Here is a 57,671-nt window from a genome sequence, read left to right as displayed (position 1 = left end):
GGAACAAAACGCCAAAGCGCCGGGTCAAAGCCAAACTGCGGGAGGATCGGCGAATGGCGGTTGGACCGAATGATGTCTGGGCCATGGACTTCGTTCACGACCAGCTGGCGACCGGAAAGAAGTTGCGGGTTCTGACGGTGATCGACACCTTCTCGCGCTATGTGCCGGTGCTTGATCCGCGTCACAGCTATCGCGGTGAAGACGTCGTGCAAACCTTGGAACGGATATGCCGGCAGGTCGGTTATCCGAAGACGATCCGTGTCGATCAGGGCACGGAATTCGTGTCACGCGATCTCGATCTTTGGGCCTATGCCAAGGGTGTGACCTTGGACTTCTCACGTCCAGGCAAGCCGACGGACAATGCCTTCATCGAAGCATTCAACGGCCGCTTCCGAGCCGAATGTCTGAACCAGCATTGGTTCCTGACCCTTGCGGATGCCCGCGAAAAGATGGAGGATTGGCGCAGAGACTACAATGAGGTTCGGCCACATGGTGCCATCGGCAATAAGGTGCCAATCTTACTGATGAATCCGGGAGGCGCAACCAGCCCACCTCCCTGAACGAAGCCGGAAAACTCCAGCCTCCGGTGGTCCAGAATCCTGGGGCGGTTCAGTTGTGCCGAGGCTCTAATCGTCGCCGGATGAAAATTTCAGTGGCAGGTCAGAGGCGATCGAATTCTAGCCATAGCCGAGGAACTTTCAGCTCCCACACTCATTGGTGATTGGATCGGCATGCCCGCCAGCGATGATTATTCTATCGCCCACAACATAAATCGATTGTTCATGTCTTGGTCGCCAGCTGTCAGATAAACGCAATCGCGTCCAATCAATGCCATCGTCCGTGAACCAAATTCCGCCGACGTTAAGGGCTTCTTTACTCCAGCCACCAATCACCCACATGCGATCTCGATATTCTGCGCCCGAGAACCAGATCCGTCCGCTCCACGGTGCGTTGGAAACTTTTTTCTAATTGATACCATCTTCAGAGTTCCAGACGTCGTTCAAGGCAATGTAGTCTGGGTGATATGACCCGCCGCCAAGAACCCATAGTTTTCCGTGATAAGCGACGGCCGTGTGATATGCACGCGGCTGCCATGCCGCGTGTTCTGTCACCTTGGTCCAATTGATGCCATCGCTGGAGCTCCACACGTCGTTCTTAAGTGTCTGCTTGCCATCAACCCACTCAAGCCCCCCGAGAATCCACAGCTTACCATTTAGCATCACAATCGGCGTGGCTGTTCTTGGGCTCCAGGAAGCCGCTACTTGGACCTTGTTCCAGCGAATTCCGTCATCGGAGTTCCACACGGCATTGGTGGCAGGATGCTCCGGGTCCGAAAGTGTGGTCCACCGAGTACCCACATTCGGTCCTTTTGAACACGATCGTCATCGGCAGGTCGGTATAATGGAAAGGTAGCTCCGACTGGACTAGATCCCACTTGATGCCATCCGTCGAGTTCCAGACATTTCCAGCCGCCCAGAAGCCAAAGCTTGTCATGATACACGAATTCTCCAGCCGAATCGCGCGGTTGCCAACCAGCGACGGCTATCAGCTTCAGACTCGGTGCCGGGAACCCCGGTGCCCCGCTATAAATCCACCCGAGAATAAGACAAAGAACGACCAGCGGAAATACGCGGAAAAACAAAAGCCGGTTGACGTTTAAATTCATGATTTCATCCAGAACCACTCGTGGAGAGCAGGCGTTTATGACCGCACAAGTACCTTCATTCGCACAATCGCCGATCGTCACAACTTCAAGGCCGCCAGCAACGGGGCGGACCAATGCGACGCTCTTGTGTTAATGGTTGTTTCTGTGGATCAGCCACTTTGAGTTTCATCACCGGCCTAAATCCCCACGGCGACGAAGAGCCGAGCTAAATTCTGATGACCTCAATTGCCGGAAAAAATGGTGTCGTTCAATCCCCTTCCCTCATCTCCTCCACAAATCGCCGTCATCCGCTCCGCCGAAGCATGCTCGATCTCCCCCGCAGGGTTTACCAGGAGGTCCGATTGGGTTCACGCAAAAAAGAAATCCCCCGAGTCTAGGCTCGTCAAGGCTACGTTCCTCAACACTATGGTGTTGTCGATATCGGCTGTAACGACTGTATCGTTGCCATACTGACTGGATGCGGCAAAAAGCGATTCCCAGTCGGCGAAAATGCTGTGGTCGATCCTGATCGTGTCATGTGCGGAGCCGGTTGCCACGAAGTTTGTGATCGTATCGTGGCCCCAGTTCAGCGAATAAATGAAGACGTCGGCTGCCGCTCCACCAGTGAGGGTATCGTCGCCGGCGCCACCCGTCAGCGCATTAAAACCACTGCCGCCGACGATCACGTTGTTAAGCGCATTCCCTTCTCCGGCAAACGGCCCAGTTCCGATATAGGTGAGGTTCTCGACATTGGCGGCAAGCGTATAGCTCGCCAGGTTCGCGCGAACCGTGTCGGTCCCCTCATTCGCAACTTCGGTGACGATGTCGCCGGCATTGTCGACGATATAAGTGTCGTTGCCCGCACCGCCGATCAAGCTATCCGCGCCTGTCCCGCCATTCAGCACATCATTGCCGGCGCCGCCGGTGATCGTGTTGGCGAGCGCATTGCCGGCGCCAGTGAAGCTGGCGGATCCCGTATAGGTCAGGTTCTCGACATTGTTGCCGAGCGTATAGCTGACAAGCGCCGTCCGGACCGTGTCCGTCCCTTCGTTCGCGTTCTCAAACACGATGTCAGTCGCAATATCGACCACATAGATGTCGTCACCCGTCCCACCCAACATCGTGTCGGCACCAGCCCCGCCGATCAAAGTGTCGTTGCCCGCAGCCCCCATGAGCTTGTCGGCAGCAACACCACCTATGATAATGTTGTCGAGCAGATTGCCCGCCCCGGTAAAGGCTGCCGTTCCGATGTAGGTGAGGTTCTCGACATTGGCCGCCAATGTGTGGGCACTCAGGTTCGTCCGAACCGTGTCGATCCCTTCATTGGCGGCCTCAGTGACGACGTCGCCGGCATTGTCGACGATATAGATGTCATTGCCCTCACCGCCGATCAAACGATCGGCCCCTGCCCCGCCATTCAGCGTATCGTTGCCGACACCGCCGGACAGCGTATCGATCGCAGCGCCACCGGTGATCACGTTGTCAAGATCATTGCCTGTTCCGGTAAAGGCTGCCGTGCCGATATTGGTGAGGTTCTCGACATCGCTGCCAAGCGTATAGCTTGCCAATGTCGTGCGAACCGTGTCGGTCCCGGCGTCGGCAGCTTCGGTGACGAGGTCGCCGATATTGTCGACTATATAGGTGTCGTCGCCAGCACCACCGATCAAGGTATCCGCACCGCCCCCGCCATTCAGCGTGTCGTTGCCGATACCGCCGGTGATGATGTTGGCCAGCGCATTGCCCGTGCCGATGAAGCTGGCGGATCCCGTGTAGGTCAGGTTCTCGACATTGATCAGTGCGGCGATCGAGTAGGCTGCGAGCGCCGTGCGGATTTCGTCGGTGCCGGCGCTGACTGCCTCGTTGATTACGTCGGTCGCACTGTCGACCACATAGATGTCGTCGCCCGTCCCGCCCGACATCGTGTCGGAACCGCCCCCGCCGATCAATGTGTCGTTGCCGGCGCCGCCGATCAGCGTGTCATTGCCGGTGCCGCCATCCAGCGTGTCATTGCCGACGCCGCCGGTGATCGTGTTGGCAAGCGCATTGCCGGTGCCGGTGAAGTTGGCCGATCCCGTATAGAGCAGGTTCTCGACATTCGCCCCCAGTGTGTAGGCGGCCAGCGTCGTGCGAACCGTGTCAATACCCACCTCGGCCGCTTCGGTGACGAGGTCGCCGGCATTGTCGACGATATAGGTGTCGTTGCCCGCACCACCGATCAAGCTGTCCGCACCGGCCCCCCCGTCCAGGATATCGGCACCTGCCGCGCCCCTGATCGTGTTGTCGAGGCTATTGCCCGTCCCGGCGAAGGCTGCTGTTCCGATATAGGCGAGGTTCTCGAGATCGCTGCCAAGCGTATAGCTTGCCAATGTCGTGCGAACCGTGTCGGTCCCGGCGTCGGCAGCTTCGGTGACGAGGTCGCCGATATTGTCGACGATATAGGTGTCGTCGCCCTCACCGCCGATCAAGCTATCCGCACCGGCTCCGCCATCCAGCGTGTCATTGCCGGCGCCACCAGTGATCGTGTTGGCGAACGCATTGCCGGTGCCGGTGAAGTTGGCGGACCGGGTGTAGGTCAGGTTCTCGACATTGACCAATGCGGCGATCGAGAAGGCTACCAGCACCGTGCGGATTTCGTCGGTGCCGGCGCTGTCCTTGATCACGTCGCTCGCACTGTCGAGCACATAGATGTCGTTGCCGGCACCGCCGTCAAGCGCGTCATTGCCAGCGCCGCCGTCAAGCGTGTCGTTGCCAGCGCCGCCGTTGATCGTATTCGCGAGACCATTTCCAGTTCCAGCGAAATCGCCGGTGCCGATGAAGGTCAGCTTTTCAACATTATTGGTCAAAGTATAGGAAGAAAGCGTCGTCTTGACCAGATCGGCTCCTTCATTCGGCCTCTCAGTGACGACGTCGGCAAGGTTATCGACAATATAAGTGTCATCGCCCGCTCCGCCGATCAGTATGTCTGCTCCAGCCTTTCCGTCCAGCGTGTCGGCACTTGCCGCACCCCGGATCGTGTTGGCAAGGTCATTGCCTGTCCCGGTAAAGGCAACTGCGCCCATGTAGGTGAGGTTCTCGACATTGCTACCAAGCATATAGCTTGCCAGTGTCGTGCGAACCGTATCGATCCCCTCATTGGCGTTTTCGGTGACGACGTCGGAAGCGTTGTCGACGATGTATGTGTCATTACCCGTCCCGCCGATCAGCCTGTCGGCGCCAGCCCCGCCGTCCAGCGTGTCATCACCGGCACCGCCCGACAAAATATCGATGACCGCGCCACCGGTGATCGTATTGTTGAGGTTGTTGCCAGTGCCGATAAAGGCAATCCGTCCGAAGTTAATGAGGTTCTCGACGTTGGCGCTCAATGTGTAGCTCGCCAGATACGTCTTCACCGTATCTATGCCCTCGTCGGCGTTTTCAATAACGGTGTCGCCGTCACCGTAAACGACGTAAATATCGTAGCCGCCCCCCCCAGCGAGCGAGTCATCTCCCCAGCCACCACTCAGGGTATCGTTTCCTGCCCCACCAGAGAGAGTATCGTCGCCTGTCCCGCCAGTGATTATATTGTCGAGGCTATTCCCGACACCGGTAGAATTGCCACTACCTGTGAAGTATAGGTCCTCGACATTAGCATTGTCCGCCAGCGAATAAGCCGCAAGATCGGTCCGGATCGTGTCAGCGCCGCTGTCGGCCGCCTCGACCACGACATCGCCGAGATCATCGACAATATAGGTATCGTTGCCCGCACCGCCGATCAGCGTGTCGGCGCCGGCCTTCCCATCAAGCCAATCAATACCTGTCCCGCCAGTGATCACATTGGCCGCCGTATTGCCAGTACCGGAGAACCCAAAGGTGCCAATGTAGACCAGGTTTTCTACGTTGGTGCTGAGTGTATAAGAACCCGTCGTCCGGACCGTGTCCGTCCCCTCATCGACATTCTCAATTACAGCATCGTTGGCATCGTCGACGATGTAGACGTCGTTACCCATCCCGCCCGACATCTTGTCGATTCCGGCACCGCCATCGAGTGTGTCATTGCCGGAATCGCCAGTAAGGGTATCGTTTCCGGCATTGCCCCAGAGCGCATTGTCCGCCTCGTTGCCGACAAGCGTATCGTTGCCGGAGCCGGCCCGAACGTTCTCGATCAACGACGCGACATTGTCATGATAAAGAAGGGCGTTGAAAACGTTACCGCGGGCATAGCCATTATTCGGACCTCCGCCCAGGTCGGCCAACTGGCTCTGGGAAAAGACCGAGTAGCCCCCTGCTCGCAAGTCGATCTTGAGGGCGGTGGTATAAGCGCTCAAATCATAGGTATCGATACCGCCGCCGTCCCAGATTGTCGCGAAGATGCGGTTGGCAGCGGGCGTGATGGCCGCAACGCCGTTGACATAAGTGATGCCCTGGTTCGGATTCCACTTGTAGACGGTATCGCCGCTGTTCGTCGTGTAGTCCGCACCATACATTTCCTGCAGGGCGGCGATGTCGAGCATCATGAAGGTTTGTGGCGCGCCATCATGCTCATACTTATAGCCATATAAGTTATCTCCGACAAATGTGCGGTAGGTCATGATGGTATATTCGAGCGAGTCGTAGGCACCCGGAACGACTGTCAGATTGAGATTATACCCTTCCTGAGCATGTTTCAGTCCGAGAGCGTGACCCAGCTCATGCGCCAAGGTATGGCTTGCATAGTTGCCGAACCTCGGAAAGCGAAGATCATCTTCGGTGCCAGCATATTCCGTTCCGAACCAGACATCGCCGCCGTGGCCGCCGATAATTGGGGTATAGGCCCATGCCGTCGGAGGTAGGGACGATTGAGCGAACCGCACCGTTGCGGTACCCGCGCTTCCGGCCACAAAGTTGGCGTTCGTGAACCCCTCGACGGAGAAGCCGTCATTTGCCGCATTCCCATAGGACTCCTCCATAAAGAACAAGGCGAGAGACTGCTGCTGCGACGAAATTGAAGAGAAAGCATAGTCTTTCTCGCCGCTATAAGCATAAGATGTCGCGGTGGTGGGAAACGCATAGGTTATCGTTCCGTCCCAGGCAGTGCCGCTGAAGAGCCCGTCAACTTTCTGATCCCCAGTTAAGCTGACGTCCTTCGTCGAAGTAATAAGATTCGTCATAAAATACCCGTTTGCCTATTCCAGTCGGCCGCGCCTAATGCCAGTTTCCCTCTGCCGCAAATCAGGGGAAAATTCAACTAAAAGCTTTATTTCGCTTCAGGAAAGTTTTTTGACCCTAAGTAACTAACGCTCCTGAAGCGCTTTCTCCGCAACCTCTATCGAAGGCCAGAAGACATATTCCAGGATTCTGTGCTCGCCCGTCCGAACCATCGCAATTGCTGCCACGGCGGCACTTAAATTGACGTTACGGTCATCTGCTGAAATTTAATAAGTCTCAGGCTCGATGATATCGGGAAAGCGAGAGATCCGCATTGTTTCGGCGCTGCCGAACGTTGTCTCCGCCTGTTGTGCCGTGGGGTTCGCCCTCACGGCGTGCCGCGTCGGGTTCAAGATCGCACCTGCTGCAATTCGGTGACGTCGGCTGTGATCGTTCCATAGCGAGTGAAGGGAAAGGCTTCGAGCTTGACGACAGCGTCTGTCCGACCGTGATGAAGCCGATGTCCTTGTTCAAAGAATCAATTTGGAGCTCAAACGCGCTCCCAAGAAAAACCGGCGAAGCTGAAGTCCCGCTGAGCTGGTCAGCTTGAAAGCCTGCTCCGGGCGTTCTCCGCCAATTCCTGAACCCGATCTACGGGGATGCGGCCGATCAGCATGAAAGCGTGCGTCGCGTTCGACCAATAGACGACATTCATACCTTTGCGGCTTTCGAGGTCCGGCGCCGTCGACCCCTTGTCAGACTTGACGATGCAAAGCGCCATCGGCCCGGTCTCGGGGTCGAGATAGGCGATCTGGGCGAGCGCCTTACCGTCATATTGCAGCAGCAGCGCGCGTTTGAATTCGATGCCCGGGAGCGACACGGCTTCGGGGGAGAGCGACAGGCCGAGTTTTTCGTCGAGCGGGCCGAGCTGGGCGGCCTGGTCCTCCCTGCCGGGGGCGGGGCCGGCCAGGGTTTCGGCGGTATAGAGCGAAATATAGTCGGCGACCACGGCGCGCCATTCGCTGTTTTCGTCCTTTGCCGAAAAGCGTGCTCCGATGCCGATGACGGCGCGGTCGATGGCGATGCCGGCGACCAGCGAGGCGGCGAGCGCGCCGAGGAAGCGGCGGCGGCTGGCGAATGCGGGCGCGAGGCCGGATTTTGCGCTCTGCTGCGCCGGGATGGCGGCGAGCATCGCCTGCAGCTTCTCGCGCGGCGCTTCCGATAGGAGCGGGGCGAAGGCTTGCTTGAAGGGCAGGCTGGCGCGCGCCAGGAATTCCAGCCGCTCGGCGGTGCTCTCGTCTTCGTTCACAATGGCTTCAATGCGCGCAGCCTCTTCAGCCGTCAGCTCGCCGTCGATGAAGGCGGTCAGGTCCTCGTCGGAGGGAATGGTGTGTTTCGTCGTCATGGCCGTCCCCCTTCCGGTCCGGCGTCGGAGAGCTTGGCGCGGGCCGCAGCCAGCCGGCTCATCACAGTTCCGATTGGGATATCCAATATGCCTGCAACCTCGCGATAGGAAAGTCCTTCCACATAGGCGAGGAAAACCACCGTCCTTTGCGCCTCGGGCAGCGCGTTCACCTGTTTCAGCACCTGACCCGCCATCACATGGGTTTCGGTGTCGTGCGCGCCGTCGAAGGTCAGCGTCTCCCCGGCATCGACGAAACCCTGGCCCTGGCGCACCCGGCGCGAGCGGATCTCGTTCAGCCAGATCGAGTGCAGGATCGAAAACAGCCAGCGGTCGAGCCGGGTGCCGGGGATGAACTGATCGGCGCGCTCGAGCGCGCGAAGGCAGGTCGCCTGCACCAGGTCGTCGGCGACATCGCGCTGATGCGAGAGAACGAGACCATAACGCCAGAGCCTTGGCAGATTTTCCGTCAGGCCGCTCCTGATATCCGCTTCGCTCGCGATGGCCGCCTCCGCCAATCCTGCATCCCTCGAAACCGCCGGATGAACCGGCGATTCCATTCTCGCGCGACTATAGGCAGGAAAATGGGTGCGCGCGACCGACATTCTTACATCCCTTTCGTGCTTCCGTTTTCCCGCCCCGTGGCCTACCGATCAGATCTTCGAGGGATCAAGGATTGCAGCATTCAGATCCTGATATTCCTCGCAGCCGGTGCCGCAGATCGCCTTGATTGACTTCAGCTGGTCCTTGGCGAGATCGAGCTGACCCTTGATGACATAGGCTTCGCCGAGATATTCGCGGACCTTGGCATATTGCGGGTCCATCTTCACCGACTGTAGATAATAGGAGATGCCCTCGTCGGTGCGGCCGAGCTTGCGGGTGGCATAACCGCGATAGTTCAGCACTTCGGCGGTGTTCTGATCCTTGACCGTGTCGAGCACGGCAAGCGCCTCCTCGTAGCGGCCGGCCTTGGCCAGCGAATAGGCATAGTCGGCGCGGTTCTCGTCGGAGACGTTGGCGCTCTGCTGCTTGACGCATTTCTTGGTCTTCTGGTCGTAGATCTCGCCCTTCTTGCAGGTGGGCGTTATGCTGCTATCATCGCCGATCGCAAAAACCGGGCCGGAGACAACAGAAGCGGCAAGGCAGCCGCCGAGAATGATGGAAGCGATGCGGGCTGTCATGATCGTCATGGGGAAACTCCTCGAAAGTGACGTTGCGACGAGAGAACACCGCTGCATCCAGCTTTATTCGGCTGCCGCTTGCATTTCTTTCTTCACCCTTTCGTGAAGCTTCAGAGCTGAATAATTTGGGCGTCTGCGTGTTTTCCTTCGTTCCGCCGGAGGGACAAGGAGAATTCTGTGACCGACACCGTCAAACTCGTCAGCCTGGCCATTGCCACACCCGAACATGTCATTTTCCAAAAACAGGCGGTCGAAGCCTCGGCCCGGTTGTTTGCCGACCGCTTCGAGGATTTCCGCCATCTTGCCCGCGTCTTCGATAGCGCCGGTATCGACAAGCGCCATGCGGCGCGGCCGCTTGCCTGGTTCGACGAGCCGCATGGCTGGCAAGACCGGATGCAGGCCTTTGCAGAGGTGGCCGGCGGGCTTTTCGTCGAGGCTGCCAGCTCGGCCCTTCGCCAGGCAGGCCTTGAAGCCGGCGATGTCGACTGTGTCGTGACGGTCTCCTCCACCGGTTTTACGACACCGAGCCTCGATGCACAGCTTGCCGGCCGGATGGGTTTCAGATCCGATATCGAACGCGTGCCGGTCTTCGGGCTCGGCTGTGCGGCCGGCGTGTCAGGCTTTGCGATCGCCTCAAGGCTGGCGCGGAGCCGGCCGGGCACTGTTGTGCTTTTCGTCTCGATCGAGCTTTGCACGCTGGCCTTCCGGCTGGACGAACTGACGCGGCCGAACATCATCGCAACAGCGCTTTTCGGCGACGGCGCTGCCGCCTGCGTGCTGCGATCAGGCGAAGATGGGCTGGCGGAGGTGGAATCGACCGGCGAGCATCTCTTTCCCGACACGCTCGATATCATGGGCTGGAAGATCGATGACGGCGGCTTCGGCATCGTACTGGCGCAATCGCTGCCGCCCTTTGCCGAAAAGGAACTCGGCCCGGCGGTAAAGGCCATTCTGGCCCGCAACGGGCTGAGGGTGGAGGATATCGACCGCTTCATCTGCCATCCCGGCGGCACGAAGGTGCTGGCCGCAATGGAGAGCGCGCTTTCGATGGTCCCGGGCACGCTGGATCACGAACGCGCCGTGCTGGCCGAATATGGCAACATGTCCTCGCCGACAATCCTGTTCGTGCTGGAGCGGGCAATCCGCGCCGGATTGCCGGCGCGCTCCGCGATGATCGCCATGGGGCCTGGCTTTTCGGCGAGCTGCGTGACGCTCAGGAGGGTCGCATGATGTGGCCGTCGATCGCGCTCCTTGCCTTCGTGACGCTGCAGCGGCTGGCGGAACTCGTGCTCGCCCGGCGCAACACGGCGGCGCTTCTTGCCAGAGGCGCCACGGAGGTGGCACCCGAGCATTATCCCGTCATGGTGGCGCTGCATGCGAGCTGGATCATCGGCCTTTGGCTCACTGCACCGGGCAGGCCGGTCGCGCTCTTCTGGTTTCTGGTGTTCATGGGGCTGCAGGTGCTGCGGCTCTGGGTGCTGGCGACGCTGAAAGGCCGCTGGACGACGCGTATCATCGTCCTGCCCGGCGCGTCGCTGGTCAGATCCGGGCCGTATCGCTTCCTCCGCCATCCGAACTATGCGATCGTCGTTGGCGAGATCGCCGCCCTTCCCCTCGCCTTCGGCCTGCCGTTTTACGCGATCGTCTTTTCCCTTCTCAACGCGCTTATCCTCTATGTCCGCGTAAAGGCTGAAAATGCCGCACTGAAAAGCGCAATGATTTTGAAATGAATGCGATTTTCCGTTTGCGTCGCGGTATCGGCGCGGGCATTTTCACCGCGTTAGACAAAGCGGAATGCAAGCGGAAATGACGAAAAACGCAATCGTGCTCGGCGCCGGCATCGTCGGGGTTTCCACGGCCATCCATCTTCAGCGGCGCGGCCGGCAGGTGACGCTGATCGACCGCAAGGATCCGGGCAACGAAACCTCGTTCGGCAATGCCGGCCTGATCCAGCGCGAAGGTGTGGCACCCTACGGCTTTCCCCAGCAGCTCGGGCTTTTACTGCGTTATGCTCTGAATAATCGCATCGACGCGCATTATCATCTGCGCACACTGCCGAGCCAGATCGCCTTTCTCGCTCGCTACTGGAGGAATTCCAATGCGCGTCGCCACGCGCTCATCACCCGGGCCTATGCACCGCTGATCGAAAATTCGGTTGTCGAACACAAGGATCTGATCGAGGCGTCGCAGGCCGAAGGGCTGATCCGCAAGGACGGCTGGATAAAAATTTTCCGCACTGAAGCCAAGCGCGATGGGGCTTTTGCGGAGGCAGCACTTTGGCAGAATGAATTCGGCGTGGAGTATGACAGCCTGACTCCGGCCGATATCGCCCGCATGGAACCTCATATGACCTGCGATTTCGCCGGCGGTATCCGCTGGCGCGATCCCTGGTCGGTGCTCGACCCGCATGCGCTGACATCGGCCTATCGCCGCTATTTTGAAAGTATCGGCGGCCGTTTCGTGACGGGTGACGCCGCCTCGCTCGGTCCGTTCGGCTCCGGGTGGAAAATCATGACTGCGGAAGGTCCGCTGGAAGCCGACGATGCTGTAATGGCGCTCGGCCCCTGGGCGGCCGTTGCGACGCGCCGGCTCGGCTACTCCTTCCCGCTCGGCGTCAAGCGCGGCTATCACATGCATTATGCCGCCGAGGGCAGTGCCGTGCTCAACAACTGGACATTGGATGCCGAACGCGGCTATCTCCTTGCGCCGATGCGCCGAGGCATCCGCCTGACGACAGGGGCGGAGTTTGCAACGCTCGACGCGCCGAAGACGCCGGTCCAGCTTGACCGCGCCGAAGCCGTGGCGCGTACCATCTTCCCGCTCGGAGGCAGGCTCGATCCCGAACCCTGGATGGGGGCGCGCCCCTGCACGCCGGATATGATGCCGATCATCGGCAAGGCGCCGCGCCATCAGGGCCTGTGGTTTGCCTTCGGCCATGCCCATCACGGGCTGACGCTCGGGCCGGTGACCGGCCGCGTGCTTGCCGAACTCATCACCGGCGAGACGCCGTTCATCGATATCGCGGCCTATTCGCCGCAGCGTTTCAACCCGTAACGCCGAGACTTGCGAGGCCTTCGAGGGCTGTTGCCGTAATACCGTCCACCGTGTCGTCGATATCGACGGTGACGACGCCCGGCTCGCCTGTGGGTACCTCAAGTGTCGCCAGCTGGCTGTCGAGCAGCGAGACAGGCATGAAATGTCCCTTGCGCTCGCCCATACGCTTCATCAGCAGCGCCCTGGAACCTTCGAGATAGACGAAGAACAGTTTGCCGCCGGCAGCGGCCCTCAGCCTGTCACGATAGAGGCGCTTCAGCGCCGAGCAGGAAACGATGATGCCCTTGCTCTTCTCCAGCGAGGCCTTGATGTCTTCGCCGATGCGGTCGAGCCAGGGCATCCGGTCCTCATCGGTCAGCGGAATGCCCTTCGACATCTTCTCGACATTGGCGGCCGGATGAAGCGCATCACCTTCGACGAAGGCCAGGTGCAGGGCTTCGGCGAGTTTCTCGCCGACAGAGGATTTGCCGCAGCCGCTGACCCCCATGACAATGATCGCATGAGGTCTGTTCATCTGCTCCGACATGATTTCCTCCTCAAACCTGCGTTCCCGCTCAATCGAGCGGGAAATGACAGGCATATTGATGTGCGCCTTCCCCAGTTAGTTCGGGAGAAACCTGGCGACAATGGTCCTGCGCCTTCCAGCAGCGCGGATTGAAGTGGCAGCCCGACGGCGGCTTCAGCGGCGAAGGCAGTTCGCCCTGCAGGCGGATGCGGGTCTTTTCGCGATCGGGATCGGCGATCGGCGTCGCCGACAGCAAGGCTGCCGTATAGGGGTGGCGCGGCCTGGCGAAGACCTCGGCGGCGGGACCGGTTTCCACGGGACGGCCGAGATACATCACCATCACCTCGTCGGCGATGTGATGGACGACGGACAGGCCGTGCGAGATGAAGAGATAGGCAAGCCCCATCTCCTTCTGCAGGTCCATCAACAGGTTCAGCACCTGCGCCTGGATCGAGAGATCAAGCGCCGAGACCGGTTCGTCGAGCACCAGTACCTTCGGCCGCAGTATCAGGGCGCGGGCAATGGCGATGCGCTGGCGCTGGCCGCCGGAGAACATATGGGGGTAACGGCCATAATGCTCCGGACGCAGGCCGACGCGCGCCATCATCTCCTCCACCTTGCGGCGGCGGGCGGCGGCGTCGAGATTGGTGTTGATCTTCAGCGGCTCTTCGAGGATCGAGCCGACCTTCTGGCGCGGGTTGAGCGAGCCATAAGGGTTCTGGAAGACGATCTGCACCTGGCTGCGCAGGCTGCGATCGCCGACATGGGCGGGCTTGCCGTCGATCAGCAATTGCCCCGATGTCGGATTCTCGATCATCGTGACCAGGCGGGCGAGCGTCGACTTGCCACAGCCGGATTCGCCGACGACGGCGAGCGTCTTGCCGGAATGGAGGCTGAAGCTGACGCCGTTCAGCGCCTTGACGGTGGCGTCGGCTTTGAAGAGACCGCGGTTGACCGTGTAGAAACGGGCGAGATCCCTGCCCTCGAGAACAGCGCCCGTCATACGAGATCTCCTGCAGTTTCAACGGCCATGACGCCGGGATGTCCGAGCGGCTTGCCGTCCTTCAAAGGATAGTTGCAGAGCGCCAGTCCGAGCTCCGGTCCCTGGCGGACGACACCGCGATCGCATTCGACCGTGGCGAAGCCGCAGCGCGGCGCGAAAAGACAGCCTGTCGGGCGACCATGCTGGCCGGGAACGACACCGGCGATCGAGGGAAGACGCTGGCCGACTTTGGCGCGTTCGGGGAGGGCTGCGAGCAGAGCTGCGGTATAGGGATGATGCGGATCGCGGAACAGTGCCCTCACCGGCTGTTCCTCGACCTTCTGGCCGGCATATTGCACCTGCACGCGTTCGGCGGTTTCGGCGACGACACCCATATCGTGGGTGATCAGCACCAGCGCCATGCCCTGCTCCTTCTGCAGGCGAACGAGCAGATCGAGGATCTGTGCCTGGATCGTCACGTCGAGCGCGGTGGTCGGCTCGTCGGCGATCAGGAGCTTCGGATTGCAGGCGAGCGCCATGGCGATCATGACGCGCTGGCTCATGCCGCCCGACATCTGATGCGGGAAGTTCGACAGCCGCTCTTCCGGCGCCGGAATGCCGACGAGGTTCAAGAGCTCGATCGAGCGTTGGCGGCGCTCCTTGCGGTTGAGACCCATATGGAAGCGCAGGGTCTCGCCGAGCTGGAAGCCGACCGTGAAGCAAGGATTGAGGCTCGACATCGGCTCCTGGAAGATCATCGCCATATCCTTGCCGACGATCCTGCGGCGCTGGCGGGCGGAGATGTCGCGAAGGTCCTTGCCGTCGAACTGCATCCGGTCGGCGGTGATCTTCGCCGTCCAGGGCAGAAGCCCCATGAGGGCCAGCATGGCAACGGATTTACCCGAGCCGGATTCGCCGACGACCGACAGGATCTCACCCTTGTCGCAGGCAAGCGACACACCGTCGACGGCGCGGAAGAGACCGGAAGAGGTCTGGAATTCGACCGTCAGATTTTCAATCTCGAGGAGTGGCATCACGACCTCTTCAGTTTGGGATCGAGCGCGTCGCGCAGGCCGTCGCCCATCAGGTTGATGGCGAGAACGGTGATGAGGATGGCAAGACCCGGAAACGTCACCACCCACCAGGCGCGCGAGATGAACTCACGGGATTCGGCCAGCATGGTCCCCCATTCGGGTGTCGGCGGCTGGGCGCCCATGCCGAGAAAGCCGAGGGCGGCGGCATCGAGAATCGCCGCCGAGAAGGCGAGCGTCGCCTGAACGATCAGTGGCCCAAGACAGTTCGGCAGGATCGTCTTGAACATCAACCGGAAGGTGCCGGCACCGGCGACCCGCGAGGCGATGACATATTCCTTCTCGCGCTCTGAAATGACCGAGGCGCGTGTCAGCCGGACGAAATGCGGCTGGTTGACCAGCGAAATCGCGATCATCGCGTTGGTGAGACCGGGTCCCAGCACGGCCACCAGAACGAGAGCGAGCAGCAGCGACGGGAAGGCCAGGATGATATCCATCAGGCGCATGATTGCGGTATCGACCTTGCCGCGGAAAAATCCGGCAACGAGGCCGATCAGGACGCCTGAAATGACCGAAAGCGTGACGACGACGACGCCGATGAACAGCGAGAACCGCGCGCCGTAGATCAGGCGCGAAAGGATATCGCGGCCGACGGCGTCCGTTCCGAGCGGGAAGGAGGCGCTGCCGCCCTCCATCCAGGCCGGCACGGCCAGCAGCACCGCACGGTTCTGCTCGTTCGGCGCATGCGGCGCAAAGAGCGGCGCAAGGACTGCGACGACCAGGATGATGGTGAACACCACGAGGCCGATGACGGCGCCCTTGTTGCGGGAGAAATAATGCCAGAACTCCGCAAGAGCGGATGGCTGGCCGGTTTTGACGGTGACCGTGCTCATGAACCGCTCCTAATGACGAATGCGCGGATTGATGAAGCCGTAGAGAACATCAACAATCAGATTGACCAGCATGATGACGCCGGCGATCAGCAGAAGACCACCCTGGACCACGGCATAATCGCGCTTGAAGACCGAATCGACCATCCATTTGCCGATGCCCGGCCAAGAGAAGATCGTCTCGGTGAGGATGGCGCCGGCAAGAAGAACGCCGATCTGCAGACCGATCGTGGTGATGACAGGGATCATTGCATTGCGCAGCGCATGCACGCCGACGACGCGTAGCGGCTTCAAGCCTTTCGAGCGCGCGGTGCGGACATAGTCCTCACCCAGAACCTCGAGCATCGCCGAACGCGTCTGGCGCGCGATGACGGCGAGCGGGATGGTCGCCAGCACGATGGTCGGCAGAATGAGGTAGCTGACGGCCGAGGCGAAGGCTCCCTTCTGCCCCGACAGCAGGCTGTCGATCAACATGAAACCGGTAACCGGCTTGAAGAAATACATCAGCGAGATGCGGCCGGAAACCGGCGTCCAGCCGAGATAGCCGGAGAAGAAGATGATGAGCAGCAGACCCCACCAGAAAATCGGCATGGAATAACCGATGAGGGCAACACCCATCACGCTCTGATCGAACCACGTGCCTCGCTTGACGGCCGCAAAGACGCCGGCGGGCACGCCAAGACAGACGGCGATGATGATGGCACAGAGCGAAAGCTCCAGCGTTGCCGGGAACAATGTGAAGAACTCGCCGAGAACGGGCCGCTTGGTGACGATCGAGGTGCCGAGATCGCCTTGCAGCACTTTTCCGAGATAATCGAAATACTGCACATATATGGGCCGGTCGAAGCCGAGATCGTGCATGATCTGGGCGTGGCGTTCCGGCGCCATCACACGTTCACCCGACAAAAGCATGACGGGGTCGCCGGGGATCATGCGGATGAACGAGAAGGCTATCAGCGAAACGCCAAGGAATGTCGGGATCAGCACCGCGAGGCGGCCGATGAAAAAACGCAACATAGCAGGTTTTCCAATAGTTTCCGGCGGTCAGGGGAACCTGACCGCCGGCCGCACCCGGCGTTGACCGGGCAGTTTACAGATTTTTTATTATTCGGAAATGTCCACACCGTCGAAGCGGTGAATTCCGAGCGGGTCCATGAAGAATCCCGAGACCTTCTTGCTCATCGGAACGAAGACCAATGAGTGGTCGAGCGTATTCCAGGGAGCTTCCTTCTTGAAGATCAGCTGAGCCTGCTCATAGGCCTTCGTGCGCTCGGCGACGTCGGCCGTCAGCTTGGCCTTCGTCATCAGATCGTCGAATTCCTTGTTGCACCACTGAGCGCGGTTGTTGCCGCCGACAGCATCGCAGCCAAGCAACGTATCCATGAAGTTGTCAGGGTCGCCGTTGTCGCCGGTCCAGCCAAGGATGACGGCACCGTCGCGATTCTTGTCGGACGAGAGCTTCAGATATTCGGCCCATTCATGGGTGACGATTTCTGCATCGACACCGACCTTGGCCAAGTCGGCCTGCATCAATTCAGCGGCGCGGCGCGCGTTCAACATGTACGGACGCGAAACCGGCATCGCCCAGATCTTCATCTTCAGATCCTTGACGCCGGCATCTGCCAGCATCTTCTTCGACGCATCGGGATCGTACTTGTCGTCTACGACGGCATCATTATAGGACCACATCGTCGGCGGGATCGGGTTCTTGGCAACAGCTGCGGCACCCTGGAAGACGGCGTCGACGATCGCCTGCTTGTTGATCGCCATGTTCAGCGCTTTGCGGACTTCGGCCTTGTCGAAGGGAGCAATCAAGGTGTTGTAGGCGAGATACGAAACGTTCAGGCCGGCCTGCTCGAGCACGGTCAGGTTCTCGTCCTTCTTGAGTTCGGAGACGTCGGCCGCATTCGGATAAGGAATGAGGTGGCATTCGCCGGCCTTCAGCTTCTGCGCGCGGACGGCAGCATCAGAGGTGATCGCGAAAACCAGATCGTCGATCTTTTCCTTGCCCTTGAAATAGGTTTCGTTCGCCTTGTAGCGGATGACGGCATCCGGCTGGTAGGCGACGAAGGTGAACGGGCCGGTGCCGAGCGGCTGCTGGTTGAGCTGCGCCATCTTGCCGTCGGCGGCAAGCTTGTCGGCATATTCCTTGGAGACGATCGAGGCGAAGTCCATGGCGAGATCGGCGAGGAACGGCGCTTCGGGATGATTGAGGACAAACTTGACGGTGAGGTCATCGACCTTCTCGATCGACTTGATCAGCTCGGGAAAGCCCATGCCGGCGGCGTATTCGTAAGAGCCGCCCTCGACATACTTGTTCCACGGATTGTCAGCCTTGAGCTGACGCTCGAACGAGAAGATGACGTCGTCGGCATTGAAGTCACGCGTCGGCGTGAAGAAGTCGGTGGTCTGGTACTTGACGCCAGGATGAAGCTTGAAGGTGTATTCCGTGCCATCGGCCGAAACGCTCCAGCTGTCGGCCAGGCCCGGCTCGATCTCGGTCCCGCCATGCTTGAATTCGACGAGACGGCTATAGACCGTGCGCGACGACGCGTCGAAGGTCGTGCCTGCCGTATAGAGGCTGGGGTCGAAGCCTTCCGGCGAGCCCTCGGAGCAATAAACAAGGGTCTTGGACCAGGCCGACGTCGCCATGACGGAAATCAAGGCCGTCGCTGCCAGCAGGACAGAGATCTTTTTCATAATATTGTTTCCCGGTTGTTCTTTTTTGATGTTTGGAGACCGTAGATTGCCATCTCGATCGACGCTCGATGGAACGATATTTATTTACTGAAAGCAACGGGCTACGCAGAAAATTTTTCCAGCTGGACAATTTTAGAAATTTTCCGTCAAAAATCAGCCTCATTCGGAAATATTCGCACAAAAAAGACCGAAATTTTGTCGCATTTGGTATAAAAACGCGCCCATCGCGACACACAGCCGGCATTTCGCCGTTCCGGAGGCCATGAGAGATGCCCGCAAAAACAAAAACCGCGGTTGCTGGGGGCAACCGCGGTTCAGAAGTTCATCCTGGTCTTTTGATCAGGCGGCGGGGGCAACGATCGCGGGTTTGCGATAGGCGGGCTCGCCGGTGATTCCGAGAAGGAAGTTGATCTGCGGACGCGCCTTGACGAGGTCGTCGATGGAATATTCCGAAAGTACCGCAAAGAAAGCGTTGAGCGCCTTGCGCAGCGCCGAATTCAAACCGCAGCTGTCGACCAGGGGGCATTCGACCTCGCCGTCGTCCTCGAAGCATTCGGCCATGGCGAAACTGTCTTCCGTCACCCGAACGACGTCGAAAAGACTAATATCGGCAGCCGGTTTGCCCAAGCGCACGCCACCGTTGCGACCGCGCACGGTTTCGACCAGACCCGCCTTGTTCAGCGGCTGAAGGATCTTGAAAAGAAAGAGCTCGGAAACGCCATAGGCCCTGGCGATTTCCGGAATCCGGCTCAAGTGCCCGTCGTTGGCAGCACAATACATCAACATGCGAACCGCATAGTTCGTCTGCTTCGTCAACCGCATGCCATTCTCCTGACTCGTCTGTTCAGACCTATATAGGCGGTTTGCTAGTTTTGAACAATTCCAAAATATGAAATTCGCATTCAGCTTATGAGGCCATTTGCCGCGAGGTCAATCCCGCTCCAGGATGCTGATGTAATCGAGGATGGCTCGCCTGGGCTCGGGCATGCCTTGCACATCAGTTTGACCTCGGCACTGGGGGAATAGGAGATGTCGAGCAGACCGCGCCCTTGTTTCAGGACATCCTCGACGCCGGACCGATATCGCCGGCAATCAGCATGACGAGGAAAGATTCGGGAGCCAAAAGGCTCCCGAATTACAGATTTCAGATTGGAATGTCGTGAAGATCACTTCATCGTCGGCATGACGAATTCAGCGCCGCTCTTGATGCCCGAGGGCCAGCGGGCGGTGACGGTCTTGGTCTTCGTCCAGAACTTGATCGAATCCGTGCCGTGCTGGTTGAGGTCGCCGAAGCTCGAGGCCTTCCAGCCGCCGAAGGAGTGGTAGGCGAGCGGAACCGGGATCGGGACGTTGATGCCGATCATGCCGATATTGATGCGTGAGGCAAAATCGCGGGCGGCATCGCCGTCACGCGTGAAGATGGCGACGCCGTTGCCATATTCGTGCTTCATCGGCAGCGACAGCGCCTCCTCGTAGTTCTGGGCACGAACGACGGAGAGGACAGGTCCGAAGATCTCGGTCTTATAGATATCCATGTCAGGCGTGACGTGATCGAACAGGCAACCGCCGACGAAGTAGCCGTCTTCATAGCCCTGGAGTTTGAAATCGCGGCCGTCGACGACGAGCTTGGCGCCTTCCTCGATGCCGCGGTCGATCAGGCCGCGAACACGGGTATAGGCTTCCTTGGTAACGAGCGGGCCCATGTCGGCCTTGTCGTCGGTATAGGGTCCGATGCGCAGGGATTCGATCTTCGGCGTCAGCTTTTCGACGAGGCGGTTGGCAGTCTCCTCGCCGACCGGAACGGCAACAGAGATCGCCATGCAGCGCTCGCCAGCCGAACCGTAGCCTGCGCCCATCAGCGCGTTGACGGCCTGATCCAGGTCAGCATCCGGCATGATGATCATATGGTTCTTGGCGCCGCCGAAGCACTGGGCGCGTTTGCCGTTCATCGCCGCGGTGCCATAGACGTAGCGGGCGATCGGCGTCGAGCCGACGAAGGAGACGGCGCCGATATCGGGATCGGTGAGGATCGCATCGACGGCACCCTTATCGCCATTGACGACGTTGAGGATGCCGGCCGGCAAACCGGCCTCGATCATCAGTTCGGCGAGACGGATCGGCAGGGAGGGATCGCGCTCGGAGGGCTTCAGGATAAAGGCGTTGCCGCAGGCGATCGCCGGCGCAAACATCCACATCGGGATCATGCCCGGGAAATTGAAGGGCGTAATGCCGGCGCCGATGCCGACCGGCTGGCGGATCGAATACATGTCGATCGCCGGCCCGGCGCCTTCGGTAAACTCGCCCTTGGCGAGATGGGGAATGCCGCAGACGAATTCACAGACTTCGAGGCCACGGATGACGTCGCCCTTGGCATCCTCGATCGTCTTGCCGTGCTCCTTGGAGAGGATTTCGGCAAGCTCATCCATATGCTTGTTCAGGAGTTCGACGAATTTGAAGAAGACGCGGGCGCGGCGCTGCGGATTGGTGGCGGCCCATTTCGGCTGCGCAGCCTTGGCGTTTTCAACCGCGGCGCGCAATTCCTCGACGCTTGCGAGCGCGACCGTCGCCTGGACTTCGCCGGTTGCCGGATTGTAGACGTTGCTTACGCGGCCGCTGGTGCCGGCAACCTGTTTGCCGCCGATGAAATGACCGATCTCACGCATGGGTGTTCCTCCTGTTTTTGGATGGCCGACAATCGCACTTCAATTTGCACAAATCAATGCGCTGATATAAGCAACCGTTGTGCGCAAATTATAGCTCTATCGTTGCATCAGGCGCTGCCGCTGCTTTCAAACTTGGCACGGCACGCCAACAAGTCAAACGCCGACAAGTCAAACCCTGGGGGAGGTCAAACCGATGAGCCGCAAACCCGTTGTCAGAATGGCGGAGCTGGAGATCGATCCGGACACGCTTGAAACCTATCGCGCATTGCTCACGGAAGAAATCGAAGCATCCCTAGCGCTGGAAGACGGCGTCCTTTCCCTGAGCGCTGTTTCCATCAGGGACAACCCAAACCGGATCCGTATCCTTGAGGTCTACGCCGACCAGGAAGCATACGAGGCCCATCTGCGAACACCGCACTTCCTTAAGTACAAAAACCAGACGGCGCACATGGTCACATCGCTGACGCTTATCGAGGTCGATCCGATCGCAATGCGTGCCAAGCCATGAACTGGGACGATGTCCGAATTTTCCTCGCTGTCGCCCGCACCGGACAAATCCTTGCCGCCTCGAAGCGGCTGGGCCTCAATCACGCCACGCTCTCGCGCCGGCTGACTTCGCTCGAAGAGGCGCTGAAGACGCGGCTTTTCATCCGCCGCACGAATGGCTGCGAGCTGACGGCCGAAGGAGAAGTGTTCCTGGCATCCGCAGAGCGGATGGAAACGGAAATGCTCGCAGCACAGGCCAGCCTCGGCCACACAGATACGGCAATTGCCGGGACTGTGCGCGTCGGCGCGCCCGACGGCTTCGGTGTTTCCTTTCTTGCGCCGCGCATGGGCAGGTTGATCGAGCGCCATCCGGAACTGAAGATCCAGCTCGTGCCGGTTCCGCGCTCTTTCTCGCTCTCGCTGCGCGAGGCCGATATCGCCATCACGCTCGAGCGACCGGACCAAGGGCGGCTCGTTTCCTCGAAGCTGACGGATTACACGCTCGGCCTTTATGCCTCGCGGGATTATCTGGCGTCCCAGGGAACACCTGCCGATATCGACGCGCTCAAGGCGCATCGCCGCATCGGCTATGTCGAAGACCTGATCTTCACCGCATCCCTGAATTTTTCCGGCGCAGTGATGCGGAGCTGGGATGCAGGCTTCGAGATTTCGACGGCGATCGGACAGACGGAGGCAGTGCGTACAGGCGCCGGCATCGGCATCCTGCACGACTATATCGCCCGGCAGTATCCGGAACTCCAGCGCATCCTGCCCGAGGTTTCGATCCGGCGCGCATACTGGACGACCTATCACGAAACGGCGCGCGACCTACTACGCGTGAGGAGCGTCGCCGATTTCCTCCAGGAACTCGTCAGCGCCGAACGGCATATTTTTCTTTAGGTCTCGAAAGCGTGTTTTGCCGGCTCGTCGTTCTCGTCGGGATTGGGAACGGGTGCCTCGTCAGGCAGCCTGTCCGGCTCCGGCTCCTTGATCGGCGGTACCGGCTTCCAGCCGGGCCCGGGCATCGGCGGCTGGTCTGGAATGGGTTCGTTGGGCACGGACATGACCGCCTCCCTTTCATGATCTTGGTTCTGCTTCGTGATCTTGGTTCTCAGCGATATCAGGACAACTTGTCCGGCTTCAGCGATTCGGCAGCGCGCATCGGCATGCTGTCGATGATGGCGAAGAGCTCGCCATCGGTAATCGGCTCGCTAGCCTTGAGCTTGACGGTGCCGTCCTTGCCGAGAAGGAAAGCGGCGAATTCGCCGACCTCCGGCACGTCGAGATCGCGGCGGATCGCTTCGCCGTCGAGGCCGTCAACCGCACCGAAGAGTGCTCGAACGCCGGTGCCCGAAACCTTCAGCACCACTAGGTCGCGCTCGTCGAGGGCCGAGCGATTGGCCAGCAGCTGATTTTCCTGCCGGCCGGCGCGGGAATTATCCCTGTCGGCGAAAAGGATGAAGACGCGGTTCTTCCACTGGAACTGGGCGAGGCTTTCGATCGGCGCATAAGCGCTGTTCGTCTCGTCGATCTTGGTCGCGCCGTAGAGCAGGGTTTTCGACATGCATATTCTCCCGTTAACATGGAGAACGACCCGGTGCGACATGGGTTCCATCGAAACGATAGGAACAGTATCTTTGTCGGCGACGATCTTCGAGCAGCGGCATCCGGCTCCAATCGGAATTAGTCGTTTGGCATTTTCGCCGGCACGCTCCATCGCCTACGCATCTGGATAAACGCATTCTGCTCGTCTGAGCTGCTATACCTTCTTCACCTTCCGTTCGTTTCCCAGCCAGGATAATGCAACCGGAACACTCCAGCCAAGACTGATCATTTGTGGATTCAGATCAACAGAAATGGCCTCTCATGTTTTGTTTAAAGGCCATTCATGTCGATGCCACGCCCGCGGCTGACAGCCCGCTGGCGCCGTTCCGAGATGATCTGCTCACTGCTTTCCCTGCGGACTGCCTGCTGCAGGACCTTCAGCTTTTCCTGCATCGCCTCGAAGGCGCGGCGCTGCACCGGTGGGAGGTGGTGGATGAGATCATTCTCGTCTCGGAGGATGGCACTACGACCGAATCGCTCGTCGAGCGCCTGGCTGACGGCCTCGAATTCCCGGCGAATGTCGGGATCGAGCGAAGCGGCCGATGCATTCTTCTTGCGGCCGTTGTTCTTCGCCCCGGTGGTCAACCGCGTGAGCACATCTTCCGCCGCCTTCGACAGGCCGGGAATGGCGACTGCCATGCGCCGTCGCTCCTCGGCAACAGCCTGGCGTTCGCCATCGAGCACATTGACGTAGGCCGAACCGAGCGCGCGCAAGCGGGCGGCGGCTTCAGGCACGGCCTGCACTGCCTCCTTCCGCTCCCGGCCGGAAGCCAGCATCCGGTCCATCAGGCGATCGGAGCCGCGTAGTGCACCGTAGGCGGCCGGATCGTTGGTCACTGCAGCGGCGATGCGGTCGGCGGCAAAGCCTTTCTGAAGCAATTCTTCGATCTTGCCGACAACACCGGCCGGATCGCGCCAGATCGTGCTTGCCACGGCCGCCAGCGCTGCTCGCTGCTGACGATAAAGAGGATCTGAGAGAACACGAGATCTCGCCTCCTCGTCGACAGGGGTCTTAAACTCAGTGACGGCGGCGAGCATGGGGACATTCTCCTTCTCGGGATCGGCACTGGCGCCGGCAACGATCTTCGAACGATCCCGCCGCTCGGCGAGATGCTGCTCGTCGGCAAAGCGCTTCACGGCCTCGAACAGCCGCGTAAGCTCTCCGCGTCTTTCATCCGTGAGGTCTTCCGGCATACGCTCGATCATATTGCGTTCGGCAACCGCATCGGCCTTCGAGGTAAACGCGCTCCAGTCGAAGCGGGCGCTCAGCGCCTCGCTGACCGCCTTGACCTCCTGGACGAGCGAGCGGTCTTCGGTGGCAAGCGCAAAGGCCGCCTTGTAGGCGTCGTCACCACCTTGCTTGCGTACCGCCTCGATCTCGACGAGACGCGCCATCGCCGTCTTCGAGAGCGCCGGGATTGGCAATGACATATGGGCGCGGCGTTGTTGCTCGCGGCTTTCGAACCGCACGGCGTTTCTTCGGAACTCCGTTGCATGAGCGCGGGCCAACGGCAGCAACTCTTCCAGGGTCACCGTTGCCACGCCGCGTTCGTCGCGTGCCGCACGGCCGTCGACGATCAGATCTGAACCACGCAGGCGGCCGAGCCGATCCGGTGCTGCGGCAAGATCGTCGGCAAGCCTGCGAGGTTCGATGCTCATATCCGAGGAAAGCGCGTTCAGCGCTGACAGCGCCGCATCCGGGTCACGATAGATCTTCTCCAACAACGGCCGCAGGATGGCTTCCCGCTCCGTCCACGCCGGGGACGAAAGCTGAGCCAGGCGCGCATCCTCGGCGACGCTGCTGGCGAATTCCGTGGTGGGTGCGATCAGATACCGCACACGGGCAGCATCTGCATCCGAGACAGTTTGCGTTTCAATTCGCGCCTCGTTGTAGGAGACGCGCCGTTCCCGCTCGATCGCAAATCCGAGCGCAACGCTCGCCGGCTCCCAAAGCTTTGCCAGCTGTTCGCGCTTCTCAGCAATCCCGGCCCACCGCCGGGAAACCTCCTCTTCCATGCCGGCCGCAGCTTGAGAAAGATGATCGAGCCCACGACGCCGGGCGAAGTCGTCGGCATGGGCCTGGTAGCCGGCCTCGCTCTCAAAATCGAGCGTGGTCGTCTTGGCGCCGGAGCGCGACAGGCGCAGGGTGAGCTGCTTGAACAGGTCCGGCCGATGGCTTTCCCGCTCGATGCGCTCCAGGCGTTCTGCGACGGTTTCGACCCGACTGGCGGTCCAGACATTGCGGTCGACTTCTCTTTCCTCGAATCGCTTCTGGCCGGTTTGTTCATCGACGATCGGAACCTGAACCTTGACCTTCTCGACACCGTCCTTGCGCAGGGTCACCGTGTCGCCCTGGGAGACACCACCTTCTTCGAGCGCCTTCGGCAAGCTCACACCCCAGAGACGATGGACGGCTCCGTCATCCGTCTTTACGTCGGCATAAGGACTGTCGTCGGCGTCCTCATCATTCGGCCGGAATTTGGCTTGTCCGGTTTCCACGAGCTCACCGGTCACGCCGGCAGCATGATCGACACGCGGCTTCCTCCCCCATTCCGGCCTCGCCTCAAAATCTTCCTTCGCGGCATAGAGGTCAGCGCGGTCGCGATGTCGGGTCATCGACACATAGGTCAGGTGCTGATCCATCATGCCGGTGGCGAGCACGAAGGTTCGCTCGACGGTCGACCCTTGAGACTTGTGAATGGTCGCGGCATAGCCGTGATCGACATTGCGATAACTGTCCTCACTGATGACGACGTCACGGCCATTGTCGAGACGGACCGAAAGCAGTGTATCACCGCGTTTGTCCCCGGTGGAAACGACCGTACCGAGCATGCCGTTCTTCACATATTGCGGGCCGAGGCGGGGAGCACGGGGCTCGAGGAAACGGGCATTCTCCAGGAAGATGATGCGGTCGCCGGCAGCGAATTCCCGTGCACCACGTGCGGTCTGGAATGAGCGGCCCTCACCCAGCGCGCCCTCTCCCGTCATCACCGATCGCAGCGCTTCGTTCAGACGCTTCACGTCTTGATTGGTGTGGGCGAGCACGAGAAGCTCATCGCCGCGAGGACGGCCGTCATTGCCCGTCGCAGCAGAGTTCCGGATTGCCTGTCGGAGCGCCTTCGTCCAGTCGCCGACGATCCGCGCGATGACTTCGTCTCGCGTCTCTGCCTCGACAAGGTGGCCCTGCTGCGCATAGGCATCAAGACCTTTCTCCGTCTCGCCACGCGCAAAAAGCCGCGATGCCTCGCGCGCCCACGGCTCCCGCTGGCGGCGCACGCCGGCGAGTTCAGCAAAACCGATGCGCTCGGTTATCGCCCGGAAGGCCGCACCCGCCTGGATCGGCTGGAGCTGCATCGCATCGCCGACCAGCACGACTTTCGCCCCCGCCTGTTCCACGAGCTTCAGCACGCGGGCCATTTGCTGCGACGACACCATGCCGGCCTCATCGATGACAACCACATCGCCGCGGTGAAGCGTCTCGTGTCCATTGGCCCAGATGAGTTCCCAGGAGGCGAGTGTTCGCGATCTGATGCCGGAGCTATCTTCCAGTCCTTCGGCGGCCTTGCCGGCAAGGGCAGCACCGATCACCCGGCGACCTTCGCTTTCCCAGGCAACACGTGCGCCGGCAAGCAGAGTCGATTTGCCGGCACCGGCAAGGCCGACAATGGCCGCAATGCCGCTGTCGCCGGCGACATGACGGATGGCGTCCACCTGTTCTGCATCGAGCTTGAAAGGCTTTTCGGGATCCTGGGTCTCGACGTTCTTGACGGCGGCCGCGACATGCCGTGACGAAACGGCAAAACCGCGACGTTCCGACAAGACCTGCGCCGACCGCGCCATGTCATATTCGATGCGAAGAATGTCGCGCGTGGTGAAGACGGCGGGTTCGGCCATCTTTCCCGTTTCGGCATCGACCTGCTGTGGCTTCAAGAGGACCAAATCGTCAGACGCCATCAGCCGCGCCCGGATATTGGCGAAGACCGCGGGATCGTCGACGGTGCGGTGCAGCGCCTTGGCGATATCGCGCTCATCGAAGGTGGAGCGTTCGTTGCCGAGCTGCTTTAGCAGAAGCTCAGGATCGGCGAGCAACCGGTCGGCCATTTCCTGCCGGCGGGCGAGATCGGCCGGCGCGAAATACATCTCGGCACCCCGGCGGGAAAGGGCTGCCTTCTCCGGCCCGAGATGTCTTTGCGCGATGCCATCGAGACCCTGCTCGGCATAGGAGCGGCCATCGATCCGGATCTCGTGGCCTGCAAGCGCCAGGTGCCGGTTGGCCGTCTCCGCCCAGGCGACCTTCCAGGCCTGCAAGGTTTCCTTGTCGCCGCCCCATGACTTATAGACAATCCGACCCCCGGGCCGCCCGGGCGGGAAGAAACGCAGTGGCTTGCCATTCTCTCCCAAAACAGGAGTGTTTTTCGGCCCGAAGCCCTCCTCCGTCAGCGGTCTCACGGTCGTCAGTAGATGGAGGTGCGGATTGCCGTCCTTGTCGTGGTAGACCCAATCGGCAACCATTCCCTCGGACGTGAAATTATCACCGACGAATTCGCGCACCAGTGCGATGTTCTCGGCCCGCGTCAGCTCTTCCGGCAGCGCGATGATCAGCTCGCGCGCCAGCCGCGCGTTTGCCAGTTTCTCGAAAGCTTCAACAGCGTTCCACAGCGCTTCACTGGCACCAGCGACCGAACGCCCCTCAACCGCCGACCGCAGCCAATCCGGCGCCTGATCCGGCAGGACCAATTCCTCGTGCATCAGCTCGGAGGCGCCGCGCCGATAGCTGAACGACGTGCCGGCCAGTTCGTCCATCATCCTAGTGCGATGACGATAGGCGGCGGCCGCGACGATGTTGCGTCCCGCGCCCCGGCTGATCACCTGCGCTCTGACGAACATGATCGCCATGATTGTCCTCGCATATTCGGTTGCACCAACGAGCGAAATCGCTCTTTCACAATAGTCAGACCGAGCGACTGACGCGCTCCGCGCTTGTCTCCGGTTTTCGCGCGGGTCCATCAACTGCGACAAATAGGCGATTTAACTGTTTTATTCAAGATAGTATAATCCGAACCTTATTTCACGCTTTGTTCGCCCTAGTGCACGGGTTCCAGCTACGCCGTGATCAGGCGGTCTCTGCACCTACGTGCTTGAAAAGCTTCAACACTCTCTAGCATGGGTCGGCAACCGGGTGGGACATAAGGGCAAAACAGGAGTTGAGCGATGCTAAAATTGCCAGTAGACGATATTGGAACTTTCGCCTATCGATTGCTCATGAAATCGTCGCTTGAACATATGCCGCTTCGCAAACAGCGAGAGCTCGGCCGGGTTCTCGAAATCCTGCACGAGGAATTCGAGGACGCGTTGAAAGAGGGTACGGCCGACTTCAAGAAGCGCGGCAGGATCTTGAAGATCATCCTGTTCGGCTCCTACGCCAAGGGTGGATGGGTCGATGAACCCTTTACCATGAAGGGGTATCGCTCCGATTTCGATCTGCTGATCATCGTCAACAACCGCAAGCTCTGCGAGTTCGCCGAAATTTGGTACAAGGCGGCTGACCGGCTAATCCACGATAAGTCGATCGAAACACCGGTGAGCTTCATCGTGCATTCCAGACGGGAGGTGAATACCTACCTCAAGGAAGGGCAGTATTTCTTCTCCGACATTCGCAAGGAAGGCATTGTTCTCTACGAACTCGACGATGAGCCGCTGGCCCAGCCCGAGCCTCTTTCGTCGGAGGATCGACTGCGGTTGGCGAAGGAGCATTTTGAGCAAAGGTTTGCCGAAGCCAGCGCTTTTCTTGGAACAGCTGAATTTCAACTCAGCAAGTCGGAAAGGACCGGGGACTCCTGGTCAAACCTGTCCGCATTCAGCCTGCATCAAGCACTCGAACAAGCCTACTCTTGCGTCCTGCTGACTCTGACCAACTACGGCCCACCATCGCACAACATCAAGTTTCTGCGCTCGCTTGCTGAGGAGCAGGACCGTCGTCTGGCCGAGGCCTTTCCGCGTGATCAGCACAAAGAACGCGCCTGGTTCAACACACTGAACGAGGCGTACGTGAAGGCGCGCTATTCGAAACATTACGAGATCAGCGAGGAGGCGTTAGGCTGGGTTCACGAGCGAACGACGGTGCTTCTCGATCTGGTCAAGACGGTTTGCAAAGGGCACCTGGAGATCCTTAAAGGAACAGCTGGCAGCGACGTAATCAAGCGAGATTCGCTGTCATGCGGTTGACGAGCTGCGTGAATGGAATTCGGCATCTCGGGCACGAGCCGCTACAAAATCTTCAATTGCTACAAAGATGACCACCGGGAGGCGCCGACGGATCGGTCTCGGCGGCTGATGCGTTGCGCCAACCAACTACCTTAGCCGGTCGAGGCGATAGTCACGCAGGTGCCAGAAGATCCAAGAACTGCTGGTCAAGGGCCTGGCCGGTGATGTGCGCGTGCCGTCGAACAGAGGATTTTGCGAACGATCGACGACACGTTCGGCACGAGGTTGCCACCCATGTCTTAGGGACGATCTGTTACCTATGTCTTCGATATGGACAAGTGGGAGATGGTACGGTTGGGGGGTCTCGAACCTCCGACCTCAGGTGCCACAAACCTGCGCTCTAACCAACTGAGCTACAACCGCATAAATCGCGCTTGGCGCGACGGGGGTCACATACGAGGACTTGGAGATGAATTCAAGCCCCATTCCTCGTCAATATACAAAAAGGCTGGACGCGAGGTCCAGCCTTTTATCTCCGATCGGTAAAGACCGATCAGGCAACCTTGAAGGAAGCCATGGCCTTTTCGGCGGCGTCCTTGGAGGGCTTTGCGAGCTTTTCGGCCACCTGCTTGGTGGTTTCCTGGATCGACTTGGCCTGCTCGACGGTGAGTTCGGCCTGCTTGCGGATGAACGAGGTCTGCAGCTCGAAGAATTCGGCCGGCGACTTGACGCCAAGCAGCGCTTCGAAGTGCGACAGCGAGTTCTCGGAATTGATACGCAGGATGTCGATCGCCTTCAGGCCGATCTCGACCGAGCCGGCCTGCGCCGTCTGGACGGTGGCTTCGAGCGTCTTGCCGGCTTCCTCGCCAGCGGTCTTCAGCTTGGCATAGGCATCCTTCGACTGCTGAGCGCCCTTTTCGGCGAATTCACGGAAGGATTCCGTGAACTTGGACGGGTCGAAAGAAGCGATTGAAAAAACGTCGTCGGTCTTTATGGTAGCCATGGGTCGCATCCTTTGGGTTGAGGCAGCCGCTGCCTGCGTTTGTTGGATGATGCTTATATAAGACATTTCATTGTGCATTGCAACAATTATTGTGCATCGCACAAGACGTTAACCTTTCCGGCCGAAAACCCCCTCCTCTTCTGGACCGGCATGCGCCCCGCAGTTATTAATAAGCCGTTAATTTAAGAAGGCCGACAGCGACAAGGTTCGAACATGCCCGCAGTCCAATATCCGTTCATCGATATCGCCGTGCATGCACGGGTGCGGGAACGCTTTTCACGCGGCGAGGCCATGGTGCTGTTTTCGGCCGATCTTGCGCGCCTGCTCTGGGCGAACGGTGCGGGTGCGGAGCTTTTCGGCCATTCGGCAGTCTATGACCTGCTCGATCAGGGGGTCGACCGCACCGACATCACCTTCCGCCAGCTGGAAACGGCGGCACGCCAGTTGACCGATATCGGCGACAGCCGCAGCCTGATGATCCGCGTTGCGAAGGGCTTCCAGCGTGCACAGGTGCAGGCGGCGGCCGAACTGATCCGGCTTTCCCAGGGCGAAAAGGCCATCCTGTTTTCGGTGCCGGCCTCGGCAAAGCCGCTCGCGGCCGGCGCATCGGCGGCCCAGATGCTGCAGGGACTTGATGATCCCGACACGCATATGGCGGTGATCGGCGCCAATGGCGAGGTCATCGCGGCTTCGCCGGGCTTTGCCTCGCTCGGGATCTCCGAGCAGACGGCAAAGACCTTGATCAACCTTGCCGGCGCCCATCCCGACCGATTGGTGAAGCGACCTGTCGCGACCGGCAGAGGCAATCTTCCGGCCGCGGTCGGCAAGCTCAGCGACGATCCGGCGCTCAATCTGCTCTTTGCGGTGGAGACCGCGATCGGTCATCTCGACCCGCTGGACGCGCCCGCGCTCGATCCAGTCGATGCGCCCACGCTCGATCCCGTCGATGCGCCCGCGCTCGACCCGGTCGATGCGCCCGCACAGGAAGAAAGCGCGCCGCCGGCCGAAGCGCTTCAGGACGAACCTGTCGCCGCTACAGGCTTCACCGAAATCATCGACGCGGTCTCCGGGATCGAAGAGGTAGAGGAGACTCTCGAGGAGATCGCCGGCGAAAGCGAACAGCCCGCCGAAACAGCCGCGGCATCCGCAGAGGAGGCGATTGAAGAGACGCACCCTGCCGCGGATGCGAAGCCGGAGAGCGATGGCGACATGATCGATAGCGGCGCGGATGAGGCCTCCGAGCCCGCCGCGGTCATCGAGGACGATGTGGCCTCCATTGCGGAGACGGTGGAAACGCTGACGACGGCGGAACTGCCTGCCGAAGCCAGCGAAACGCCTATCGAAGACACGCCGGAAGTGGTCCATGAAGAGCCCGTCATCGCAACGCTTGTGGTCGCCGACGTGCCCCCTGCCCCTCAGCTTGCGGCTGAGCCCGGCTTCGTCTTCAGACCGAACAGCCGCGCTACGCGCTTCGTCTGGAAGATCGACGCCGAAGGCCGGTTCACCGAGGTCAGCCACGAATTTGCCGAGGCCGTCGGTCCGCATGCGTCCGACATCATCGGCTCTCCCTTCGGCGACGTCGCCGCCCTCTTCAATCTCGATCCTGACGGCAAGCTTTCCGAGGCGCTCGCCCGCCGCGACACATGGTCGGGCAAGACGATCCTCTGGCCGGTCGAAGGCACCAGCCTCGTCGTTCCGGTCGATCTGGCGGCGCTGCCCACCTATACCCGCAACCGCGACTTCGATGGCTTCCGCGGCTTCGGCGTCGTGCGGCTTTCCGATGCGCAGGAAGATCCGCTGGCGCTCGGCCTGACACTCGGCCCTGATGGAATCGGCCATGATGCAGCGAGCCTCGGCCCGCCCGCCGAGACCATTGCCGAGGTGGCACACGAAGCGGAGACAGTACTTGAAGAGCCCGTGATCGATCCCGCCCCGACGCAGGAGGTCGAGGATCAGGCGGTTACGGCAAGCGAACCACAGACGGAGCCAGCGCCGGAAGAGATTTCTACCGAGCAGGCGGCCATCGAGACACCTGCCCAGGAAAGTGCTGCAGAAAAAGCGGAAGGCAGCGCCGATGCCGGCGACGTTTCCGCCGCCGAGCCGGTAGCGGAACTTCCGCAAGAGCCGCCGGCGCTTCGGATTTCGGAAACGCCCAATCGCCGTTTCTCCGACAAGATCGTTCAGCTCCACAACAGCGGCGCCGGACTGACGGCTGCCGAACAGGCCAATTTCCGCGAGATCGCCAAACGGCTCGAAGCCTTCGGCACCCGCAAGGAAGAACCTGCCGCCTCGGCGCCGATGGAACCCAGCGCCACGGTGCCGGCGGAACCCGCCGTCACGGAAATGGCCGGCTTCGAAGAGGCCTCCGGACCCGAAGCGTTCGAGGCCGAAACACCCACCGCCGACGACGCAGACATACCGTCGCTCAAGGAGATCACGCCGCAGGAAGCGATCTTCGAGAATGCCGTCGAGGCGGAGCGCGAAGACGATGACGCCGCCGAAGAACCGGCTGTCATCGCCGAGGACGAGGCAACGGAAGGGCTGGAGGAGACGGCCAGCCAGATCGAGGTTCTCACCAGCTTTATCCCGCCGCGCATCAAGATGACGGACGGGCTGTCGGTGGGAACGGTCGATCAACTGCCTGTTGCCGTGCTCATCCATATCGGCGATGCGCTGATCCATGCCAATCCGGAATTCATGCGGTTGACGGGCTACGGTTCGCTCGAGGCATTGCGCGAAGTGGGCGGCATCGAAGCCCTGCTGCAGCGCCGCGAACTTGAGGAGAAGGCCGCAGGCTCCGGCACCATGATGCTCGTCAAGGCCGACGATACGCTGGCGCCGGTAACCGCGCGGCTGCAGTCGGTGCGCTGGGAAGACGCCAACGCCCTGATGCTGGCGCTGATGCCGGTGGAAGGCAAGGAAGATGGCCGCAGCGACGCAAACCGGACCGATGGCCGGTCCGAGGGCCGCTCTGAAGGCCGCTCTGAAGGCCGCCCCGAGCGGATGGTCGAGAAGGTCGCCAAACTCCAGGTCGAAGTGGAAGAATTGCGCTCGATCCTGGAAACGGCGACCGACGGCGTCGTCGTCATCGGCACGGAGGGCGACATCCGCTCGATGAACCGGTCGGCCAGCGCGCTTTTCAATTACGACGAACAGGAGACACGCGGCAAACCCTTCGTCATGCTGTTTGCCCATGAGAGCCAGAAGGCAGTCATCGACTATCTGAACGGCCTCTCCGACCATGGCGTGGCAAGCGTGTTGAACGACGGGCGCGAAGTGATCGGCCGCGAGGCCGCCGGCGGTTTCGTGCCGCTGTTCATGACGATGGGCCAGCTGACATCCTCCAACGGCTATTGCGCCGTCATCCGCGATATTACCCAGTGGAAGCGCACCGAGGACGAGCTGCGCAACGCCAAGGGTGCGGCCGAAACCGCCAACGCCCATAAGACCGATTTCCTCGCCCGCGTCAGCCACGAGATCCGCACGCCGCTCAACGCCATCATCGGCTTTTCCGACATGATGGCCGGTGAGCGCTTCGGGCCGATCGGCCATCCGCGTTATATCGAATATGCCAACGACATCGGCCGCTCCGGCCGGCACGTCCTCGATATCGTCAACGACCTGCTCGACATTTCGAAGATCGAGGCGGGCGAGATGGATCTCGATTTTGCCGCCGTCGGCCTCAACGAGGCGGTCTCCGAGGCCGTGGCTCTGGTGCAACCGCAGGCGAACAGCCAGCGCGTCATCATCCGCACGGCGCTGTCGCATGCCGTGCCCGAGGTCGTGGCGGATCTGCGCTCGATCAAGCAGATCGCGCTCAACATCCTGTCGAACGCCATCCGCTTCACGCCATCAGGCGGGCAAATCGTCGTTTCGACGTCCTATGAGGCGAATGGCAGCGTTGTCCTCAGGGTCCGCGATACCGGCATCGGCATGACGCGCAGCGAGCTCGACCAGGCGATGAAGCCGTTCCGGCAGGTCTCCTCGACCCAATCGCGTCATCGCGGCGACGGCACCGGGCTCGGCCTGCCGCTGACCAAGGCGATGGTGGATGCCAACCGAGCGACCTTCTCGATCAATTCGGCGCCGAACGAGGGCACGCTCGTCGAGATCACCTTCCCGTCGCAGCGGGTGCTGGCCGGTTGATAAAGAAAAGGCAGCCAAGAGGCCGCCTTTGAATTTGGTGCTGTTCAACAAGAGCTCAGTCGATCAACGTCATGTTTCGGAGGCCCGAAGGCCCCAGGCCGCATCGTTCATGTGCGGCCCCCAAGTTAGCTTCACCTTTGACAAACCTTTCTTAACGAAAGGTTTCCATGACAGGAAATTGATAAAGGGTGAAAGCTTGTAATGTGCGATCGCTGTCAATCCTTCAGCTCGCTTAGCCCGGCGAAGAGCCCCAGCGCCTCTGGATTGGCAAGCGCTTCCTGGTTCTTCACCGGCCGACCGTGAACGACCTCGCGCACGGCAAGCTCGACGATCTTGCCGGACTTGGTGCGGGGAATATCGGCAACCGCGATGATCTTCGCCGGCACGTGCCGCGGCGAGGCGCCGGTGCGGATGCGGGTCTTGATCGCCTTGACGAGATCCTCGGTCAACGTCACATCCGGGGCAAGGCGGACGAAGAGGATGACGCGCACGTCGTCGTCCCAGTCCTGGCCGATGCAGAGCGCCTCGGCCACTTCCTCCATCTGCTCCACCTGATTGTAGATCTCGGCGGTGCCGATGCGAACGCCGCCGGGATTGAGCGTCGCATCCGAACGGCCGTGGATGACTAGGCCGCCATGCTCCGTCCATTCGGCGAAATCGCCGTGGCACCAGACATTGTCGAACCGGTCGAAATAGGCGGCGCGATATTTGGCGCCATCGGGGTCGTTCCAGAACATCACCGGCATCGAGGGGAAGGCCTTGGTGCAGACGAGTTCACCCTTCTCCCCGCGCACCGGCTTGCCGTCATCGTTCCAGACGTCGACGGCAAGGCCGAGGCCGGCCCCCTGGATCTCGCCGCGCCAGACCGGCTGCAGCGGATTGCCGAGCACGAAGCAGGAGACGATATCGGTGCCGCCTGAGATCGAGGCGAGCTGTACGTCTTCCTTGATGCCCTCGTAGACGAAGGTGAACCCTTCCGGCGACAGCGGCGAGCCGGTGGAGGTCATCAGCCGCAGGCTGGAGAGATCGTGGCTGACGCGCGGCGTCAGCCCGCCCTTGCGCACCGCGTCGATATATTTCGCCGAGGTGCCGAAGATGGCGAATTTTTCGGCCTCGGCATAGTCGAACAGCACGTTGCCATCGGGGGCGAAGGGCGAACCGTCGAACAGGCAGAGCGTTGCGCCGCTGGCGAGACCGCTGACCAGCCAGTTCCACATCATCCAGCCGCAGGTGGTGAAGTAGAACAGCTTTTCGCCCGCCTGCAGGCCGCAATGCAGCCGCTGCTCCTTGAGGTGCTGCAGCAGCGTGCCGCCGGCCGAATGCACGATGCATTTCGGCACGCCTGTCGTGCCTGACGAAAAGAGAATGTAGAGAGGGTGCGAAAAGCCAAGCTGCGTGAACTCGACTTCCCTTGCCTCATAGGGCGCGACGAAGGCTTCAAGCGTCGAAGCCTCCGGCGTTGCCCGCGCCACCGCCTTGGCATCGCCGGCGTAATGGACGATGATCGTGGGAACACCCAGGCTTTTTGCAACCGTGGCGACCTTGGCGCCGACATCCTGCAGCTTGCCGGAATACCAATAGGCATCGCAGGCGATGAACAGCCTTGGCTCGATCTGGCCGAAGCGGTCGAGCACACCCTGCTCGCCGAAATCAGGAGAACAGGACGACCAGATGGCGCCGATCGAGGCGGCGGCGAGCATGGCGGCGACGGTTTCCGGCATGTTCGGCATCATCGCGGCGATGCGGTCACCCTTGCCGATGCCGCGTGCTGCGAAGGCCTGCTGCAGCTTCGAGACCAGCACACGCAGCCGGTCCCACGACCAGCGGTCCTCGGCCTTGTCCTCGCCGCGGAAGATGATTGCATCACCCTCACCGCGGCCCGACAGCAGGTTTTCGGCGAAGTTCAGCGTCGCATCGGGAAAGAAGCGGGCTTCCAGCATGCGGTCGCCATTGGCTAACACCTCTGCGCCACGCTCTCCCTTGACGCCGCAGAAATCCCAGACGGTCGACCAGAAATTCTCCCGCTCGGCCACCGACCATGCATGCAGATCCTCAAAGCCTGAAAGAGAAAGCCCGAAATCGGCATTGCAGCGCTCCATGAAGGCATGGATCGGGCTTTTTGCAACGGCATCCGCCGAGGGCACCCAAAGTGGTCTGTTATCCTGCATTCAATCCTCCTCCCCAATGCCGTCCTTATACCATGCTGCATTGCATTATAAAGCGTGGAACCGACGCGATCCGACGCCCAGAGTATGATGTCGAAAAGTGCGAGCGATTTTCGGACGACATCATGCTCCAACTATTTAATTGAAAGTGCTACAGCGTCCTTTGCGCGTCTGAAAAGACGCGCGGCGCTGTAGGGATTTGCATATGCCTGATATTTCCTATATCCGGCGAAATCAGCGCATAACGGGATGACCGGCTGAATTTGCCGGCGGAGATCATGAGCACGTCAAGACATCGCAGGTGGCGCAGGAAGATCGGACCCGTTTCGCGCTGGCTTCCGGCCTTCGCCCGCCTGTCGACGGTGTTCCTGCTGATCGCGCTGGCGCTTTTCGTGGCGCTCAGGGTTGCCGCACCCTATCTCATCTCGACCGGCTTCGTGCGCTCCGGCATCGAGGACACGCTGTCCAAATGGACCGGCTACCATGCCGAAATCAAAGGTAGTCCGGTTCTCGAATTCTGGCCGACGCCACGCATCACGCTGAACCAGATCACCATCCGCCAACCGCGCGAAAGCGGCGACAAGCTGCTCGGCAGCATCGAAAGCCTGTCGGCCGATTTCAGCCTCATCGACGCGTTGAGAGGCCGGACGAGCTTCCACGAATTCCACCTGGTGCGCCCCAACCTGGCGCTGACGCGCGACGAAAAAGGGCTGATCGACTGGAGTTATGCCGGCCTGCTGGCACGCGCGATCAGCGGCGTACGTTACGAAAACGGAGCCGAGGTGCTCGATCCCGATCTCGATGCCGAGATCGGCGCGGTGACCGTCGAGGACGGCACGCTTGTGGTCACCGACATCAAGTCCGCCAGGACCTATCATTTCGACAGCGTCACCGCCGATATCGCCTGGCCGAGACTATCCGGCGCGATCTCGGCGGTGGTCATCGCCCGTATCAACGGCGAGGACCTGAAAGTCGATTTCGCCTCGCGCCAGCCGCTGCTCGCCTTTGCCGGCAGGAATGCCGAGACACGGACGTCGCTCACATCGAACCTTTTGACCGCGCACTTCCAGGGCATTGCCAGCATCGCCAATCTTTCGACCCTTTCCGGCAATATCACCGCCAGCATTCCCGATGTGCCCGCACTTCTGACATGGTCGGGCAAATCGATCCCCGGCATCGCAACGCTGAAGAGCGCCTCGCTGGAATCCGACATCATGTCGTCGGGCAACGGGCTGCGTTTCAACAATCTCAGCCTCTCGCTGAACGAAGCGAGCGCCACCGGGGTGATGGACCTTTTTACCCAACCCGGCAAACGACCGAAGATCGGCGGCACGCTTGCCTTCGACCAGATGAACCTCAAGCCGTTCCTCGACGCCTTCGCGCTCAGGCTCGCCGCCGGCGAGGCGGAGGAAATCTCCGCCGGCATCAGCGGACCGTTGCGGGTGCTCGATGTCGACGTCAGGCTTTCGGCGCGGCGCGCGCAGATGGGTCTCTTCGAGCTTTCCGATGTCGGCGCCAGCATGATCGTTGCCGGCGGCGAGGCGAAATTCGATATTGGCGACAGCCAGTTCGAAGGCGGTGAAATGACCGCGCATCTGGAAGCGACGCAGCGCGACTTCGACGGCGGCGGCAAGCTGCGGCTGTCGATCCGCAATGCCGACTTCGCAGCCCTTGCCGAGCGCCTGCAGCTGAAGGGTCCGCTGCCGCTTGCAACCGGATCGCTCGATCTCGACCTGCAGTCGCCGAAGGCGATCTGGACGACCGGTCTTGCCGACGTCACCGGCAGGCTGCACTTCTGGACGAGGGAAGGCACGATCCCCGGCATCGACGCCGCAGCGCTCCGAACGCAGGCGGCCCAAAAACCGTTCTTTCCGCTGAGCGCGGCAGCAGGCGGCGCCTTCGCCTTCAACCAGCTCAACCTTCAGGCCGATTTCGCCAACGGTTCCGCCGAAATGCACGACGCCCGCATCGCCGGCCCCACGCAGACGCTGACGCTTTCCGGCGTCATCACCTATCAGTCGAACGGGCTGGCACTTTCCGGATCGCTGGCGGCGACCGATCCTGCCAAGGCGGCGGAGCTGCCGCTTCTGCCGTTCTTTATCGGCGGCTCATGGCCGAACCCGGTGATCTCGCCGGTTCCGCTTTTCGGCAATCCGCCTCAGGCGCAATAGAGCGCGTCGCACGGCATCAGGCGCCGGCGGCCGCCGCACGCTCGTCCCGCTGGCGCTGGATTTCACGGCGCTTGGTGACGACCGAGGCGCAGATGACACCAACGGTCACGATCGCGATCAGGATCGTGCACACCGCATTGATCTCAGGCGTCACGCCGAGGCGCACCTGACTGTAGATCCTCATCGGCAGCGTGGTGGCGCCCGGCCCCGAGGTGAAACTGGCGATCACCAGATCGTCGAGCGACAGGGTGAAGGCAAGGATCCAGCCGGAGAGCACAGCCGGGGCGATGATCGGCAAGGTGATCTCGAAGAAGGTCCGCACCGGCGGCGCGCCGAGATCCTGCGCCGCTTCCTCGATCGATTGATCGAAACTCAACAGGCGCGACTGCACGACGACGGCGACGAAGCACATGGTCAGCGTCGTATGCGCGAGCGTGATCGTCCAGAAGCCGCGGTCGAAGCCGATCGCGACGAAGAGCAACAGCAGCGACAGGCCGGTGATGACGTCAGGCATGACGAGCGGCGCGTAGATCATGCCCGAAAACAGCATGCGGCCGCGAAAGCGCGTGTAGCGCACCAGCGTCAGCGCCGCCATCGTGCCGAGGATGGTTGCGAGCGTCGCCGACAGCAGGCCGACACGGATCGTCACCCAGGCGGCGTCGAGCAGGCCCTGGTTCGAGAGCAGCGAGACATACCACTTGGTGGAGAAGCCGCCCCAGACGGTGACGAGCTTCGATTCATTGAAGGAGAAGATCACCAGCAGCACGATCGGCAGGTAGAGAAAGGCAAAGCCGAGCGTGACGGAGATGATGTTGAAACGGGTCCATTTCAGCATGACTTATTTCCCCCGCTCTTCGGCCTTGGCCTGGGCGTTCTGGAAGAAGACGATCGGGATTACCAGGATCATCAGCAGGATCGTTGCTACCGCCGAGGAGACCGGCCAATCGCGGTTGGCGTTGAATTCGTTCCAGAGCGTCTTGCCGATCATCAGCGTCTGCGAACCGCCGAGCAGGTCGGGAATGACGAATTCACCGACGGCGGGGATGAAGACCAGCATGCAGCCGGCCACCACGCCGGGGATCGACAGCGGAAAGGTGACGCGCCAGAAGGCCTTGATCGGCGTGCAACCAAGATCCTGCGCCGCTTCGATCAGCGTACCGTCCATCTTCTCCAGAGCCGAATAGAGCGGCAACACCATGAAGGGCAGATAGGAATAGACGATGCCGATATAGACGGCGGTATTGGTGTTGAGGATGATCAGCGGACTGTCGATGATGTGCAGCGACAGGAGAAGCTGGTTGAAAAGCCCCTCCGGCTTCAGGATCGCGATCCAGGAATAGACGCGAATCAGGAAGCTCGTCCAGAACGGCAGGATGACCAGCATCACCAGCGTCGGACGGATGCTGCGCGGCGCCTGTGCCATGCCATAGGCAATCGGATAGGCGATCAGCAGGGTCAGGAAGGTGGAGATCCCGGCAATCACCACGCTCGAGACATAGGCATTGAAATAGAGCGAGTCCTCGGTGAGGTAGCTGTAATTGTCGAAGGAGAGCTCTCCGATCTTGCTCCAGAGCCCGGCCCAACCGTCGGCAAGTGAGAAGACGGGCTCGTAAGGCGGCATGGCGATCGCCGTCGTCGACAGCGAAATGCGGAAGACGATGAAGAACGGCGCCAGGAAGAACAGCAGCAGCCAAGTATAGGGAATGGCGATGACGAGGCGATTGTAGAGGCCGGACGCGAGCTTGCCCATGATGTCAATCCTTCAGCAGAATGCCGGCGTTCTCGTCGAAGGAGACCCAGACTTCCTGATCGTAAGTGAAGGGGTCGTCGACGGAGCGCTGCGCATTGAGGGATGAGGCCTTGACGATCTTGCCGCTCTGCAATTTCACATGGAAGACGGTCATGTCGCCGAGATAGGCGATGTCCCAGAGTTCGCCCCTGGCTGCGTTGACCGAAGCGTTGGCGGGAGGCGTGCGCCCGACCCGCATCTTTTCCGGCCGGATGGCGAAGCCGACGGCGCTGCTGGCCGAGGGTGTCTCGGCGGCGGCGACACGCACGCTGAAGCCGCTGTCGATTGATATCTCGATGGTACCGTTGCCCGATGAGGCGACCTTGCCGTCGAAGATGTTCACGTCGCCGATGAAATCCGCGACAAAGCGGGAATTCGGCGCCTCGTAGATTTCGGCCGGCGTCGCCACCTGCACGACCTTGCCATGGCTCATGACGGCGATGCGGTCGGCCATGGTCATCGCCTCTTCCTGGTCGTGGGTGACGACGACGAAGGTGAGGCCGAGGTTCTGCTGTAAGTCCATCAGTTCGAACTGGGTTTCCTCGCGCAGCTTCTTGTCGAGCGCGCCGAGCGGTTCGTCGAGCAGCAGCACCTTCGGGCGCTTGGCAAGCGAGCGAGCCAAGGCCACGCGCTGGCGCTGGCCCCCGGAAAGCTGGTTCGGCTTGCGGGAGGCGAACTGCTCCAGCTTGACGAGCTTCAGCATCTGCGAGACGCGGTCAGTCATCTCGTCCTTCGACATGCCGTCCTGCCTCAGGCCGAAGGCGATATTCTTCTCGACCGTCATGTGCGGGAAAAGCGCATAGGACTGGAACATCATGTTGACCGGGCGCCTGTAGGGCGGCGTACCGGCCATATCGGCGCCGTCGAGAACGATTTCGCCCGAGGTCGGCTGCTCGAAACCTGCGAGCATGCGCAGGAGCGTCGACTTGCCGCAACCCGACGCGCCGAGCAGCGCGAAGAACTCGCGGTGATAGATGTTCAGCGACAGATCGTCGACGGCGGTAAAATCGCCAAAGCGCTTGGTGACATTCTTGAAAGCAATGAAGGGTTTTGCAGACGGATCGGTCCAAGGCGCAAAAGCGCGGCGGATATTGCCGAGAGACTTCATATTATTCCCCGAAATACAAGGTTCTGCCGGCCTCCACCCCGGCCGGTAATTGAAAGGCCCGGACGTTTCCGTCCGGGCCTAAGGCTGAATTACTGGCCGGTGACGACCTTCGTCCAGAGGCGCGTCCCCAGGCGCTGCGTTTTCGGATCCCACGGCTTGACCGTGAAGAGGTTCTTCATCACCTCTTCGGTCGGATAGATCGCCGGGTCTTCCAGAATCTCCTTGCTGACGAACTGCTGCGAAGCCTTGTTGCCGTTGGCGTAGAAGGTGTGGTCGCTCGCCTTGGCGATGACCTCAGGCTTCATCATGTAGTTCAGGAATTCGTGGGCTTCCGCGACATGGGGCGCATCGGCGGGGATCGCCATCATGTCGAACCACATCTGGGCGCCCTGCGAGGGGATCGAATAATTGACCTCGACGCCGTTCTTGGCTTCGGCCGCGCGGTCGCGAGCCTGCAGCATGTCGCCGGAATAGCCGAAGGCGATGCAGATGTCGCCGTTGGCAAGCGCATTGATGTATTCGGACGAGTGGAACTTGCGGATATTGGGGCGCACCGCCGTCAGCAGCTCTTCGGCCTTCTTGAAATCCTCAGCCTTTGTGGAGTTCGGGTCGAGGCCGAGATAACGGAACGCCGTGGAGATGACGTCCTTCGGTGTGTCGAGAACGTAGATGCCGCAATCCTTGAACTTTTCGGCGACCTTCGGATCGAAGATCACTTCGAGGCCGGGCTTGACATCGGGACCGAGGATTTCAGCGACCTTCTTGACGTTGTAGCCGATGCCGTCCGTACCCCACATGTAATCGACCGCGTGTTCGTTACCGGCGTCATATTCGGCGGTGCGCTGCTGGATCACATCCCACATGTTGGAAATGTTCGGCAGTTTCGACTTGTCGAGTTTCTGGAAGACGCCGGCCTGGATCTGGCGCTGCAGGAAGTCGGCGGTGGGAACGACGACGTCATAACCCGTGCCGCCGGCGAGCAGCTTGGTTTCCACGGTCTCGTTGGAATCGAAGGTGTCGTAGACGACCTTGATGCCGGTTTCCTTGGTGAAGTCGGTCAGGATGGAGTCGTCGATATAATCCGACCAGTTGTAGACGTTGACCACGCGCTCCTGCGCAAGGGCCGGCGCGGCAGCAAGGAGTGCGGTAACGGCGGCGGCCGTCACGCATAGGATGGTTGACCTCATGACTTCTCCTGTTTTGTTCAAAGATTCCGCACCCGGGGTATCTTTTCCCTCTGGTTTTCGACGCAGACTAAGAAGGAATTTCTAACCCCACAAGCGCAAAATCCTGCGCGCTCAATGATTTCACAATCACTGGAAGTCGAAGGCGCTGAGGCCTGCCACCATCTCGTCGAGCCCGAGCGGTCTCGTCACCGGCGGCTCGGCCCGGGAAAGGCAGCCGCGCCGCTCGCAAAGGCGACAGGCCGGACCGACCGCGACCGGCTCGAGCGCCGTCGCCTGCCCGTAGACCACACCTTCGCCAAGGGCAGCGTCGCAGCCGATCAGGATCGCGGTCCGCCTGACCCTTTCGCCGAATTCGACGCTCGGTCCCTCCAGGGTGCGGGCGACCGTCAGGAAGGATGCGCCATCCGGCATGACGACCGTTTCGGCGAGGATCTGGCCCGGCTGCAGGAAGGCGGCATGGATATTGAGCTTCGGACAGCCGCCCCCGAAACGGGCCTGCGGAAAGCCCTGCGCGCCTGCCCTGCGCAGCCGGTGGCCGGCGGCATCGATTTCGATCAGGAAGAAGGGAATGGCTGCCGCCCCGGGGCGCTGCAGCATGGCAAGGCGCGCAGCTGCCTGGCCGAAAGAGACGCCGAAACGCGCTCGCAGAATATCGATATCGTAGCGCGTCGCCTTCGCCGCCGAAAGAAAGGCCTCGTAGGGCATTGCAAGCGCCAGTGCCGCGATACGGGCAAGCTCGAAGCGGGCGATGCGGCGCGCCTCGGCGGAGGAGAGCGGGAGATCGTCGAGCTCGGCATCGATTGCCGGGAGCAAAGCGAGAGTCGCAGCCTCGACGGCAATCTCGTGCGCACGGTCGGCCTGCGACAGGCGCTCCGAGATGAAAAGCCGCATCGAATGGCGATCGAAACGGCGGCGCAGATCCGGCATCACATGGACGGGCAAGACACGCACCGCGATGCCGCGCTCGGAGCGCAGCCAATCCTTCAGTCCGGCGGCAAGATCGATGCCCCAGGGGAGCGTTGCGGCAAAAGCTTCCGCCGCCGTCTCGATCTGTCCGAAATAGCCGGACCGGCGCTCCAACATCTCGCGCACCTCGTCCAGCGGCAAGCGGCCGGCGGCGACCGGCGCATGCCCTTCGGCGGCCATCAGCGCCGTCAGATCGGACAGCCTTGCCGCCTGCTCGCGATAGGCGCGGTAGAGCTTGATCATGCCGCTCGCGGCATTGGGTGCGGCCTCGGCCACCTCGACCAATTCCTGATCACCCGGCAGCTCGCCGGACAGCAGCGGGTCGGCAAAGACTTCCTTGAGCTGGCCGAGACTGCCGCCGGTCTGTCCCCGCAACTCTTCCAGATCGACCCTGTAGACGCTTGCAAGCTTGAGAAGGAGCTGCACCGTCAACGGCCGCTGGTTGCGCTCGATCAGGTTCAGATAGGACGGCGATATTTCAAGCGCTTCGGCCATGGCGGTCTGCGTCAGCGCCAGCGCATTGCGGATGCGCCTGACTTTCGGGCCTGCGAATATCTTCCGTTCCGCCATGTCACACCCTTTGACAGGAAGGAGCGCTCATATTTACAAAATTTTACAAATTCACAGCGCCACTCTGTCAATCCTCCTCATCTTAACCTCTTTCCAACCAGGAAATCAAAGGTTTTTCTGGTCATCGCGCATCATATTGTCAATCTTGTCACGCAGCACCTTTGTCGGGCTTCTAGTGAGGAGAGCACATGACCGATTTTTACAAGCTTGTTCCAAATGCATCAGCCAGCCGCTTCGACGGCATCGAGAGACCGTACTCGGCCGAAGACGTGCAGCGGCTCAGAGGCTCGGTGGCGCTCAGCCATACGCTGGCCGAAATGGGGGCGGACCGGTTGTGGCGGCTTCTGCATCAGGAGGATTTCGTCAATGCGCTCGGCGCACTTTCCGGCAATCAGGCCATGCAGATGGTGCGCGCCGGGTTGAAGGCGATCTATCTCTCCGGCTGGCAGGTGGCGGCCGACGCCAACACCGCATCGGCGATGTATCCCGACCAGTCCCTCTATCCGGCCAATGCCGGTCCGGAACTTGCCAAACGCATCAATCGCACGCTGCAGCGCGCCGATCAGATCGAGACCGCGGAAGCTCAGGGGCTTTCCGTCGAAACCTGGTTCGCGCCGATCGTTGCCGATGCGGAAGCAGGCTTCGGCGGACCGCTCAACGCCTTCGAAATCATGAAGGCCTATATCGAGGCGGGTGCCGCGGGCGTTCACTTCGAGGACCAACTCGCCTCGGAGAAAAAGTGCGGTCATCTCGGCGGCAAAGTGCTGATCCCGACGGCCGCCCATATCCGCAATCTCGACGCCGCACGGCTTGCCGCCGACGTCATGGGCGTTGCGACGCTGGTCATCGCTCGCACCGACGCGGAAGCGGCAAAGCTCTTGACGTCAGACATCGACGAGCGCGACCAGCCCTTCGTCGACTATGATGCCGGGCGCACGGTCGAAGGTTTCTATCAGGTGCGAAACGGCATCGAGCCGTGCATCGCGCGCGCCGTCGCCTATGCGCCGCATTGCGATCTCATCTGGTGCGAGACCTCGAAGCCGGACCTCGATCAGGCGCGGCGTTTTGCCGAAGGCGTGCACAAGGTCCATCCCGGCAAGCTGCTCGCCTATAATTGTTCGCCTTCCTTCAACTGGAAGAAGAACCTCGACGAAGCGACGATCGCAAGGTTCCAGCGCGAACTCGGGGCGATGGGCTACAAGTTCCAGTTCATCACGCTCGCCGGCTTCCACCAGCTGAACTACGGCATGTACGAACTGGCGCGCGGCTACCGGCAGCGGCAGATGTCGGCCTATTCCGAGCTGCAGCAGGCGGAATTCGCCGCCGAGGTCAATGGCTATACCGCCACCAAACATCAGCGCGAGGTCGGCACCGGCTATTTCGACGCCGTGTCGCTCGCCATCACCGGCGGCCGGTCTTCGACCACGGCGATGCACGGCTCGACCGAACATGCGCAGTTCAAACCGGCTGCGGAATAACCCAAAGAAGAGGAGAGAAGATCATGGCATCCATCACACGCGTCAGGGAACGGGCCGAAGAGCAGGCAAGCAGCATGAGCGAGGATCAGCAGACGACGATCCGCATGCTCGCCAACGACCTGCATCGGCTGAACCAATCGGTCATGAAAGCCGTCGAGGCCGGCGTCTCGGTCGAACTGGTGCGCTCGGCCCGTCATCACGGCGGCGACGGCCACTGGGGCGACCTGCTGATGCCGGTCGTCGTCACCAACCGGCATTGACCAAAGCCAGCCGGCGGGCCGATGACGTCGGCCCGCTTCTTCAATCGCCGCGCGGCCTATCGGGCCCGCGGCGCTCTAAGTCTCTATTGGATGCATGTCGCCCAAAACCGCTCACACGTTTCGGCATCATGCTCTAGCCGCGGCTCGGCCGTTTTCCGGCGAAGAGATCCGCATAACTTTTGATGAGCTTGGTCATGCGGTCGGCGACCGTGCGGATCTCCGGGCGGTGGCGGTCCTCGGCATTCATGACGATCCATTGCCGGTGGCGCAATTCCGGCAACTCGCCGCCCTGCCGCTGCAATTCGGGATGGAGATCGCCGACGAAACAGGGAAGCACCGTCTTGCCGGCGCCGGCGCGCACCAGATCCGGCAGCGAACGCGGCCGATTGACGGTGGCGACAATCCCTGTTGCTGCATGGGCGTGCGGCCAGCGCAGATAGGCCGATATCGCCTCCTCCTCAGCAACGGCAATCCAGCGCTCGTCGGTCTCGGCGGCGTTGCGCCTGACATAGACGGCATAGGCCACCTCCCCGAGCAGACGTGCGGCAAGATTGGCCTCCTCAGGCTCGAAGGCGCGAATACCGATGTCGCTCTCGCGATAGGCAAGACTTGCCCGCGCCTCGCCAATGGTGAGCGAAATGGCGAAGGCATCGCCCGGCATGCGGATTGCGGCGAAATTCTCGGTCAGCAGCCAGGCGAGCCAGGTGCCGGCGGCGACCCTGACGGTGGTGCCGCCCTCGCCGGACTGCCGCCACGCCGCCACCTTGCGGGCGGCGGCCTCCATCTCCTGCAGGTGATCGAGCAGCGCCTGGCCATCCTGGGTCAGACGATATCCGGTCTGGCTGCGCGAAAACAATGCCCGGCCGATTTCCTGTTCGAGATCGAGCATGCGCCGGCCGACGGTCGGAGGACTGAGCCCGCTTGCGGTGCTTGCCCCCGTCAGCCCGCCGAGCCGGGCCACCTGTAGGAAAAGCTGATAGGAATCCCAACTCGCGTTTTTCATTGATGAAAAACATAGCGGGATTTTTCCCGTTTATAAAGAGAAATTCGACGCCTAGATCAGGTGATGTCTTACACAGGAAAGGACATTGTCATGATCGACTTGATCACCATTGCAGGCACCATCGGCTATCGGCACTATCCCCAGCGAAGCGGTGGCAAGGCGGAGGAGGACAGATTCTATGCCGAGTTCGGAAACAATAGCCTCATTGGCTTTATCGCCTGGCTGACGTCGCTCGACCTCAATCTAGGAAGGCGCCGCAAGGCCGCGGCGCAATCCCGCAGCGGCTGCGGCTGCGCCGTTCAGGCGACTCTTCTTGCTCCGAGATGAGCCGGTGCCGATTCTGCAACGATGCGGAACCGCTCGATCAGCGCCATCAGCGTATCGGCCTCGCCGGCAAGCAGGCGGCTTGCCTGCGTCGTCTCGGCAACCATCGCGGCGTTCTTCTGGGTCATCTGGTCCATGGCGTTGACCGAACCGTTGACCTCCTGCAGCGCGGCCGACTGATCTCGGCTGGCGGTGGCGATGGTCTCGACATGGCCGCTGATCGCGATGATCTCCTGGCTGATCGAGGCAAGGACGCTGCCGGTCTTCTGGACCAGTTCGGACCCTGCCGTCACTTCGCGGCTCGATGTCTCGATGAGCGACTTGATCTCACGCGCCGCATCGGCCGACCGCTGGGCGAGTTCGCGGACTTCCTGGGCGACGACGGCAAAACCCTTGCCCGCCTCGCCGGCGCGCGCCGCCTCGATGCCGGCATTCAGCGCCAGAAGATTGGTCTGGAAGGCGATGTCGTCGATCACCTCGATGATCTGCTCGATACGCTGCGATGCCTGCTCGATGCGATCCATGGCGGCAACGGCATCGCCGACGACGGCGCCGGAATTGTCGGCCGTCTTCTTGGTCGCAGCCACGACATTGTTGGCTTCACGGGCACGCTCGGCGGACGAACGAACCGTCACGGTAATCTCTTCCACCGCGGCCGCGGTCTCCTCGAGGTTGGCCGCCTGCGCCTCGGTGCGTTTCGAAAGCTCGCCGGCAGAGGCGGAGACGGCGCCGCTGTTGCGCTGGATCGTCGCGGCGCTGTCACGGATACCGGACAGTGTATCCTGGAGCCGCAAGAGGGAAGCGTTGAAATCGACGCGCAGTTGCTCCAGTCGGCCGACGAAGGGCGTGCCGATCGTCTGCGAGACATCGCCCTGCGACAGGCGCCCGAGACCGGCGGCAAGCTGGTTGACGGCAAAGTCGATCTGGCCGTCGAGCGAGCGCTTGTCGGCATCGTTCCTGGCGCGCTCGGCATCGCTCAATTCGCGCTGTTCGGCAGCCTGGGTTTCCAGGTCGCGTCTTGCGCGAGCACTGTCGCGGAAAAGCGCCAAGGCCCGGCCGATGTCGCCGAACTCGTTCCTCTTTTCGACACAAGGGATCGCCCCTTCGAGATCGCCCGCGGAAATCGAGTGGACGCTGGTCGTCAGCGCCTGCAAAGGCTTCACCGACAGGCGGATCGCATAGAAGGCGAGAACGCCGACGATGAGCATGACGATGGCGCCGACACCGAGAACCAGCATCTGCAGCTCATACATGCGCTGGTAATAGAGCTCCATCGGGATGCCGATGAAGAGAATGCCGACATTGGCATTCGAGGCGTTCTTGATGGGGAAATAACCGGTCATGAACTTGCGGCCGAAAAGCTCCGCCGGACCGTAATAAGCCTCGCCCCTGGCGAGAACCGGCTGGGCGGGGTGCTCGGCGACCAGCTTGGTGCCGACGGCCCGGTCGCCGTTTTCCTTCTTGACGTTGGTGGAGATGCGGACGTAGTCGCTGCCCTGCTTTTGAAAGATGGTCGCAACGCCGGCGATCGATTGCGCCGTGCGGTCGACCAGCGAATGGTCGGCAAGGGCGGGAATGGCGTCTTCCGTGACAGTGGAGAGCTGATTGTCCTTCAGCTCGATCTTTGCAGCCTGATCGGCCGCGCCGTAGAGGACGGCCATGGCGCGGGTGGCATCCCTGGCGTCGGAGACCGCCCCGTCCATGACATGGTGGCTCAGATTGTAATAGGTCACGCCGACGATGGCGGCCGTGCTGATCGCCAGCAGAAACAGCGTGATCGCAACGATCTGGCGTACGATCGACGTAGAGAAAAGGCGCAGCATCGAGACCCCCGGGAGATAAACCAAGGTTAAATTAGACTAAAAGCGTTAAAGAAGATTCTCCGTAAAACAGGGTTGTCGGAGGTATTCATCGGTGTCGCTTTCGGACGGATCATCTCTGCGTGATCACCGCGCGGCCGCTCGCAATCCGACCGATCGCGATTTCTGCGGAAATAAATAGAAACGGCCCTGGAAAGCCCGGGGCCGTTCGAATAAAGACAGGTCGGTCGATGATCAGGCGGCGCGATAGACCGGCGCACCGGTGGCTTCGCCGTCGATCTTGAACTGCTGAATGAGCCTGCGCAGCGAACCGGCCTCGTCGGCCAGTTCGCGGCTGGCGGCAGTCGTCTCCTCCACCATGGCGGCGTTCTGCTGCGTCATCTGGTCCATCTGGTTGACCGTCGCGTTGACGCTCTGCAGCGCGGTGGACTGGTCGTGGCTGGCGCGGGCGATCATCTCTACATGCTGGCTGATCGTGACGATCTGGGCGCTGATCTTGGCGAGTACCGTGCCGGTCTCCTGCACGAATTGCGAGCCGGAATTGACCTCGTTGGTCGACTTGTTGATCAGCCCCTTGATCTCCTGCGCCGCGGCGGCGGAGCGCTGGGCCAGTTCGCGAACTTCCATCGCGACCACCGCGAAGCCCTTGCCGGCTTCACCGGCGCGCGCCGCCTCGATGCCGGCGTTGAGCGCCAGGAGGTTGGTCTGGAAGGCGATCTCGTCGATAACGCCGATGATCTGCTCGATCTGGCGCGAGGCACCTTCGATGCGGCTCATCGCGTCGATCGCATTGCTGACGACGACGGCGGAATCGTCGGCGCTGCGCTTGGCCTGGCGGACGATCTGGTCGGCATCCTTGGCACGTTCGGCCGACGAGCGGACCGTGACGGTGATCTGGTCGACGGCGGCAGCGGTCTCTTCGAGCGAGGCAGCCTGCTGTTCGGTACGCTTGGAGAGGTCCTCGGCCGACTGGGCCATCTGGTTGCCGTTGCCCTGGATCAGTTCGACATTGTCGCGGATCTGGCTCATCGTCGCCTGCAGGCGCATCATCGAACCGTTGAAATCCTGGCGCAGCTGTTCGAGACGGCCGATGAAGGGCGTTTCGATCGTCGTCGAGATATCGCCCTGCGACATGCGTTCGAGGCCGGCGGCAAGCGCATTGACCGCGAATTCGATCTGACGATCCATCTCGCGCTTTTCGGCATCGTTGCGCTGGCGTTCGTGTTCGGCGGCGGCGCGTTCCTCGTCGCTCTGCTCCTCGATGCGGATCTTCGAGATGGCATTTTCCTTGAAGATGCCGAGCGCGCGGGCCATGTCGCCGATTTCATCGTGGCGCTGCTCGCCGGAGATGCTGGTATCCAGGGCCCCTTCGGCGATGCGGCGCATGGCGCCGGTGATATGGCTGATCGGGCGCTGCAGCGTCAACACCAGGGCAATGCCGCCGAGGATAGACAGCAGGATGCCGAGACCCGTGGTCATGACGGAGATGCTGTTTGCCTGGGTGCGCTCGGTGCCGGCCGTCTGCTTCTGCAGCTCGGCGAAGTCGGTCAGCTTTTTCCAGATCTGGTCGAGCTCCTGGCGGGCCGCGGCATAGGCGGCGACGCGCTCGCCGATCGTGTCGACGATCTTCGAGCCGCCGCCGGAAATGACGTCGAGCGCCGGCTGGATCGCGCCGGATATGCCTTCGGCAAAGCCCATGCCCTTGGCGCTGGTGACCAGCACCTGCATGTCCTTGCCGAGCGTGCCGGCCTGCTGCTGCAGGCGCACGAGATTTTCCTTGCTGGAGTCGGCGAGAAAGTCGGAAAGAACGATCTGAAGCGAATAGACGGAATTTTCGAGACGCCTGGTATCCTGCAGGACCGAGTTGGCCTGAGCAATCCGGCCGTCGAGCGCGGCGAATTCCTGGGTCGCGTCACGCATCTTCTGCGTTGCGGTCAGCTGCGTATAGGTCGAGGTCTGGCGGAAGCGCGAAATGAGACGGCCGAGTTCGGTGGCGGTCTCGTCGGTCGGATTGGGCGTCTGGACGATCGCCTTGATGCCGTCGATGGTCGCAGCCAGCGCGTCGATGACGTTCTTCTGATTGCTTGGAACCGAGATGGCAATCAGACGCTGCGATTTGATGATCTCCGGCATCTGTTCGTTGATGAAGGCGATCTTGTCCTGCGGTGTCTGCGGCTTGCTGAAACCGCTGGCAACGGTGCCGAGGAAATCGCCGCCCTTCAGCAGGCGGTCGGCCGTGCGAAGGGTGCTGGTGGCGGCGCTCTCGTCGCTCTGGACGGTGCTCTGCAACTGCTCGGCCTGGTAGGACACGGTGAAACGGGTGCTGATCACGCTCTTCTGGGCGGCGTCGATCTGCTCATGCAATGCCCGTTCCTGCTCGTGCAGGGCCCACAGCTTGTCGACGACGCCCGAAATTTCCTTGGTGCGACGCGATGCTTCCGCAAGGCTGTCGCGACCGGCGGCCTCGTCACCGACCTGGCTCAGCGTCTGGTCGAGCACGCCTTGCTGGGTCTTCAGATCCGCGATCAGTTTGTCGCGCGCCTCAGGGCTGGTGACGCGCAGGAAATCGTCCATCGAGCCATAGAGATCTTTGAAGCCGCTCAGCGACTGCAGCACGCTGTTGGATATTTCCATGCGGCCCTGCAGAAGTCCCGAAGCGTAGAGGCCGGTCAGGCCCACCGCCGAAATGGTGACGACGAAAGGCAGAACGAAGATCAGAACCTTGGTCTTGATCCTGAAGCGGGAAAGAATCTTGTCAATCAACATGGCGTTCCGGGCCTTTCATACACCACTCCTCCCGCAGGCAGCCACATGGCGCCAGCCGGGTGCACATCGAGCTATTCTTAATTACATTGGGGGACCCGGAGGCCAGGCGGCAGTCATTGCCAGTTCACGTCCAAACAACTTGGAGATGCCCAAATATTCGCGAGCAATTGTGTCAGATTAGATATTAATTTTCGGATAAGCGGTTATGGCGGGTTAAGCCAAGGCAGTGAAATAGTTGCAAATTATGGGCCGCAACACCGCGGTGCGACAATGAGCATGTCGCAACGTTCGTTCCAGATCTGCGGACAGGATCAGATGACGTGCGAGAGCAACAGCGCGAGGCTGGCGGCGGTGGCGCCGGCTGCAAGCATCAGATAGCGCAGGGCGACCATCCGGGCGTTCGGCTTTGCCTCGGCAATTGCGATGGCGCGGGCGCGTCGTGCGTTTCTGTTCATGGCGAAACCTCACTTCTCTCTAACACAACAACAATCCAACAAATCGGCTTGCCGGTAAAGCTTAATTTAGGAACGACCTTACAAACCGCCAATTGAGACAGGATGGCGCACCTCTATTAAGAAGTCTTGAATCGGTATCTCCAGATATTTCCAAGGCATGTCAAAAAATGTGCAGCGGTTTTGGCCCCACGACATGCATCAAAACAACGAGCTTTAGACGCATTCGCCGGCGGCAAAACCGGAAGCCCAGGCCCACTGAAAATTATAGCCGCCGAGCCAGCCGGTGACGTCGACGCACTCGCCGATGAAATAAAGGCCGGGCACGGCTTTTGCTTCCATGCTACGGGAATCGAGCGCTGCCGTATCGATGCCTCCAAGCGTCACTTCGGCGGTGCGGTAACCTTCCGAGCCGGACGGTTTGACTGCCCAGTTCTGGACGCCGGCGGCAAGACGCAACAGCGCCTTGTCCGGCAGATCGGCCATGTTGCCGGAGATCTTTTCGCGCTCGACGAGAAATTGTGCCAGCCGCTTCGGCAGGATATCGCCAAGTGCGGTCTGCGGCGACTGACGGCCATTGAGCTGTTTTGCCGTCTTCAGATGGGCGGCAATGTCGATATCCGGTTCGATCGAGACCACGACCTCGTCGCCCTCGCGCCAATAGGAAGAGATCTGCAGGACAGCGGGGCCGCTCAGCCCGCGATGGGTAAAAAGCAGCGCTTCGCGGAAGGCGGTCCTGCCGTGACGGATTTCGGCCGGGGCGGCAATGCCGGCGAGCGGCGCGATGCTTTCCAGCAGGCCGGGATCGAGCGTCAGCGGCACGAGGGCGGGTCGGGTTTCGAGCACGGCCAAGCCGAACTGTTCGGCGAGGCGATAGGCAAAGCCGGTGGCACCCATCTTCGGGATCGACTTGCCGCCGGCGGCGACGATCAGCGACGATGCTTCACAGTGACCTTCGCTCGTCGATACCCGGAAGCCGGCTTCGGTCTTTTCGACGCCTGATATTTCGGTGCCAAGATGCAGCACTGCACCGGCCATACGCATCTCCGCCAGCAGCATGCGGATGATGTCTTTGGCGCTATCGTCGCAGAAGAGCTGGCCGAGCGTTTTCTCGTGCCAGGCAATGCCGTGGCGGTCGACCATGGCGATGAAATCGGCGGGCGTGAAACGGGCAAGCGCCGACTTGCAGAAATGCGGGTTGGCGGAGAGAAAATTCTTCGGCCCGGCATGGATATTGGTGAAATTGCAGCGGCCGCCGCCTGATATGCGGATCTTATCGCCAGGCGCCCTGGCATGGTCGAGAATGACGACCGAGCGGCCGCGTTTTCCGGCACGGATGGCGGCCATCATGCCCGCCGCTCCGGCGCCGATGACGATAACGTCGCTTTTGCGCTGCAAACCCGTTTCCCCGATCAAACCCGCGTCTTCTTTTTCCATCAAAGGGCGAAAGTCAACGTTTGCCACCCCTCGCCAATTGGCAAAGTCTGGTTATGATGGCGCCACGATCAATACAAACCGGTGTGTCATGTCCCCAAAAAAGACGACGCTGAAGCCTGCCAGAAACGTACCCGCCTCGAAAAAAACTCCCCCGGAGCCCGGATCCCTGCGCGGCGTTGCGAACTGGAAGGAAGCAGCGCGGTGGCTGAGGCACAGGGGCATCGAAGACATCGAATGCATCACGCCGGACCTTGCCGGCGTTGCGCGCGGCAAGATGATGCCGAGCTCGAAATTCACCTCCAACACCTCGCTGGCGCTGCCTTCGGCAATCTACCGGCACACGATTTCGGGCGAATATCCCGACGAGACGGAGAGCTTCCGCTATGAGCCGCGCGACAGCGACCTGAAGCTGATGCCCGACCTTTCGACGCTTTCCGTCGTGCCCTGGGAGACCGACCCGACGGCGCAGGTAATCTGCGATATCGTCGATTCGGACGGCGGGGAAGTGCCCTATACGCCGCGCAACGTGTTGAAGCGGATCATGAGCCTCTATCATGAGCGCGGCTGGAAACCGATCGTGGCGCCCGAGATCGAATTCTACCTCGTCGCCAAGAACGACGATCCAGACTATCCGCTCCACCCGCCGAAAGGCCGGTCCGGCCGCTCGATCCTCGGCGGCCAGGGCTATTCGATCGCCGGCATCAACGAGTTCGACGAGCTGATCGACGACGTCTATCATTTCTCGGAAAAGCAGGGGTTGGAGATCGATACGCTGATCCATGAAGAGGGACCGGCGCAGCTCGAGATCAACCTGCGCCACGGCAATCCGATCGAGCTTGCCGACCAGGTGTTCCTGTTCAAGCGGACGATCCGCGAGGCGGCGCTGAAACACGACATCTACGCGACCTTCATGGCAAAGCCGATGCAGGGCCAACCGGGTTCGGCGATGCATATCCACCAGTCGGTGGTCGATATCGAGACCGGCAAGAACATCTTCTCCAATGCCGATGGCTCGGCTTCGAAGGAATTCTTCCATTTCATCGGCGGCATGCAGAAATTCGTGCCGAGCGCGATGGCGATGCTGGCGCCCTATGTGAATTCCTACCGGCGCCTGCAGCCCGATATGTCCTGCCCGGTCAACAATGCCTGGGGTTACGACAACCGGACGACGGCCTTCCGTGTCCCGGTCTCCGATCCGCAGGCGCGGCGCGTGGAAAACCGGCTGCCGAGCTCGGATGCCAATCCCTATCTCGCGCTCGCCGCTTCGCTCGCCTCCGGCCTGCTCGGCATCATAAAGCAGATCGAGCCGACGGCGCCGACCGAGGATTCGGCCAATGAGGGTTCGATCGATCTGCCGCGCGGCCTGCTGGAAGCCGTGGCGCTGCTCGAGGACGAACCCGCCTTCGAGGAGATATTCGGCAAGCAGTTCATCGGCCTTTATGCCGGCGTCAAGCGCGGCGAGTTCGAGACCTTCATGCAGGTGATCAGCCCCTGGGAGCGGGAATTCCTTCTGCTCAACGTGTGAGGGAAGCATCATGACATCGCAGGAGACGTGGCAGAGCCCGATCGCGCCGGGGCTGTCCTGGTATCAGGCAACCGTCGGGGAGCGGCCCGCCTACCCCGCTCTCGACGGCTCGAGAACATGCGACGTGGCGATTGTCGGCGGCGGTTATACCGGCCTGCAGGCCGCCTACAATCTTGCCAAGTCTGGCGTCTCGGTGGTCCTGATCGAGGCCTGCCGCTTCGGCGACGGGGCGTCCGGGCGCAATGGGGGCCAGCTCGGCACCGGCCAGCGATGGTGGCCGGAAGAACTCGAGGAGAAGATCGGCTACGAACGCTCGAAGGCACTGTTCGATCTTGCCGAAGCGGCCAAGCGCCATCTCATCGATTTCGCCCGCGAGCATCAGATCGAGATCGACTATGTGCCCGGCCAGCTCAATGTCGCACACAAAGCGAGCTACAAGCGCGACTATTACGAAAATGCCGAAATCGCCGCCTTACGCTATGGCTATCCGCATCTCAGCTTCATGGACGAGGAGGAAACGCAAGAGAGGCTCGGCTCGAAGCGTTTCCATTGCGGCGTGCGCGATGTCGGCACCGGCCACATCCATCCGCTGAAGCTGCTGGTGGGGCTGGCGCGGGTCGCTGCCAATGCCGGTGCTGAAATCTTCGAGATGACCAAGGCGACGGCGATCCGCCAAAGCGGCGGCAAGGTGACGATCGAAACCGAAAGGGGAACGATCACCGCTGAGCGCGCGCTGATCGCCTGCAACGGCCATATCGGCGACCTCGAGCCGGTGACGGCGAGCCATGTCATGCCGATCCGCTCCTTCATCGGCGCCACGGCGCCGCTCGACGGGCATCCCGATGTGCTGCCCGGGGGCGAGGCCGTGGCCGATTCGCGCTTCGTCGTGCGCTACTTCCGCAAATTCGGCGACGGCCGCCTGCTGTTCGGCGGACGCGAGGCCTATACCTCGGACAATCCGCGGGACATTTCGCAGCACATCCGCCGGCAGATCGCCGAGATCTATCCAGAGCTGAAGGACATCGAGATCACCCATTCCTGGGGCGGCAGCGTCGGCATCACCCTGCCGCGCCAGCCCTTCGTGCGCGAGGTGATGCCCGGCGTCATCTCGATCGGCGGTTATTCCGGCCACGGCGTCATGCTGTCAAACTACTGTGGCAAGCTCTACGCGGAAACGGTGCTTGGAAAATCTCGCGATCTCGACCTCTTCACATCGCTTGATATTCCAGCCTTTCCCGGTGGTGCGCGCATGCGGGCGCCGTTGCTTTTCCTCGCCTTGTCGTGGTTTGCGCTTCGCGACAAGTTTTAGTCCGATTGCGGATTTCCTCTTCCGGAAATTCGCTCTAAAACCGGTGCCTGAGAGATTCATTGCACTGCACACTGGCTTTTTTAAATCGATTAGATTAAAAGAGCCGTCAACCAGCCTGATTGAGAGACAAGCTCATGAGCAGCCAAATCATTCCCGTTGAGCCCTTTGATTATGTCGTCTTCGGCGGCAGCGGCGACCTTGCAGAACGCAAGTTGCTGCCCGCCCTTTACCATCGCCAGATCGAAGGCCAGTTCAGCGAACCGACCCGCGTGATCGGCGCCTCGCGCAGCCCGTTGACCCATGAGGAATACCGCAAATTCGCCAAGGACGCGCTGAACGAGCACCTGAAGAAGGGTGAATATGACGAGGCGGAGGTGCAGAAATTCTGTGCCCGCCTCTACTACGTCTCGGTCGATGCCCGCACCGATGCCGGCTGGGATCAGCTGAAGAAGCTGCTCGACGAAGGCAAGGATCGCGTGCGCGCCTTCTATCTGGCGGTCGCGCCCGGCATTTTCGGCGACATTTCGCAGAAGATCCACGACCACAAGCTGATCACCAAGTCGACCCGCATCGTCGTCGAGAAGCCGATCGGCCGCGACCTCGCCTCGGCGCTGCAGCTCAACGACACGATCGGCCGCGCCTTCAAGGAAGAGCAGATCTTCCGCATCGACCATTATCTCGGCAAGGAGACGGTGCAGAACCTGATGGCGCTGCGCTTCGCCAATGCGCTCTACGAGCCGC

Annotated in this window: 42 protein-coding genes and 1 tRNA gene (2 of these 43 only partly in view); 15 read left to right on the top strand and 28 right to left on the bottom strand. The window is 61.0% G+C overall.

What is annotated here, in order from left to right:
• Positions 1-560, top strand: a protein-coding gene (locus tag RL_RS04150; protein WP_122330847.1) for an IS3-like element ISRle5 family transposase; it begins 540 nt to the left of the window's first position. Within the gene, positions 1-560 belong to an annotated coding region that runs on past the window's edge; the region does not span the whole gene.
• A 1,453-nt stretch (positions 561-2,013) separates the two neighbouring features.
• On the opposite strand, the gene RL_RS04140 is transcribed toward RL_RS04150, so the two are convergent.
• From RL_RS04140 to RL_RS04125, 4 genes are all read right to left on the bottom strand, one after another.
• The gene (locus RL_RS04140; protein ID WP_011650538.1) at positions 2,014-6,771 is read right to left on the bottom strand and encodes a M10 family metallopeptidase; all 4,758 of its coding nucleotides are present in this window, start codon (positions 6,769-6,771) and stop codon (positions 2,014-2,016) included.
• 578 nt (positions 6,772-7,349) lie between these two features.
• Entirely contained in the window at positions 7,350-8,153 is an 804-nt protein-coding gene (locus RL_RS04135) for an anti-sigma factor family protein (protein ID WP_011650537.1), read from the bottom strand.
• On the bottom strand, positions 8,150-8,755 hold the full coding sequence (locus tag RL_RS04130) for an RNA polymerase sigma factor (RefSeq protein WP_011650536.1): 606 nt from the start codon (positions 8,753-8,755) through the stop codon (positions 8,150-8,152). The genes RL_RS04135 and RL_RS04130 overlap by 4 nt, the downstream gene beginning before the upstream one ends.
• A 48-nt stretch (positions 8,756-8,803) precedes the next feature.
• The gene (locus RL_RS04125) at positions 8,804-9,340 is read right to left on the bottom strand and encodes a tetratricopeptide repeat protein (RefSeq protein ID WP_011650535.1); all 537 of its coding nucleotides are present in this window, start codon (positions 9,338-9,340) and stop codon (positions 8,804-8,806) included.
• A 168-nt stretch (positions 9,341-9,508) separates the two neighbouring features.
• Between RL_RS04125 and RL_RS04120 the strand changes: the two genes are divergently transcribed.
• The 3 genes from RL_RS04120 to RL_RS04110 all read left to right on the top strand — a co-directional run bounded on the left by RL_RS04120 (position 9,509) and on the right by RL_RS04110 (position 12,385).
• The gene (locus tag RL_RS04120; RefSeq protein WP_003545656.1) at positions 9,509-10,561 is read left to right on the top strand and encodes a type III polyketide synthase; all 1,053 of its coding nucleotides are present in this window, start codon (positions 9,509-9,511) and stop codon (positions 10,559-10,561) included.
• Entirely contained in the window at positions 10,558-11,061 is a 504-nt protein-coding gene (locus RL_RS04115) for an isoprenylcysteine carboxyl methyltransferase family protein (RefSeq protein WP_011650534.1), read from the top strand. Before RL_RS04120 ends, RL_RS04115 begins: the two co-directional genes overlap by 4 nt.
• Positions 11,062-11,137: 76 nt before the next feature.
• Positions 11,138-12,385: an NAD(P)/FAD-dependent oxidoreductase gene (locus RL_RS04110; protein ID WP_011650533.1), complete on the top strand. Its 1,248-nt coding sequence runs from the start codon at positions 11,138-11,140 to the stop codon at positions 12,383-12,385.
• Here RL_RS04110 and RL_RS04105 read toward each other — a convergent pair.
• From RL_RS04105 to RL_RS04070, 8 genes are all read right to left on the bottom strand, one after another.
• Positions 12,375-12,914: a gluconokinase gene (locus RL_RS04105; protein ID WP_086935575.1), complete on the bottom strand. Its 540-nt coding sequence runs from the start codon at positions 12,912-12,914 to the stop codon at positions 12,375-12,377. The genes RL_RS04110 and RL_RS04105 overlap by 11 nt on opposite strands.
• A 25-nt stretch (positions 12,915-12,939) precedes the next feature.
• Positions 12,940-13,893 carry a peptide ABC transporter ATP-binding protein gene (locus RL_RS04100; protein ID WP_011650531.1) on the bottom strand — a complete coding sequence of 318 codons (954 nt, stop codon included), beginning with the start codon at positions 13,891-13,893 and terminating at the stop codon, positions 12,940-12,942.
• Positions 13,890-14,906: an ABC transporter ATP-binding protein gene (locus RL_RS04095; protein ID WP_041936176.1), complete on the bottom strand. Its 1,017-nt coding sequence runs from the start codon at positions 14,904-14,906 to the stop codon at positions 13,890-13,892. Before RL_RS04095 ends, RL_RS04100 begins: the two co-directional genes overlap by 4 nt.
• The gene (locus RL_RS04090; protein WP_003545650.1) at positions 14,906-15,796 is read right to left on the bottom strand and encodes an ABC transporter permease subunit; all 891 of its coding nucleotides are present in this window, start codon (positions 15,794-15,796) and stop codon (positions 14,906-14,908) included. Before RL_RS04090 ends, RL_RS04095 begins: the two co-directional genes overlap by 1 nt.
• A 9-nt stretch (positions 15,797-15,805) precedes the next feature.
• Positions 15,806-16,810, bottom strand: a complete 1,005-nt coding sequence (locus RL_RS04085) for an ABC transporter permease subunit (protein ID WP_003545649.1) — start codon at positions 16,808-16,810, stop codon at positions 15,806-15,808.
• Between the two features lie 87 nt (positions 16,811-16,897).
• The gene (locus RL_RS04080) at positions 16,898-18,493 is read right to left on the bottom strand and encodes an ABC transporter substrate-binding protein (RefSeq protein WP_003545648.1); all 1,596 of its coding nucleotides are present in this window, start codon (positions 18,491-18,493) and stop codon (positions 16,898-16,900) included.
• Positions 18,494-18,832: 339 nt separating this feature from the next.
• Positions 18,833-19,315 (bottom strand): iron-responsive transcriptional regulator RirA, encoded by a 483-nt coding sequence (gene rirA, locus RL_RS04075; RefSeq protein ID WP_003545647.1) that lies wholly within the window; start codon positions 19,313-19,315, stop codon positions 18,833-18,835.
• A 344-nt stretch (positions 19,316-19,659) separates the two neighbouring features.
• Complete coding sequence (locus RL_RS04070; RefSeq protein ID WP_011650529.1) at positions 19,660-21,156, bottom strand: CoA-acylating methylmalonate-semialdehyde dehydrogenase; 1,497 nt, start codon at positions 21,154-21,156, stop codon at positions 19,660-19,662.
• Between the two features lie 193 nt (positions 21,157-21,349).
• On the opposite strand from RL_RS04070, the gene RL_RS04065 reads away from it, so the two are divergent.
• On the top strand, positions 21,350-21,664 hold the full coding sequence (locus RL_RS04065) for a putative quinol monooxygenase (RefSeq protein WP_011650528.1): 315 nt from the start codon (positions 21,350-21,352) through the stop codon (positions 21,662-21,664).
• The gene (locus tag RL_RS04060; RefSeq protein WP_011650527.1) at positions 21,661-22,542 is read left to right on the top strand and encodes a LysR family transcriptional regulator; all 882 of its coding nucleotides are present in this window, start codon (positions 21,661-21,663) and stop codon (positions 22,540-22,542) included. The genes RL_RS04065 and RL_RS04060 overlap by 4 nt, the downstream gene beginning before the upstream one ends.
• On the opposite strand, the gene RL_RS40055 is transcribed toward RL_RS04060, so the two are convergent.
• From RL_RS40055 to traA, 3 genes are all read right to left on the bottom strand, one after another.
• Positions 22,539-22,706, bottom strand: coding sequence for a hypothetical protein (locus RL_RS40055; protein ID WP_017992985.1), 168 nt, complete (start codon positions 22,704-22,706; stop codon positions 22,539-22,541). The genes RL_RS04060 and RL_RS40055 overlap by 4 nt on opposite strands.
• Before the next feature lie 56 nt (positions 22,707-22,762).
• The gene (locus tag RL_RS04055) at positions 22,763-23,206 is read right to left on the bottom strand and encodes a DUF4174 domain-containing protein (protein WP_011650526.1); all 444 of its coding nucleotides are present in this window, start codon (positions 23,204-23,206) and stop codon (positions 22,763-22,765) included.
• 311 nt (positions 23,207-23,517) lie between these two features.
• A complete protein-coding gene (gene traA, locus RL_RS04050; RefSeq protein ID WP_011650525.1) occupies positions 23,518-28,143 on the bottom strand; it encodes a Ti-type conjugative transfer relaxase TraA in 4,626 nt (1,541 codons plus the stop codon).
• 315 nt (positions 28,144-28,458) lie between these two features.
• On the opposite strand from traA, the gene RL_RS04045 reads away from it, so the two are divergent.
• Positions 28,459-29,472, top strand: coding sequence for a nucleotidyltransferase and HEPN domain-containing protein (locus RL_RS04045; protein ID WP_011650524.1), 1,014 nt, complete (start codon positions 28,459-28,461; stop codon positions 29,470-29,472).
• 325 nt (positions 29,473-29,797) lie between these two features.
• Here RL_RS04045 and RL_RS04040 read toward each other — a convergent pair.
• Positions 29,798-29,874: transfer RNA gene (locus RL_RS04040), tRNA-His, on the bottom strand.
• 130 nt (positions 29,875-30,004) lie between these two features.
• Positions 30,005-30,454 (bottom strand): phasin, encoded by a 450-nt coding sequence (locus RL_RS04035; RefSeq protein WP_003545621.1) that lies wholly within the window; start codon positions 30,452-30,454, stop codon positions 30,005-30,007.
• Between the two features lie 213 nt (positions 30,455-30,667).
• On the opposite strand from RL_RS04035, the gene RL_RS04030 reads away from it, so the two are divergent.
• Positions 30,668-34,600 carry an ATP-binding protein gene (locus RL_RS04030; protein WP_011650523.1) on the top strand — a complete coding sequence of 1,311 codons (3,933 nt, stop codon included), beginning with the start codon at positions 30,668-30,670 and terminating at the stop codon, positions 34,598-34,600.
• A gap of 215 nt (positions 34,601-34,815) precedes the next feature.
• On the opposite strand, the gene RL_RS04025 is transcribed toward RL_RS04030, so the two are convergent.
• Positions 34,816-36,768 (bottom strand): acetoacetate--CoA ligase, encoded by a 1,953-nt coding sequence (locus RL_RS04025; RefSeq protein WP_011650522.1) that lies wholly within the window; start codon positions 36,766-36,768, stop codon positions 34,816-34,818.
• 275 nt (positions 36,769-37,043) lie between these two features.
• Here RL_RS04025 and RL_RS04020 point away from each other — a divergent pair, with 275 nt between their 5' ends.
• Positions 37,044-38,936 carry an AsmA family protein gene (locus RL_RS04020; protein WP_011650521.1) on the top strand — a complete coding sequence of 631 codons (1,893 nt, stop codon included), beginning with the start codon at positions 37,044-37,046 and terminating at the stop codon, positions 38,934-38,936.
• 16 nt (positions 38,937-38,952) lie between these two features.
• Here the strand turns inward: RL_RS04020 and RL_RS04015 are convergent, their stop codons facing one another.
• The 5 genes from RL_RS04015 to RL_RS03995 form a co-directional block, all read right to left on the bottom strand.
• On the bottom strand, positions 38,953-39,771 hold the full coding sequence (locus RL_RS04015; RefSeq protein ID WP_011650520.1) for an ABC transporter permease: 819 nt from the start codon (positions 39,769-39,771) through the stop codon (positions 38,953-38,955).
• Positions 39,772-39,774: 3 nt separating this feature from the next.
• Positions 39,775-40,686 (bottom strand): ABC transporter permease subunit, encoded by a 912-nt coding sequence (locus tag RL_RS04010; RefSeq protein ID WP_011650519.1) that lies wholly within the window; start codon positions 40,684-40,686, stop codon positions 39,775-39,777.
• 4 nt (positions 40,687-40,690) lie between these two features.
• Positions 40,691-41,833, bottom strand: coding sequence for an ABC transporter ATP-binding protein (locus RL_RS04005; RefSeq protein ID WP_011650518.1), 1,143 nt, complete (start codon positions 41,831-41,833; stop codon positions 40,691-40,693).
• Between the two features lie 89 nt (positions 41,834-41,922).
• Positions 41,923-43,020 (bottom strand): polyamine ABC transporter substrate-binding protein, encoded by a 1,098-nt coding sequence (locus RL_RS04000; RefSeq protein ID WP_011650517.1) that lies wholly within the window; start codon positions 43,018-43,020, stop codon positions 41,923-41,925.
• Positions 43,021-43,146: 126 nt separating this feature from the next.
• Positions 43,147-44,556, bottom strand: coding sequence for a helix-turn-helix domain-containing protein (locus RL_RS03995; protein ID WP_011650516.1), 1,410 nt, complete (start codon positions 44,554-44,556; stop codon positions 43,147-43,149).
• A 188-nt stretch (positions 44,557-44,744) separates the two neighbouring features.
• Here RL_RS03995 and aceA point away from each other — a divergent pair, with 188 nt between their 5' ends.
• Together aceA and RL_RS03985 are read left to right on the top strand one after the other, a co-directional pair.
• Positions 44,745-46,034, top strand: coding sequence for an isocitrate lyase (gene aceA, locus RL_RS03990; protein ID WP_011650515.1), 1,290 nt, complete (start codon positions 44,745-44,747; stop codon positions 46,032-46,034).
• Between the two features lie 23 nt (positions 46,035-46,057).
• Positions 46,058-46,294 carry an SMc00767 family acetate metabolism repressor gene (locus tag RL_RS03985; RefSeq protein ID WP_011650514.1) on the top strand — a complete coding sequence of 79 codons (237 nt, stop codon included), beginning with the start codon at positions 46,058-46,060 and terminating at the stop codon, positions 46,292-46,294.
• 133 nt (positions 46,295-46,427) lie between these two features.
• Here the strand turns inward: RL_RS03985 and RL_RS03980 are convergent, their stop codons facing one another.
• Positions 46,428-47,297 carry a LysR family transcriptional regulator gene (locus RL_RS03980; protein WP_011650513.1) on the bottom strand — a complete coding sequence of 290 codons (870 nt, stop codon included), beginning with the start codon at positions 47,295-47,297 and terminating at the stop codon, positions 46,428-46,430.
• Between the two features lie 90 nt (positions 47,298-47,387).
• On the opposite strand from RL_RS03980, the gene RL_RS03975 reads away from it, so the two are divergent.
• Entirely contained in the window at positions 47,388-47,624 is a 237-nt protein-coding gene (locus RL_RS03975) for a hypothetical protein (RefSeq protein ID WP_028743703.1), read from the top strand.
• Here the strand turns inward: RL_RS03975 and RL_RS03970 are convergent.
• From RL_RS03970 to RL_RS03960, 4 genes are all read right to left on the bottom strand, one after another.
• Entirely contained in the window at positions 47,597-49,444 is a 1,848-nt protein-coding gene (locus tag RL_RS03970; protein ID WP_011650512.1) for a methyl-accepting chemotaxis protein, read from the bottom strand. The two genes, RL_RS03975 and RL_RS03970, sit on opposite strands and share 28 nt — an antisense overlap.
• Before the next feature lie 231 nt (positions 49,445-49,675).
• Positions 49,676-52,207: a methyl-accepting chemotaxis protein gene (locus RL_RS03965; protein ID WP_011650511.1), complete on the bottom strand. Its 2,532-nt coding sequence runs from the start codon at positions 52,205-52,207 to the stop codon at positions 49,676-49,678.
• Positions 52,208-52,518: 311 nt separating this feature from the next.
• Positions 52,519-52,662: a hypothetical protein gene (locus tag RL_RS40050; RefSeq protein WP_165422406.1), complete on the bottom strand. Its 144-nt coding sequence runs from the start codon at positions 52,660-52,662 to the stop codon at positions 52,519-52,521.
• Between the two features lie 213 nt (positions 52,663-52,875).
• A complete protein-coding gene (locus RL_RS03960; RefSeq protein ID WP_041936175.1) occupies positions 52,876-54,096 on the bottom strand; it encodes an NAD(P)/FAD-dependent oxidoreductase in 1,221 nt (406 codons plus the stop codon).
• 88 nt (positions 54,097-54,184) lie between these two features.
• Here RL_RS03960 and RL_RS03955 point away from each other — a divergent pair, with 88 nt between their 5' ends.
• From RL_RS03955 to zwf, 3 genes are all read left to right on the top strand, one after another.
• The gene (locus RL_RS03955; protein WP_011650509.1) at positions 54,185-55,621 is read left to right on the top strand and encodes a glutamine synthetase family protein; all 1,437 of its coding nucleotides are present in this window, start codon (positions 54,185-54,187) and stop codon (positions 55,619-55,621) included.
• A gap of 10 nt (positions 55,622-55,631) precedes the next feature.
• Positions 55,632-56,930: an NAD(P)/FAD-dependent oxidoreductase gene (locus RL_RS03950; protein ID WP_011650508.1), complete on the top strand. Its 1,299-nt coding sequence runs from the start codon at positions 55,632-55,634 to the stop codon at positions 56,928-56,930.
• Positions 56,931-57,064: 134 nt separating this feature from the next.
• Positions 57,065-57,671 carry the 5' portion of a glucose-6-phosphate dehydrogenase gene (zwf, locus tag RL_RS03945; RefSeq protein ID WP_011650507.1) on the top strand. It continues 869 nt past the right edge of the window, so 607 of the gene's 1,476 nt are visible here — the first part of the coding sequence; the start codon lies at positions 57,065-57,067; its stop codon lies beyond the right edge, outside the window.

The sequence above is a fragment of the Rhizobium johnstonii 3841 genome (genome assembly GCF_000009265.1).
Classification (GTDB): Bacteria; Pseudomonadota; Alphaproteobacteria; order Rhizobiales; family Rhizobiaceae; genus Rhizobium; species Rhizobium acaciae.
This window is presented reverse-complemented; position numbering and strand designations above follow the sequence as displayed.

Excerpts from the sequence above, each read along its gene's own strand:
- RL_RS04140 (WP_011650538.1), bottom strand. The coding sequence starts at position 6,771 with ATGACGAATCTTATTACTTCGACGAAGGACGTCAGCTTAACTGGGGAT.
- RL_RS04135 (WP_011650537.1), bottom strand. The coding sequence starts at position 8,153 with ATGACGACGAAACACACCATTCCCTCCGACGAGGACCTGACCGCCTTC.
- RL_RS04130 (WP_011650536.1), bottom strand. The coding sequence starts at position 8,755 with ATGTCGGTCGCGCGCACCCATTTTCCTGCCTATAGTCGCGCGAGAATG.
- RL_RS04125 (WP_011650535.1), bottom strand. The coding sequence starts at position 9,340 with ATGACGATCATGACAGCCCGCATCGCTTCCATCATTCTCGGCGGCTGC.
- RL_RS04115 (WP_011650534.1), top strand. The coding sequence starts at position 10,558 with ATGATGTGGCCGTCGATCGCGCTCCTTGCCTTCGTGACGCTGCAGCGG.
- RL_RS04110 (WP_011650533.1), top strand. The coding sequence starts at position 11,138 with ATGACGAAAAACGCAATCGTGCTCGGCGCCGGCATCGTCGGGGTTTCC.
- RL_RS04100 (WP_011650531.1), bottom strand. The coding sequence starts at position 13,893 with ATGACGGGCGCTGTTCTCGAGGGCAGGGATCTCGCCCGTTTCTACACG.
- RL_RS04095 (WP_041936176.1), bottom strand. The coding sequence starts at position 14,906 with ATGCCACTCCTCGAGATTGAAAATCTGACGGTCGAATTCCAGACCTCT.
- RL_RS04090 (WP_003545650.1), bottom strand. The coding sequence starts at position 15,796 with ATGAGCACGGTCACCGTCAAAACCGGCCAGCCATCCGCTCTTGCGGAG.
- RL_RS04085 (WP_003545649.1), bottom strand. The coding sequence starts at position 16,810 with ATGTTGCGTTTTTTCATCGGCCGCCTCGCGGTGCTGATCCCGACATTC.
- RL_RS04080 (WP_003545648.1), bottom strand. The coding sequence starts at position 18,493 with ATGAAAAAGATCTCTGTCCTGCTGGCAGCGACGGCCTTGATTTCCGTC.
- rirA (WP_003545647.1), bottom strand. The coding sequence starts at position 19,315 with ATGCGGTTGACGAAGCAGACGAACTATGCGGTTCGCATGTTGATGTAT.
- RL_RS04070 (WP_011650529.1), bottom strand. The coding sequence starts at position 21,156 with ATGCGTGAGATCGGTCATTTCATCGGCGGCAAACAGGTTGCCGGCACC.
- RL_RS04065 (WP_011650528.1), top strand. The coding sequence starts at position 21,350 with ATGAGCCGCAAACCCGTTGTCAGAATGGCGGAGCTGGAGATCGATCCG.
- RL_RS04060 (WP_011650527.1), top strand. The coding sequence starts at position 21,661 with ATGAACTGGGACGATGTCCGAATTTTCCTCGCTGTCGCCCGCACCGGA.
- RL_RS40055 (WP_017992985.1), bottom strand. The coding sequence starts at position 22,706 with ATGTCCGTGCCCAACGAACCCATTCCAGACCAGCCGCCGATGCCCGGG.
- RL_RS04055 (WP_011650526.1), bottom strand. The coding sequence starts at position 23,206 with ATGTCGAAAACCCTGCTCTACGGCGCGACCAAGATCGACGAGACGAAC.
- traA (WP_011650525.1), bottom strand. The coding sequence starts at position 28,143 with ATGGCGATCATGTTCGTCAGAGCGCAGGTGATCAGCCGGGGCGCGGGA.
- RL_RS04045 (WP_011650524.1), top strand. The coding sequence starts at position 28,459 with ATGCTAAAATTGCCAGTAGACGATATTGGAACTTTCGCCTATCGATTG.
- RL_RS04035 (WP_003545621.1), bottom strand. The coding sequence starts at position 30,454 with ATGGCTACCATAAAGACCGACGACGTTTTTTCAATCGCTTCTTTCGAC.
- RL_RS04030 (WP_011650523.1), top strand. The coding sequence starts at position 30,668 with ATGCCCGCAGTCCAATATCCGTTCATCGATATCGCCGTGCATGCACGG.
- RL_RS04025 (WP_011650522.1), bottom strand. The coding sequence starts at position 36,768 with ATGCAGGATAACAGACCACTTTGGGTGCCCTCGGCGGATGCCGTTGCA.
- RL_RS04020 (WP_011650521.1), top strand. The coding sequence starts at position 37,044 with ATGAGCACGTCAAGACATCGCAGGTGGCGCAGGAAGATCGGACCCGTT.
- RL_RS04015 (WP_011650520.1), bottom strand. The coding sequence starts at position 39,771 with ATGCTGAAATGGACCCGTTTCAACATCATCTCCGTCACGCTCGGCTTT.
- RL_RS04010 (WP_011650519.1), bottom strand. The coding sequence starts at position 40,686 with ATGGGCAAGCTCGCGTCCGGCCTCTACAATCGCCTCGTCATCGCCATT.
- RL_RS04005 (WP_011650518.1), bottom strand. The coding sequence starts at position 41,833 with ATGAAGTCTCTCGGCAATATCCGCCGCGCTTTTGCGCCTTGGACCGAT.
- RL_RS04000 (WP_011650517.1), bottom strand. The coding sequence starts at position 43,020 with ATGAGGTCAACCATCCTATGCGTGACGGCCGCCGCCGTTACCGCACTC.
- RL_RS03995 (WP_011650516.1), bottom strand. The coding sequence starts at position 44,556 with ATGGCGGAACGGAAGATATTCGCAGGCCCGAAAGTCAGGCGCATCCGC.
- aceA (WP_011650515.1), top strand. The coding sequence starts at position 44,745 with ATGACCGATTTTTACAAGCTTGTTCCAAATGCATCAGCCAGCCGCTTC.
- RL_RS03985 (WP_011650514.1), top strand. The coding sequence starts at position 46,058 with ATGGCATCCATCACACGCGTCAGGGAACGGGCCGAAGAGCAGGCAAGC.
- RL_RS03980 (WP_011650513.1), bottom strand. The coding sequence starts at position 47,297 with ATGAAAAACGCGAGTTGGGATTCCTATCAGCTTTTCCTACAGGTGGCC.
- RL_RS03975 (WP_028743703.1), top strand. The coding sequence starts at position 47,388 with ATGATCGACTTGATCACCATTGCAGGCACCATCGGCTATCGGCACTAT.
- RL_RS03970 (WP_011650512.1), bottom strand. The coding sequence starts at position 49,444 with ATGCTGCGCCTTTTCTCTACGTCGATCGTACGCCAGATCGTTGCGATC.
- RL_RS03965 (WP_011650511.1), bottom strand. The coding sequence starts at position 52,207 with ATGTTGATTGACAAGATTCTTTCCCGCTTCAGGATCAAGACCAAGGTT.
- RL_RS40050 (WP_165422406.1), bottom strand. The coding sequence starts at position 52,662 with ATGAACAGAAACGCACGACGCGCCCGCGCCATCGCAATTGCCGAGGCA.
- RL_RS03960 (WP_041936175.1), bottom strand. The coding sequence starts at position 54,096 with ATGGAAAAAGAAGACGCGGGTTTGATCGGGGAAACGGGTTTGCAGCGC.
- RL_RS03955 (WP_011650509.1), top strand. The coding sequence starts at position 54,185 with ATGTCCCCAAAAAAGACGACGCTGAAGCCTGCCAGAAACGTACCCGCC.
- RL_RS03950 (WP_011650508.1), top strand. The coding sequence starts at position 55,632 with ATGACATCGCAGGAGACGTGGCAGAGCCCGATCGCGCCGGGGCTGTCC.